This window comes from Acinetobacter sp. SAAs474 (genome assembly GCF_032823475.1).
GTDB lineage: Bacteria > Pseudomonadota > Gammaproteobacteria > Pseudomonadales > Moraxellaceae > Acinetobacter.
On the sequence record NZ_CP127915.1, the window covers coordinates 3,171,929 to 3,229,599 of the forward strand.

At 36.0% G+C, this 57,671-nt stretch carries 47 protein-coding genes, 4 pseudogenes and 1 riboswitch (2 of these 52 running past the window's edge); of the genes and pseudogenes, 15 read left to right on the forward strand and 36 right to left on the reverse strand.

Features of this window, described 5'->3' with window-relative positions:
- From metG to gltS, 5 genes are all read left to right on the forward strand, one after another.
- Positions 1-1,813, forward strand: partial view of a methionine--tRNA ligase gene (gene metG / locus QSG86_RS15885; RefSeq protein WP_317032380.1) — the 3' portion only. It extends 236 nt beyond the left edge of the window; 1,813 of the gene's 2,049 nt are visible here — the last part of the coding sequence; the start codon falls outside the window, past its left edge; the stop codon is at positions 1,811-1,813.
- A gap of 298 nt (positions 1,814-2,111) precedes the next feature.
- Positions 2,112-2,807, forward strand: coding sequence for a phosphatase PAP2 family protein (locus tag QSG86_RS15890; protein ID WP_317032381.1), 696 nt, complete (start codon positions 2,112-2,114; stop codon positions 2,805-2,807).
- A gap of 223 nt (positions 2,808-3,030) precedes the next feature.
- Complete coding sequence (locus tag QSG86_RS15895) at positions 3,031-3,834, forward strand: serine/threonine protein kinase (RefSeq protein ID WP_317032382.1); 804 nt, start codon at positions 3,031-3,033, stop codon at positions 3,832-3,834.
- Between the two features lie 71 nt (positions 3,835-3,905).
- Positions 3,906-4,007, forward strand: a riboswitch (yybP-ykoY riboswitch).
- 89 nt (positions 4,008-4,096) lie between these two features.
- On the forward strand, positions 4,097-5,107 hold the full coding sequence (locus QSG86_RS15900) for a sodium:calcium antiporter (protein ID WP_317032383.1): 1,011 nt from the start codon (positions 4,097-4,099) through the stop codon (positions 5,105-5,107).
- Positions 5,108-5,799: 692 nt separating this feature from the next.
- Positions 5,800-7,023: a sodium/glutamate symporter gene (gene gltS, locus QSG86_RS15905; RefSeq protein WP_317032384.1), complete on the forward strand. Its 1,224-nt coding sequence runs from the start codon at positions 5,800-5,802 to the stop codon at positions 7,021-7,023.
- A gap of 79 nt (positions 7,024-7,102) precedes the next feature.
- On the opposite strand, the gene QSG86_RS15910 is transcribed toward gltS, so the two are convergent.
- The 6 genes from QSG86_RS15910 to QSG86_RS15935 all read right to left on the reverse strand — a co-directional run bounded on the left by QSG86_RS15910 (position 7,103) and on the right by QSG86_RS15935 (position 12,246).
- Positions 7,103-7,684 carry a DedA family protein gene (locus QSG86_RS15910; protein WP_317032385.1) on the reverse strand — a complete coding sequence of 194 codons (582 nt, stop codon included), beginning with the start codon at positions 7,682-7,684 and terminating at the stop codon, positions 7,103-7,105.
- A gap of 1,167 nt (positions 7,685-8,851) precedes the next feature.
- On the reverse strand, positions 8,852-9,931 hold the full coding sequence (locus QSG86_RS15915) for a transposase (RefSeq protein ID WP_317031280.1): 1,080 nt from the start codon (positions 9,929-9,931) through the stop codon (positions 8,852-8,854).
- A 122-nt stretch (positions 9,932-10,053) separates the two neighbouring features.
- A complete protein-coding gene (locus QSG86_RS15920; protein ID WP_317032386.1) occupies positions 10,054-10,542 on the reverse strand; it encodes a class I SAM-dependent methyltransferase in 489 nt (162 codons plus the stop codon).
- 20 nt (positions 10,543-10,562) lie between these two features.
- Entirely contained in the window at positions 10,563-10,901 is a 339-nt protein-coding gene (locus tag QSG86_RS15925) for a carboxymuconolactone decarboxylase family protein (protein WP_317032387.1), read from the reverse strand.
- A gap of 49 nt (positions 10,902-10,950) precedes the next feature.
- Positions 10,951-11,349 carry a rhodanese-like domain-containing protein gene (locus tag QSG86_RS15930; protein ID WP_317032388.1) on the reverse strand — a complete coding sequence of 133 codons (399 nt, stop codon included), beginning with the start codon at positions 11,347-11,349 and terminating at the stop codon, positions 10,951-10,953.
- 114 nt (positions 11,350-11,463) lie between these two features.
- On the reverse strand, positions 11,464-12,246 hold the full coding sequence (locus tag QSG86_RS15935; RefSeq protein ID WP_317032389.1) for a sulfite exporter TauE/SafE family protein: 783 nt from the start codon (positions 12,244-12,246) through the stop codon (positions 11,464-11,466).
- Between the two features lie 239 nt (positions 12,247-12,485).
- Between QSG86_RS15935 and QSG86_RS15940 the strand changes: the two genes are divergently transcribed.
- Positions 12,486-13,766, forward strand: a complete 1,281-nt coding sequence (locus QSG86_RS15940; protein ID WP_317032390.1) for a sigma-54 dependent transcriptional regulator — start codon at positions 12,486-12,488, stop codon at positions 13,764-13,766.
- Positions 13,767-13,888: 122 nt separating this feature from the next.
- Here the strand turns inward: QSG86_RS15940 and QSG86_RS15945 are convergent, their stop codons facing one another.
- The 13 genes and pseudogenes from QSG86_RS15945 to hutC all read right to left on the reverse strand — a co-directional run bounded on the left by QSG86_RS15945 (position 13,889) and on the right by hutC (position 29,232).
- Positions 13,889-14,482, reverse strand: a complete 594-nt coding sequence (locus QSG86_RS15945; RefSeq protein WP_317032391.1) for a PqiC family protein — start codon at positions 14,480-14,482, stop codon at positions 13,889-13,891.
- Between the two features lie 148 nt (positions 14,483-14,630).
- Complete coding sequence (locus tag QSG86_RS15950; RefSeq protein ID WP_317032392.1) at positions 14,631-16,319, reverse strand: intermembrane transport protein PqiB; 1,689 nt, start codon at positions 16,317-16,319, stop codon at positions 14,631-14,633.
- A 118-nt stretch (positions 16,320-16,437) separates the two neighbouring features.
- A pseudogene (locus QSG86_RS15955) lies at positions 16,438-17,092 on the reverse strand (paraquat-inducible protein A); the annotation flags it as partial.
- Between the two features lie 47 nt (positions 17,093-17,139).
- The gene (locus QSG86_RS15960; protein WP_317032618.1) at positions 17,140-17,748 is read right to left on the reverse strand and encodes a paraquat-inducible protein A; all 609 of its coding nucleotides are present in this window, start codon (positions 17,746-17,748) and stop codon (positions 17,140-17,142) included.
- Between the two features lie 418 nt (positions 17,749-18,166).
- On the reverse strand, positions 18,167-18,382 hold the full coding sequence (locus QSG86_RS15965) for a hypothetical protein (RefSeq protein WP_317032393.1): 216 nt from the start codon (positions 18,380-18,382) through the stop codon (positions 18,167-18,169).
- A gap of 303 nt (positions 18,383-18,685) precedes the next feature.
- The gene (locus QSG86_RS15970; RefSeq protein ID WP_317032394.1) at positions 18,686-19,075 is read right to left on the reverse strand and encodes a hypothetical protein; all 390 of its coding nucleotides are present in this window, start codon (positions 19,073-19,075) and stop codon (positions 18,686-18,688) included.
- Between the two features lie 306 nt (positions 19,076-19,381).
- Positions 19,382-20,653, reverse strand: a complete 1,272-nt coding sequence (locus QSG86_RS15975) for a Glu/Leu/Phe/Val dehydrogenase (protein ID WP_317032395.1) — start codon at positions 20,651-20,653, stop codon at positions 19,382-19,384.
- Between the two features lie 47 nt (positions 20,654-20,700).
- Positions 20,701-21,627, reverse strand: a complete 927-nt coding sequence (hutG, locus tag QSG86_RS15980; RefSeq protein WP_317032396.1) for a formimidoylglutamase — start codon at positions 21,625-21,627, stop codon at positions 20,701-20,703.
- Between the two features lie 8 nt (positions 21,628-21,635).
- Positions 21,636-22,865, reverse strand: coding sequence for an imidazolonepropionase (gene hutI, locus QSG86_RS15985; protein ID WP_317032397.1), 1,230 nt, complete (start codon positions 22,863-22,865; stop codon positions 21,636-21,638).
- Positions 22,866-22,912: 47 nt separating this feature from the next.
- Complete coding sequence (locus tag QSG86_RS15990) at positions 22,913-24,328, reverse strand: amino acid permease (RefSeq protein ID WP_317032398.1); 1,416 nt, start codon at positions 24,326-24,328, stop codon at positions 22,913-22,915.
- Positions 24,329-24,392: 64 nt separating this feature from the next.
- Positions 24,393-25,931 carry a histidine ammonia-lyase gene (hutH, locus tag QSG86_RS15995; protein ID WP_317032399.1) on the reverse strand — a complete coding sequence of 513 codons (1,539 nt, stop codon included), beginning with the start codon at positions 25,929-25,931 and terminating at the stop codon, positions 24,393-24,395.
- A gap of 87 nt (positions 25,932-26,018) precedes the next feature.
- Positions 26,019-27,686 (reverse strand): urocanate hydratase, encoded by a 1,668-nt coding sequence (gene hutU, locus QSG86_RS16000; RefSeq protein ID WP_317032619.1) that lies wholly within the window; start codon positions 27,684-27,686, stop codon positions 26,019-26,021.
- A 793-nt stretch (positions 27,687-28,479) separates the two neighbouring features.
- Positions 28,480-29,232, reverse strand: a complete 753-nt coding sequence (gene hutC / locus QSG86_RS16005; RefSeq protein WP_317032620.1) for a histidine utilization repressor — start codon at positions 29,230-29,232, stop codon at positions 28,480-28,482.
- Between the two features lie 732 nt (positions 29,233-29,964).
- Here hutC and QSG86_RS16010 point away from each other — a divergent pair.
- From QSG86_RS16010 to QSG86_RS16020, 3 genes are all read left to right on the forward strand, one after another.
- Positions 29,965-31,152 carry an ammonium transporter gene (locus QSG86_RS16010; protein WP_317032400.1) on the forward strand — a complete coding sequence of 396 codons (1,188 nt, stop codon included), beginning with the start codon at positions 29,965-29,967 and terminating at the stop codon, positions 31,150-31,152.
- Positions 31,153-31,431: 279 nt separating this feature from the next.
- Positions 31,432-32,937: a PLP-dependent aminotransferase family protein gene (locus QSG86_RS16015; RefSeq protein WP_317032401.1), complete on the forward strand. Its 1,506-nt coding sequence runs from the start codon at positions 31,432-31,434 to the stop codon at positions 32,935-32,937.
- A gap of 822 nt (positions 32,938-33,759) precedes the next feature.
- Complete coding sequence (locus tag QSG86_RS16020; protein ID WP_317032402.1) at positions 33,760-35,205, forward strand: amino acid permease; 1,446 nt, start codon at positions 33,760-33,762, stop codon at positions 35,203-35,205.
- 201 nt (positions 35,206-35,406) lie between these two features.
- Here QSG86_RS16020 and QSG86_RS16025 read toward each other — a convergent pair whose 3' ends face one another.
- A complete protein-coding gene (locus tag QSG86_RS16025; RefSeq protein ID WP_317032403.1) occupies positions 35,407-35,601 on the reverse strand; it encodes a hypothetical protein in 195 nt (64 codons plus the stop codon).
- 819 nt (positions 35,602-36,420) lie between these two features.
- On the opposite strand from QSG86_RS16025, the gene QSG86_RS16030 reads away from it, so the two are divergent.
- The gene (locus QSG86_RS16030; RefSeq protein WP_317032404.1) at positions 36,421-37,629 is read left to right on the forward strand and encodes a multidrug effflux MFS transporter; all 1,209 of its coding nucleotides are present in this window, start codon (positions 36,421-36,423) and stop codon (positions 37,627-37,629) included.
- Positions 37,630-37,656: 27 nt separating this feature from the next.
- Here QSG86_RS16030 and iaaH read toward each other — a convergent pair whose 3' ends face one another.
- Together iaaH and QSG86_RS16040 are read right to left on the reverse strand one after the other, a co-directional pair.
- Complete coding sequence (gene iaaH, locus QSG86_RS16035) at positions 37,657-39,105, reverse strand: indoleacetamide hydrolase (protein WP_410487485.1); 1,449 nt, start codon at positions 39,103-39,105, stop codon at positions 37,657-37,659.
- 74 nt (positions 39,106-39,179) lie between these two features.
- On the reverse strand, positions 39,180-39,905 hold the full coding sequence (locus QSG86_RS16040) for a helix-turn-helix transcriptional regulator (protein WP_317032405.1): 726 nt from the start codon (positions 39,903-39,905) through the stop codon (positions 39,180-39,182).
- Between the two features lie 536 nt (positions 39,906-40,441).
- Here QSG86_RS16040 and QSG86_RS16045 point away from each other — a divergent pair.
- On the forward strand, positions 40,442-41,782 hold the full coding sequence (locus tag QSG86_RS16045; RefSeq protein ID WP_317032406.1) for an aspartate aminotransferase family protein: 1,341 nt from the start codon (positions 40,442-40,444) through the stop codon (positions 41,780-41,782).
- Positions 41,783-41,832: 50 nt separating this feature from the next.
- Here the strand turns inward: QSG86_RS16045 and QSG86_RS16050 are convergent, their stop codons facing one another.
- Both QSG86_RS16050 and QSG86_RS16055 read right to left on the reverse strand, forming a co-directional pair.
- Positions 41,833-42,867, reverse strand: a complete 1,035-nt coding sequence (locus QSG86_RS16050; protein WP_317032407.1) for an AraC family transcriptional regulator — start codon at positions 42,865-42,867, stop codon at positions 41,833-41,835.
- Between the two features lie 79 nt (positions 42,868-42,946).
- A complete protein-coding gene (locus tag QSG86_RS16055; RefSeq protein ID WP_317032408.1) occupies positions 42,947-43,951 on the reverse strand; it encodes a phosphotransferase enzyme family protein in 1,005 nt (334 codons plus the stop codon).
- 175 nt (positions 43,952-44,126) lie between these two features.
- On the opposite strand from QSG86_RS16055, the gene eat reads away from it, so the two are divergent.
- Together eat and QSG86_RS16065 are read left to right on the forward strand one after the other, a co-directional pair.
- Complete coding sequence (gene eat / locus QSG86_RS16060) at positions 44,127-45,536, forward strand: ethanolamine permease (protein ID WP_317032409.1); 1,410 nt, start codon at positions 44,127-44,129, stop codon at positions 45,534-45,536.
- A gap of 401 nt (positions 45,537-45,937) precedes the next feature.
- Positions 45,938-47,875, forward strand: coding sequence for an ATP-binding protein (locus QSG86_RS16065; RefSeq protein WP_317032410.1), 1,938 nt, complete (start codon positions 45,938-45,940; stop codon positions 47,873-47,875).
- A gap of 536 nt (positions 47,876-48,411) precedes the next feature.
- Here QSG86_RS16065 and QSG86_RS16070 read toward each other — a convergent pair.
- Positions 48,412-48,972, reverse strand: coding sequence for an Ail/Lom family outer membrane beta-barrel protein (locus tag QSG86_RS16070; RefSeq protein WP_317032411.1), 561 nt, complete (start codon positions 48,970-48,972; stop codon positions 48,412-48,414).
- Positions 48,973-49,428: 456 nt separating this feature from the next.
- Between QSG86_RS16070 and QSG86_RS16075 the strand changes: the two are divergent.
- A pseudogene (locus QSG86_RS16075) lies at positions 49,429-49,736 on the forward strand (zinc ribbon domain-containing protein); the annotation flags it as partial.
- Between the two features lie 109 nt (positions 49,737-49,845).
- Here the strand turns inward: QSG86_RS16075 and QSG86_RS16080 are convergent.
- From QSG86_RS16080 to QSG86_RS16090, 3 genes are all read right to left on the reverse strand, one after another.
- Positions 49,846-50,565, reverse strand: a complete 720-nt coding sequence (locus tag QSG86_RS16080; RefSeq protein ID WP_317032412.1) for an SDR family oxidoreductase — start codon at positions 50,563-50,565, stop codon at positions 49,846-49,848.
- A gap of 159 nt (positions 50,566-50,724) precedes the next feature.
- Positions 50,725-50,919, reverse strand: a complete 195-nt coding sequence (locus tag QSG86_RS16085; protein ID WP_317032413.1) for a hypothetical protein — start codon at positions 50,917-50,919, stop codon at positions 50,725-50,727.
- Positions 50,920-50,933: 14 nt separating this feature from the next.
- Positions 50,934-51,362, reverse strand: a complete 429-nt coding sequence (locus QSG86_RS16090) for a hypothetical protein (protein ID WP_317032414.1) — start codon at positions 51,360-51,362, stop codon at positions 50,934-50,936.
- Between the two features lie 76 nt (positions 51,363-51,438).
- On the opposite strand from QSG86_RS16090, the pseudogene QSG86_RS16095 reads away from it, so the two are divergent.
- Positions 51,439-51,645 (forward strand): annotated as a pseudogene (locus QSG86_RS16095) (IS982 family transposase); the annotation flags it as partial.
- A gap of 52 nt (positions 51,646-51,697) precedes the next feature.
- On the opposite strand, the gene QSG86_RS16100 reads toward QSG86_RS16095, so the two are convergent.
- The 8 genes and pseudogenes from QSG86_RS16100 to QSG86_RS16710 all read right to left on the reverse strand — a co-directional run.
- Positions 51,698-52,063 (reverse strand): hypothetical protein, encoded by a 366-nt coding sequence (locus QSG86_RS16100; protein WP_317032415.1) that lies wholly within the window; start codon positions 52,061-52,063, stop codon positions 51,698-51,700.
- Between the two features lie 19 nt (positions 52,064-52,082).
- Positions 52,083-52,448 (reverse strand): hypothetical protein, encoded by a 366-nt coding sequence (locus QSG86_RS16105; protein ID WP_317032416.1) that lies wholly within the window; start codon positions 52,446-52,448, stop codon positions 52,083-52,085.
- Complete coding sequence (locus QSG86_RS16110; RefSeq protein ID WP_317032417.1) at positions 52,445-52,816, reverse strand: hypothetical protein; 372 nt, start codon at positions 52,814-52,816, stop codon at positions 52,445-52,447. Before QSG86_RS16110 ends, QSG86_RS16105 begins: the two co-directional genes overlap by 4 nt.
- 683 nt (positions 52,817-53,499) lie before the next feature.
- Positions 53,500-53,919 (reverse strand): hypothetical protein, encoded by a 420-nt coding sequence (locus tag QSG86_RS16115; protein ID WP_317032418.1) that lies wholly within the window; start codon positions 53,917-53,919, stop codon positions 53,500-53,502.
- Positions 53,909-55,012 carry a VENN motif pre-toxin domain-containing protein gene (locus QSG86_RS16120; RefSeq protein ID WP_317032419.1) on the reverse strand — a complete coding sequence of 368 codons (1,104 nt, stop codon included), beginning with the start codon at positions 55,010-55,012 and terminating at the stop codon, positions 53,909-53,911. The genes QSG86_RS16115 and QSG86_RS16120 overlap by 11 nt, the downstream gene beginning before the upstream one ends.
- A gap of 217 nt (positions 55,013-55,229) precedes the next feature.
- Complete coding sequence (locus QSG86_RS16125) at positions 55,230-55,424, reverse strand: hypothetical protein (protein WP_317032420.1); 195 nt, start codon at positions 55,422-55,424, stop codon at positions 55,230-55,232.
- 14 nt (positions 55,425-55,438) lie between these two features.
- Positions 55,439-55,867 carry a hypothetical protein gene (locus QSG86_RS16130; protein WP_317032421.1) on the reverse strand — a complete coding sequence of 143 codons (429 nt, stop codon included), beginning with the start codon at positions 55,865-55,867 and terminating at the stop codon, positions 55,439-55,441.
- Positions 55,868-56,831: 964 nt separating this feature from the next.
- Positions 56,832-57,671: pseudogene (locus QSG86_RS16710) on the reverse strand (hemagglutinin repeat-containing protein); its annotated part runs 1,533 nt beyond the window's last position; the annotation flags it as partial.

Genomic DNA, 57,671 nt, shown 5'->3' on the forward strand with positions numbered 1-57,671 from the left:
TGATTTCAAGGGTTTTGCTGTTGATTTCGATCATTATGACTCAACCAATAGTGCAGAAAACAAAGCACGTTCAGAAGAAATTTATCTTAAAAACCGTGAGGCAGGTCATATTGCAATTCGACCAGTAACACAATTATTTGATCCTGAAAAAGGTATGTTTTTATCAGATCGCTTTATTAAAGGCACTTGTCCAAAATGCAAGGCCGAAGATCAGTATGGCGATTCTTGTGAAGTCTGCGGCACGACCTACAATGCTACGGAGCTTCTCAATCCTAAATCAACGCTCAGCGGTGCGGTACCGATAGAAAAGTCTTCGGATCATTATTTCTTTAAATTACCTAATTTTGCTGAATATTTACAACAATGGACACGTGATTCAGGTCGTCTGCCAGTTTCTATCGCCAATAAACTTGATGAGTGGTTTGAAAATGGTCTGAATGATTGGGATATTTCACGTGATGCGCCTTATTTTGGTTTTGAAATCCCAGATGCACCGAATAAATACTTCTATGTCTGGGTAGATGCACCTATCGGCTATATGTCGAGTTTTGAAAACTACATTAAAACTCAACGTCCAGACTTAGATTTTGATGACTACTGGAAAGAAGATTCAAAAAATGAGGTATACCACTTTATTGGTAAAGATATTGTTTACTTCCATGCTTTGTTCTGGCCAGCAATGCTAAAAGGTGCAAATTACCGTACACCGACAGGTTTATTTGTAAATGGATTTTTGACTGTAAATGGTCAAAAAATGTCAAAATCACGTGGTACCTTTATTAAGGCTGAAACATATCTACAGCATTTGAATCCTGAGTATTTACGTTATTATTTTGCCTCTAAACTTTCCGATAAAGTTGAAGATTCTGATTTAAATCTAGATGATTTTGTACAAAAAGTAAACTCAGATCTAGTAGGTAAAGTTGTTAATATTGCCAGTCGCTGTGCAAAATTCATTAATAGCAAATTTGACAATAAACTGAGCGCTCAATGTGCTGAACCTGAACTGGTACAAAGTTTTATTGATGCTGGTAACTCGATTGCACAAGCATATGAAGCACGTGAATTTTCTACCGCGATTCGCGAAATTATGACTTTAGCTGACAAAGCGAATCAATATATTGATGAGAAAAAACCATGGGCGTTGGCTAAAGTCGCAGGCGAAGAACAACAGGTTCATGATGTCTGTTCAGTGGGGATTAATTTATTCCGTCAGTTGGCTGTCTACCTCGCACCGGTATTACCACATTTGGCGAATCAGGTACAACAGTTCTTAAAACTTGATCATTTTGATTTTTCTTCTCGTCAAAATATCTTATTAGGCCATGAAATTGCAGTCTTTCAGGCATTAATGCAACGTGTAGATCCAAAAGCTGTTGCAGCTATGGTCGATGCATCCAAAGAATCATTAAGCATTAAAGCCACTGAACCGGTAAAAGCCGACATCAAAAAAACTGTAAAAACAGCAATACCAACAGCAGATAAAGCAACGATTAGTATTGATGATGTCGTGAAATTAGACCTCCGTGTTGCTAAAGTATTGGATGCAAATATTGTTGAAGGTTCAGATAAATTATTGCGACTTAGCTTAGATGTTGGTGAAGCCGAACCTCGCCAAGTCTTTAGCGGTATTCGTAGTGCTTATCATCCTGATGATTTAAAAGACAAACTGGTCGTATTAGTGGCCAACTTAGCACCACGAAAAATGCGTTTTGGTATTTCTAACGGCATGGTCTTAGCTGCTGGTCAAGGTGAAAATATTTTTATTATCTCTCCTGACAGTGGTGCTCAACCAGGTGATCAGGTCTCTTAAGTGTGCATCTAAGCATATAAAGACTCAGTCTAACCACAAATATTCACTGTAAAATATCCATCAGCACCCTGTAATTTACATCAATTACAGGGTGCTTTTTGATGATCAATCCTATGGCTATATTATCTTTTCAATTGACTCTTCTCAGCATCGCTGATTTAGCAAAACCCTGATCATGGGATCTGTTTTCTCATCTATAGCCACTTACGACCATTTGCGCTCAGGTCTCGATATTTTAAGTCTATCTTAAGTTTAAACTGCTTCAATATAAAAAATTGATCTTTGCTACAAGCTTGATATGCCACAATACGCCAAATTTTCATTACAACAATTGATGATTTTAATGCTGAGTTTTTTAATCCTGATAATCTTTTTTCCAATTGCAGGAAGTATTGACTTAGCACTGATTCATCCTTGGATAGGTTCTCACGGAGAATTTTATTTAAAAAATAACTGGTATCTGGACCAATTAGCACATCAAGATTTAAAACATGTCATTATTGGCTTTTATAGTATTTTATTTATACTTTGGTTATTGTCGTTTAAATTAAACAGACTCAAACCAAAGCGTTATGCATTTGGCTATTTCTTTTTTGTTTCAATGCTCTGTACCATTGCCATTGGTATTTTAAAAGCACATTCATCCCATGGCTGTCCTTGGGATATGACCAGCCCCTCACCCTCGGGTTTTATCTGGGATTTCGTTGTGCAAAATGGACATTGTTTTCCGGGTGGCCATGCTTCTTGTGGTTTTGCATTGATGACTGGATACTTTGTCTATAGACAGCATCAACCTCGCTATGCTTATTTTTACCTGTTGATTGGTTTTATTTTAGGTTTTGCTATGGGTTGGACACAAATGATGAGAGGTGCTCACTTTTTAAGTCATAATTTATGGACATTATGGATTATCTGGTTAATTAATGTGGTGGTCTATTATATAACTCAGTCATTTTATCTAAGACGTCACCATTTACAAATAGCAGTCAAATAAGTAATGAAAAATTTGATCTTATCATTATCAACATTAGATAAGACTCTGCTAATATGATACTGTGATCGCAAACAAAGATGACCATCCACATCAAAACTGAGTGCTAATACCTGATGAATCAACCCCTATTCATCAGCTTTGATCAAGCCAATAGCTATTATGATAACATTTCATCGCAGAGTAGATTAAGATAGAACTAATTTTTTAGCCTAAAATCTATATTATGTCGCAATATTCTAATTTTATAGAACAAATGAGTCTTGAGCAGCAAAGTTCTATTCAATCTTATGAACTACAGAATCAAAAAGTTTGGTTAAAAAAAGCATCTCCTCGTCACGCAACATGGATTTATTTACCTCTCCATTGGATTTCTAAGTGCTTGGGTTTAAATATGTTTGCCCCTGTACCTAATTATGGTGGAAAACAGGCAATTGATTGTGAAGTTAAACGTATTCAACAATTACATCGGCTTGGCATTCAGGTACCAGAAATTTTAGCGTATAACGATAGTGCCGTGTTACTTAAAGATGCAGCTCAAGCAGGACAACAGATCGAACAATTAGAATACGCACTCAAAAAATCACAACCTTCAGCTTCACGTTTATCTTTATATGCTGATGCTATTTGCGCTATACAACATATTCATGACTTAGACTGCTATTTAAGTGAAGCCTTTGCTCGTAATATTTTAGTGGATAATCAACATCAATTTACCTATATTGACTTTGAAACAGATCCCAAACAGCGACTCAGTTTACAGGATTGTCAAACACGTGATTGGTTGTTTTTTATGTTTTCAACTGCCTGTCATTTTAATGAAGATGAAATTCAATCTGCCAGCACATTACTCATCGAAAATATATCAAAAAATAAAGCAATTTATCATGATATTTGTCGGGTTGGGCGAAAATTACAATGGATTTTAAAATTAAAACTTGAAAAATTAGGAGGAGATGGCCGTCGCTTACGTAAAGGACTTTTGTTACTTCAATTAATCAATCAGAAAAATAACAGGGTTAAAAATTAAAATTAGTTTAATTTTTCTAATGAAAAGTTACATAAACTTGATATCTAAGTCATACAGCCCATGTTAATATATAGCCTCACTTTGGGGAGTAGCTATTCCTGTTTAATCAGGAAGAACATGTCAACATACTTGAGTTCTTACTCATGGCATGTTCAGCGAATATTCAGATCGCTCAGCAAGACCATTGACCATAGCATGCTTTTTACCAAGCAAGTATTGCTGTGCGTCATTGGAAATACTTGCTTGGTATGCGTATCAGATTATGCTTTTATCTCTTTTATTATTTTTGATCTCTGCCATTGTTATTTACCTCTCTTGTGAATACTTCGTTAATAGTATTGAATGGCTAGGACAACGCCTTAATTTGGGACGCACGGCTGTCGGTTCTGTACTGGCGGCCTTTGGTACTGCGTTACCTGAATGTGCCGTTACTTTTACCGCTGTTGTTATAGGTAATACACCTGAAAGCAAAGACTTAGGTGTCGGCGCTGCAATGGGAGGGCCTTTGGTACTGGCAACGCTGGCTTATGCGATTGTCGGAGGTGCACATTTTTTCCATCGCCGAAAACAAGGCCATCATCACTTTATTATTCAGGCCAATAGTCAAGCTCTCGCAAAAGATCAGCTTAGTTTTCTGGCGATATTTATTGTTAAAGTCGGTTTAGGTTTAATTGCTTTTAGCTTTAAACCTTGGTTGGGTATTCTATTTCTGGTTGCTTACGCAGTTTATGTTTGGCGTGAAATCCAAAATAGCCGTGATGAGGATCATGATCAAGAGGAACAATTAGAGCCTCTCAAATTACAACCTCATAGTAATCAGCCCAGTCAATGGATGATTATCTTGCAAGTTATAATTTCATTGATTTGTATTGCAGGCGCAACACATCTCTTTATTGCACAACTAGAAAATCTCAGTATTTTATTGGCTATTCCACCTCATCTGGTTGCTTTATTGCTCAGTCCAGTTGCCACGGAATTACCTGAAATTATGAATGCACTCATTTGGGTACGCCAAGGTAAAGAACGCTTAGCATTGGCCAATATTTCAGGTGCAATGATGATTCAAGCAACCTTACCAAGTGCTTTAGGCATTTTCTTTACCCCATGGTTATTTGATGGTGTACTTTTAACTTCAGGTATTATCACCGCCTTGGCGATTGTCTATTTACTGATTGTATTTCAATCGCAAAAAGTGGATAGCCGTCTACTGATTTTTAGCAGTGGTTTTTATTTCATATTTATTGCGCTATTAATGGGTTATTTTCACATCTAAATCGTCATCATGAAAGTAGGCTATTCAAACTGTATTACTCCATTATTTTAGAACATGCTTAAACATAAAGATGTATGTAAAATCGACTTTTTATATACATCTTTCATGAATCATGACGCATCTTTTCATTGTATTCATGATTGATCACATCAGGATACTTAAAAAGCAGATGTAAACTTTTTAGCATCAATATCATCATGTTTTTATATCATTTTTATGTCTATTATCTTACTTATTAACTCAAATAATGAATAAGAATTATTCTTTAAAATCACAATATAAATCTAATTTTATGATTAATTTTTAGTGTGATCCAATCAAGTTAAAGAGCTTTTTTATTCTCGTAATGAAACATCAGTTTTAAGATCGTTACCCGCATTTTTTTTAGCAGAATTCGAGTGAATTAAAGTCATAAAACCATCTCATTATAATTAATGTATCCACACTCATCATCATGATAATCATTACTGTAATATTAAATTTAATTCGCCACTTAATCAGCAGTCAATCATTATCATTTTTCATGATCAAAATTTGCTTTAATCAATGTAATCTAAGCTAGAATAGCTCAATAAGACGCTTATCATGCGAATAAGATTCTACAATCCATGGTCATGTTATGACGGATAATGAAGTACTAAAAATACGTCTGACAGAAGCAATAATTTATATAAAAAATTGATGAATTATATATGAACTATCAACTTGATCCATTTCTGACTATCGTGATTGCTGTACTGGTTCTTTTGGTTGGCTATGCCTGTGTCAACAGCATCCCTATTTTAAAAAAATATAATATTCCGGAGCCTGTTGCTGGTGGTCTTATTGCGGCAATCATCACCTATATTTTATTTAAAAACTTTAATATCACCATAAATTTTGATCATACAGTTCAACAAATTTTTATGCTGATCTTCTTTACTTCAATTGGCCTTAGCGCTAGCTTAGCTAAACTGAAAGAAGGAGGAAAAGCGCTTCTGCTATTTTTAGCCTGTGTATTTATCTACATTATCATCCAAAACGTGGTGGGTATCAGTTTAGCAACAGCTTTAGGTTTAGATCCATTGATTGGCTTAATTACCGGATCAGTCACACTCACAGGCGGTCATGGTACTGCTGGTGCTTGGGGATCTGTCTTTGAACAACAGCACGGTATCCAAGGTGCGATTGTCCTTGGGATGGCAAGTGCAACATTTGGTTTAGTGATTGGCGGAATGATGGGAGGTCCTATCGCGAAGTTCTTGATTCGTCGTTTTCAACTGGCTGAAATCATCGTAACATCAGATGATCGTCATGAAGTCCCGCCTATTGCCGAAACGGCACCATTTGAATACCCAGAAAAAACACGTTTAATTACTGCAGATGATGCCGTTAAAACATTAGGCATGTTTTCAATTTGTATTAGTTTTGCCTATTTTATGACTGACACAGCAAAAGACCAATGGTTTGAATTACCTACTTTTGTCTGGGCATTGGCTTTTGGAGTTGTATTACGTAATACATTAGAGCATCTATTTAAAGTTGAAATTTTTGATCGTTGTATTGATGTTTTTGGTAATGCCTCATTGTCATTTTTTTTAGCCATGGCACTGATGTCTTTACAACTATGGCTACTTGGCGGTTTGGCAGGACCTTTGGCAATTATCTTAATCGCACAAGTTTTGGTGTTGGTGCTGTATTTATATTTTGTCACTTTTCGTGTGATGGGGAAAAGTTATGATGCCGCGGTACTGTGCGCTGGACAATGTGGAGTAAGTCTTGGTGCAACACCAACAGCGATTGCCAACATTCAAGCAGTGACCAATAGTTATGGTCCATCACATAAAGCCTTTTTGATTATTCCTTTAACGGGTGCGTTCTTTGTCGATATTGTCAATGCATTAATCATTCAAATAACAATTGCATTAATGGGTTAAATAGCAAGGTCTTACGGTAATCATCGAATAATATCACATGATTTCTTCAGCGAAGCATGGCTTCTGTTCAAGCTGTCGATTACTTTTCTTTAGTTTTACCACGACAAATATAGCTATAAACAATACCAATAATGGCTAAACATATGATGACTGCAGCTGTAACAAGCATTAACTTTTCATCATGATGTAACAGCTTGTCCCAAAATTGATGTAACCAATGTGCAACTTGTAAACCCACACTGACTACAATAAAAGCCCATAGAAAAGAAGCGACAATATTAATACTGACATAATGCCATAATGAATATTTTTTAATACCAAAACTAATCGGGATTACCGTTCTCAGTCCCCACGCAAAACGCATAAATAAAATACTGAGTGTAGGATAGGCCTCAATCCACTGGCTGGCTTGATGAAATCTTTTGGCCAGTTTAGGGCGACGGTGAATAAAATCATAGCCAAATTTAGCACCAATTTGATAATAAAACTGATCGCCAATAAAACCACCTAATGTGGCTGCAAAAATTAAAAACCAAAAATTAAAAATATTTTGTTGAACTGCATATGCGCCCAGTAATAAAATTGTTTCGCCTTCAAAAAATGTACCCACAATGATTGCATAATAACCATAATTTTGTAATAAATTTGCCCAATCAATCATGAGAATCTCTTCTTATCACCATTTACTCAGTATTGAAGTCGTTCGACTTTCATCCATTGGTTATTTAGTCATCCATCTTATATCAATGCAAATGCACATCACTCAGGCTGAATTTATACTCAACTCAATAAAACAATTTAACATATTACAGCACATTAAATGCAAGATATTCGCTGTGATTATATTGCAGTAAAAAAAATCAGTTTTTCAAGTTGAGTTATTGTAGATCAGTAATAGCAATTAAAAATCATCACCTTGATTTCATTTTGATCTTAACAGATATTGTTTTAAAGTAGATATTGTTCGCAAAAGAGATACTGAAAAATATGTTCTATTTATTCTTTATATTAAATATCAGCATAAAATTATCTACCTAATCTGATTAGATCTCCAGTATGATCTATGCTGAAAATAAATACAGGCCATCTCGCCAGAATCAAAGATAAAAAAGACAAACATTATTTACTTTAATGTGTGTTATCTAGCGTCTTTTCGAACTATAAATAGGCTATGAATTATTCATAAAAAAAGCAAAGATGGCTATTTAAAAATAACGAATACCTAGCATTCAATGATAGTAATATAAGCAAAAATAAAGAATGAGAGCAGATCAATCACAACTCCCATTTTTAATTTCATTTTAATAAAGATTTAATACTATAGTTAAAAATCTATCCAAAATGACCTTTTAAATTATGGAGACCACATTGGGTTACGACGATCTGTGCCCTGAGGACCTTTACCAATTGGTGCACAGGCAACTAAGTCAGCGTTTGCTTCAATTTCTTCAGTTTGAGTACCATTTTGTATGGTCGCAATAGAGAGCTATTCACTGAAGTTAAGCAGTTGAAATCTTCTAAAATTAACATCATCTACCTTATACAAAATTTGAAAAATATTATGATCTTTATGATGATTAAAGACATCTAAAAATTTCATATCATCACCATGATATCAATCAATATTAAGTAGGCGATCTATCAAGAAAATCTTAAAGATAGGCTCTAAAACTCCATAATTAATCCTTCATCAATCGCCTCAAATATTCAACAGATATCAACAATGATTATTTTAATACTTGAATAGCGAACTGAATCACATGACACTGACCAGAATGTAATTTTCCCTCGTAACGTACTTGTTCACCCACTTGACATCCTCTCCGACCTAAAGGACGGAGATTCCTACAGCTAGACGCTCATGTCCTGAGAAACACTGTTTCGTAAGAAGTATGTTTTTTGCGGAGTTTAAATCACGTTGATTTATACTACCGCATTCACATTTCCATACTCTTATTCCAAGATCCGCCCTACCTTTCGGACTATTGCTAGATATTTTCTGACAGCACGAACAAATCTGGGTTGTGAAACTTTCGTTTACTTCTTCAAACAATACTCCCGCGTTCTCGCATTTATACTTGAGCATTGTTTTAAATGCTGAAAACCCTGTATCTAAAACAGATTTAGCCATTTTAGTTTTTACAAGTTTTTTAGCACTCAAATTACCAACAACAATCATTGCATTTTCTTTAACAAGCTTAGTGCTTGCCTTATGCAAGTAATCTTGACGGCTGTTTTTAATCTTTGCATGTATCGCACGTACACGGCGTTTATTCTTTGCCCGTTGTGCAATCCCTAGTTTTTGCTCATATTGACGATAATATTTAGGATTACTAATTATCGTACCGTCCGAGCATGTAGCAACATCCTTTAAGCCTAGATCAATACCAATTGATTTAGTTGCAGTTGCACTTGGTTTATCTTGTTTAGGTGAGTCAACAACAAGGCACACGTACCAACGCCCACGGCTATCTTCTACAAACGATCCGGTTTTAACTGTGTACTTACTTAATCCGTAGCTATCCCATAGTTTGAATTGAGTTTTACCATATTGAACAAAACCATCGGCATATCGAATAGCGGACTTTTTAAAAGGTATCCATCCTAAAGAACGTCTAGCCGATTTTTTATTACTAACACGCCAATTTAATTTAGCTTTTTTAAATTGTTTACGGCGTATAACTAATTCTTCTGTAACAGCTTGCACTGTTTGACTATGAAGATTGCATTCTTTTGATGTACCTTTTGTGTACTTAGCAATATCGTATGCAGAAAGAAACTCACCTTTTCTTTTTAAATGCTTAAAACTCAAATCATTTACATAATTCCAGACAAAATTAACCTCTAACGCTAATTGATTAAGCGCCTTAACGTGTTTGTCTTTTATGCGTATTTTAAGAGTTTTCATAGCTTAATTATAGTACAAAGAAAATACGCACAGCGTTGTAAGTCGAGGCTATGCGTCATAAGGTGTCGTATGGCTTAACGCCACTCGCTTATATCTCCGTCTTAAAAGACGAGGTTTTACGCTCAATGTGATAAATATTCAATATTACGCGGGCCGCCTGTCGCATATTTGATTTGTTCCATAGAATACAGCTCACCAATAAACCATCCACCCGATTGTAGGGATTGCCGAATACCCTGTAGTACTTGTTGTTGGGTATGCTGATCAAAATGGCCGAAAACACAAATTACATTTTGATAAGCTTGATTGGGCCATATCACTTCTGTTAAATCAACCTGACGTAATGTTAACTTAAGATCAATTGCTTGTGCTTTTGCGGCCAAAGATTGTAAAGCAACTTCAGCATAATCCCAGACTTCTGCTGAAAATTCAGTATTATGCTGGCGAGCCTGTTGTGCCAAATATAAAATATTGCGCCCTTCACCTTCAGCAATCGCCAGTGTATTGCCTTGGATAGGAATGGTTTGTGCAATTTCCTGAATAAACTGATTCGCTGCTGTGCCATACAAATCTTGAGTTTGACGGTATAACCTATCCCAATCTTGACGCATTGATTCCAATCCCGAAGAAATTACTGAGTAGAAAATTCTTTAAATGCTTCTAAGGCATTGGCTGCATACATCAATGAAGGACCTCCGCCCATATATACAGCAACACCTAAAATCTCTTCCAATTCTGCTAGGCTGACCCCCATTTTAACTAAGGTTCTAACATGAAAACCAATACAACCATCACAACGATTGGCAACACCAATGGCTAAAGCAATTAATTCTTTAGTTTTAGCACTCACGACCCCATCATGCATTGCGGCTTGAGATAATTGATTAAAACTCTTCATTAAATCAGGCTTATCCTGAGTTAAAGTTCTTAATTGACCCGAAATATTTTGTGTCAGCTGTTGATATTTCATTTTGTTTCATCCTCAATCATGGTATTTATCGTTAATGTTGCCATTTAAATCAATGGGTCTGAATTGGATAGCCGTGTTGTTGCCATGCCTCATATCCTCCCTGTATCGACTTAACCTGAGTAAAGCCCATACGTTGTAAAGTTTCTGCTGCCAACGCAGAACGCCCACTCGTACCACAAATTAGATAAATGGGTTGGTCTTTAAGAAACGTTAATGCCGCTATAGGTTCTACATATGCAGCAGCAATCGGATGTTGGCAGATTTTCATTTCTAACACGCCACGCGGAAAATTAACGGCACCAGCAATGGCACCTGCTTGAAATTCGTCAGGTTCACGAACATCAATTAAAATAGGTTGCGTTTCTTTAATCACAGCAAAAAATTCATCAACACCGATTTCATTAATTTGACTTTTTGCCTGTTGTATCAGTTGTTCTGCTGTTTTCATCTATATACTCATCTTTTTTAACTGTTATTTCATCTGTTATAAATCACAACATATAACGTGAAAAGTTTTTTAAAGTTGTTTGTTGTAAGCTGTAATGTCACTGCTCTGCATCCTTTAACTCATAATGACTGAAGCAATTAAATAAAATGCGACAGCAATCACCGTGGTGGCAAAAATTTTTTGTACCCAGAGCATATTAATTTTATTGATCAAAATACGACCAAACAACATACCACCAATGCAAGCCATCACAAAACTGACTGTAATCGATTGTGGATAATCAAACCCATCCAGCAGATGCATCACAATACTGATCATGCCAATCAGAAAAATGATCATTAATGAGGTTGCCACAATACTTTTCATGTCTAGATTAGTAACCTTACGTAATGCAGGCACAATGACAAAGCCACCACCAACACCCAATAAACCTGTTAATAACCCTGCAATTAAACCAATAATGGCCAACAAAACTGTTGTGTTAATATTCCAAATCAAACGTCCTGTCTGATGATTGACTTGACAGAGTGCATGACCTTTTATTTGATCTTGCTTAAAAAATATTCGATATGCGACCCATAACATAATTAAACTGAATGTCACTGTTAGCCAAGTCGGCGATATAATATTGGCCCATTGCACACCATAATGAGCAGCTGGAATACTCATCAAGGCAATCCAAAGTGCTGCACGATAACGAACGATCTTTTTCAATAAACCTTCAACACTGCCAATCAATGCAGATAAAGTAATGGCAAGTAAACCCACAGGAGCGGCTTGTGTAACATTCCATCCTTGGCTGGCAATTAATGCAGGCACAGCTAAAATGCCTCCGCCAGCACCAGTGAGACCCAATAAAGTACCAATCAGTAATCCTTCAAGTATTAACATCCACATGATGGACTTCCTCTTTTAATGAATAGCTCTGGATATCAGGTCAATACATCTCTACCAGACCATATAACGACTCTTCTTTTGCAAACTTAGTGCCAAAAAAAAATTTAAAATAAGATCGTTAATAAAAACAATATATTAAATAATATTATTTATTTTAATAGAATAATTACACTTTTTTATTGCAACCATTTATGTTTCAATAATGTTTCAATAGTATATAAATGAAACATTATTGAAACATGATCAAAACGCCAATAGATTTTGCCACGCAAAGTGATTTAGATCATTTTTTACGCTGTTTACAACATCTCAATCCAGATAGCCTGATTTGGCTTAAAGATCAAGATCGCCATGAATGGATCTATCAATATACATCGCCAAGATTTGAACCTGTATGTTTGGCTGCTATCAGCCAGCAATTAAATATGAGCACAGCATTACAGGGAGAAATTGTTGTTCCCGATTGTGCACAGCGATGGTCTTACTCTTCTTTGACAATCAAAATAATTGAGCAATCATTAACAGGTAGAATCTTTTTCGTTATGCATCCATCTCCATTACATGCGCAAAATGCCACAGCACAGTTAGATTTGGCACAGATGTTCCATAGCCATTCTGCAAAAATGCAGCATATGTTTTCCATTATTCAACGTGTTGCTAAAACTGAATTTCCTGTTTTGGTTCGAGGTGAATCTGGTAGCGGTAAAGAATTAGTTGCACAGGCAATTCATCGTTTAAGTCAACGCCATGATCGAGTCTTTATTGCAATTAACTGTGCAGCACTCAACACGCATATTCTAGAAAGTGAACTTTTTGGTCATGTCAAAGGGGCTTTTACAGGTGCTATCCGTGACCATAAAGGTGTATTTGAGCGTGCTGAAGGAGGAACATTATTTCTGGATGAAATTGCAGAAATTCCACTTGAATTACAGGCAAAATTATTACGTGTTTTAGAAACAGCCGAATTTACTCCACTTGGTGGTGAAAAATCAATCAAAGCAAATGTTCGGATTATTAGTGCCACACATCGTGCTTTAAGAGAAGAAGTACGCTTAGGTAAATTTCGTCAGGATTTACTCTATCGTTTACGCGTCATTCCGATTTTTGTACCACCATTACGTGAGCGCAAAGAAGATATCCCATTACTCACACAATTTATTTTACAACAACAGACTGAACTTAACCCGACGATTTCTATACAAGCGCTACAGGTCTTACAACACTACGATTGGCCTGGTAATGTCCGCGAATTAAAAAATACTCTATTGTATGCGTTGGCAATGTCAGATCAACGTCAGCAAATTGAACAATATGATCTACCTGATGAAATTATAGAATCTCCTCTGGAGAATATGATAGAGAGCGAAGTTCAGCAGATTCATCCTTACGATCAGAAAATAAATGCTGTACAGCTACAGCAATTATTAGAAAAATATAACTATCAAACTGCACCTATTTTAAGAATTCTCGGTATCAGTCGGACCACACTATGGCGTTATCGCAAAAAATATAATATATAGCTTCAGTCATCAATATAGATTACGATAATAAGCCATAAAACGGGTTTATTTTTGCTATGGTAAAGTGCAATTCATCATGAGCAGTATCCTAAATTCATCTATTTTTTATTTGATCATCACGATTAAAAACAGATGACCCCTTCAATCGCAGGTTGCTGCTTTGTATCGACGGCAAGAGTAGATATTGCGATCGCATCAATGACACGATTTAATGAATTTTGATAGCTTTTCACAATGTCTACAAAATCTTTGCCTGAATCCACTGAGTTTTTAAAATTCATACGACAACTTAATTGATGAGGATATTGTCCTTGTGAAAGTTTATTTGGACTCGCATCATGACGCTTAATAACCCAAGCAGCCATCACTTCGATATCCGTCGCTGCTTTGTCAGCATGCTCGACAATATCAAAACGAGAAAACTCTGTTGCAATGGTATACCATGTTTTACCACCTGTTAAACCGTTTTGATATACGTCTATGGCACCCAGTTTTTGCTGCAAACCCGCAGATAAACCGCTATGTAATTCGTCACTTAAACTAGAGGTCCAGCGTTGCTGATCGAGCATATACGATACACCATTAGATTTCTGTAATACCATTAATGACGTATCTAAACGCTGAGGTAATCCTACAGGAAGGACTTCAATCAATTTCACTGGTGAACTGGCCAAAGGGGTAAGTTTTGGCGTTAAAGTATAAAATTGAGGTGACACGGACCGATAACATCCCGCCAGACTCAGTAGTATGACGCTCAAAGCGAATATCCATGCTATGCGATGATATATTACGACAGATGAGTTCGCTCGATTTTTATACGCATCGATCTTTTTTTGACTGAACCCGATCCATTTTAATTTTAGTTTATTGAGCATGTTTCGTCTCCGGCTTTTTACCACGAATCAGCGATTCTGGATGCTGTTCAATATAGTCGGCCATTAATTGTATTGATGCAGCAGCACGTGTCATTTGTTGTACAGCACGACGGATATCTTGCTGCATTGGTGCATCACTCGATAAAATAGATTCCGATGATCGCATGGTTTGACGTAGCTGATCTAAAGTGGCTTGCATCTCTGGTGCCAATTGACCATCTAGTCGTTTAACCAATTGATCTGTAGAATGAATAGCGCTATTCATACTATTTAAAGTCTGGCGAACATCACCACCAATTTCATTCAATGGAAACTTACTCAGTTTATCTGCAATCATTGAAACTTGAGCTTGTAAATCACTCAGTTCTGTTGGCATGGTTGGAACTTCAACCACATGATTTGACAATACTTTTAATTTTGCTGGTTTGGCACGCGGAAATTGACCAAAAGCAATATAGTTTTGGCCTGTTAACAAGTTACCTGTACGCATTTGTGCACGCCAGCCACGCTTGATAAATTGTTTAAAAATATCACCATTTGGATTAATTTCAGAGCCATCAGCCAAGCGTAATGGGTAAATGACAGCATCAACACGCATACGCATTTGCGTATGATGATCACTAAACTCTGCATTGATTGACGTCACTTTACCAATATCAATACCCATAAAGTCAATCGGTGCACCCGCACTTAAACCACGTAATGACTGCTCAAAATACATCACAATTGGATATCCCTTACCATCTGGATTTTTCAATGCATCTGTCTGTGAAGCTTTCAACTCAAAAGTATTGCCATTTAATGCTGCTTTTGCGACTGGCGCATGCTCTGGATAACCAAATGCGATACCACCTGAAACAATACTGGTCAACGATTGTGTTTTTAAATTAAATCCTGACGCATTTAAGCTTATATCAATGCCACTGGCTTGCCAAAAACGTGCATTAGTTGTCACAAACTTATCATAAGGTGCGCGAATAAAAATACGTAATTCGACCTTGGTTCCATCATTGGACAGTTTATATGCCGTAATTTGCCCTACATTAATACGACGATAATAAATCGGTGAACCAATATCCAATGAACCTAAATCACTGGCCTGTAGAAAAAAAGTTTTACCAGGTACATCAGATGCCACTACAGGTGGAAATTCCAAGCCAAGAAAATCTGTTTCTTTCTGATGTGCTTTTCCGCCTTCAACCTCAATATAAGGACCTGAAAGTAAAGTATCGATACCAGAAACCCCATTTGTACCAATACGTGGGCGTACTACCCAAAACTTCGAGTCAGTCGATGCAAAATTACTGGCATCTTTCGTCAACTCAATTTGTACAATCACATGAGATAAATCATCTGACAACATAATCTTTCGAACCAAGCCTATATTGACCTGCCTAAATTGCACCGTGGTTTTACCTGCCACCAATCCTTCTGCAGATCGAAAAGAAACATTAATCGTTGGTCCCACATTCATAAATGCTTTAACTGCCAGTGAAATTGCGATTAATAAAGTGACGATTGGAATAATCCAAATGAGAGAAGGCTTCCACTTCGCTTTCTTTTTATTTGGCGTTGGCAAGGCATGTTGATGAATTGATTTTATTTCATGATCATTTACTTGTATGCCAACAGGCTTATTTTGATCTGAAGGTTTATCATTGGTAGTATTTTCAGACATAGGCATCGTTCTTATTGGCTGGTGTTGATGGAGTTATTGATCCGTGAAGTCTCTTTTTCACTCACAGTAACATATTCAAAGCGAAGAGATTGCTGCTGTGCATCATCAAGTGTAATAAAATAATTATCCCATATCACTCTAGGATCAAAACTCAATGATGCAAACAAAGTTAAAACCACCACAGCAGCAAACGCGATTGCTCCTGGGCCTGCGAGAATGGTCGCCAAAGACTGAATTTGAATTAAGGCCGTTAATAATGCCACCACAAAAACATCAATCATCGACCATCGACCAACAACTTCAACAATCCGATATAATTTAGCACAGGCTTTAGGTGAAAATTTAATACGTTGTTTTGATTGTAGATGTACCACAAGCAATAAAAAATATAAAATAATTAACTTCAGCATCGGAATAAAAATACTGGCACAAAAAATTATGGTTGCAACCAAATAATCGCCACTTTGCCAGAAATAGATTACTCCTGTAAAAATAGTATCTTTCTGACTGCCAAATAAAGAATCGACAATCGTCATGGGTAAAACATTGGCTGGAATATATAGGATCGTGGCTGCAATTACCAAGGCCAATGTACGAGATAAACTATTTGGTTTACGCATATATAATTTGTTATGACAACGTACACACCGCAATTTATCTGTGACGTTTTTTGCCGATATAGAGGCATCATTTAATAAACCGCAACATGGGCAAATTAATAATCCTAAATCATGTGCACGTATCGATTTAGCTTGCACAACTGCTTGTGCCATATTCTGTTGTTGCTGACTAAGCTGTTGTCGTGAATAAACCGATCGCTTCATGGTAAGCACCTGTCTACTTCATCCCAAATATCTTGCAGTTTCACTGAAGCAATACGAATCATTAAGAGGCTTAATACTGCGAATGCCCATAACGCGATACCTGGTGTAACCACCACCATTCCGACCAATTTGACCAGCGTCACCAATACCCCAATTAAAAAAACTTCAATCATGCCCCAAATACGAAATAAAAAGATCAGATGTAATGCTGGAACTAAAAACTTGGGGCGTACTTTAAGAATGGTCACGCTAGTCAGCACATAAAGAAGCAGTAATATATTGACTAAAGGTACAATAAATGTGGTCATTAAAATTAAACAGCCCACAAAAATATGATCAATATCAAACATCGCAACGACAGCACCCATTAAAGTCGTTTCGGAATGATTGCCATCGAGTTCAATCGAAATAATTGGGTAGCTATTGGCCACCACAAACACAATTAAAGCGGTAACAACTAAGGCCAAAAGTGTGGTTAATGATTTTGGGGGTTGATATAGTTCAGCACCACAGCAGATGCAAAATGCTTTTTCACCAGCCGCCAATGGCTCTTTTTTATATAGGGTGTCACATTCCTTACATCCCACCAGTTCAGCTAGCGCAATAATTTCTGGTTGCTCAGCTAACTGGGGGTGAGAATGATTTGAAACATGGCGCATCGCACATGATCCTTGTATTGATCATTTATCCACCTATTAAATTGATTGATCTCTATATTTGCTTGATGATGATTAAAATCACACCACAATATATTGATCACAATCAATTCAGATGCTTCTCATTAAAAAACTGAAGAAGGTTAATCTTATAGATAAACAATATTTTTAATTAAATCATCTTATTGATTATTCATTATGACATTTAATATTTTTAGTTGGCCATGTTGCTGGGCCAACCCTCTAATGATCCGAATAGTTGATCTCGTTTAAGCCACAAACTTTGCCTATTGCCTGTCTATAATGTCATAAAAAATATATCCATCACAAGATATTTTGCCGGCTTTTATCGCGTGCTACTGAATCATTATTTGCGGTTACTTTCTATACTCGATGCTGCACCTGCACCCACTGCACCACCAATTGTAGCACCTGTTGTCCCTCCCACTTTACTTCCAATTGCGGCACCTGCGGCACCACCCGCAGCAGTTGTCGCTTGTTTTTTAGGTACAGATAGACCTGAACAACCGACCATCAATGTTGTTACAACTGCTATCGCGAGAATAGATAAAGGTGATTTCATAATGTACTCTTAATTTATATTAATATCAGTTAAAATAATATTCTAAATATCCAGTGAATTATTATTGTTATACAAAAATACATCAAATGACAATATCAAAAGAATGAGGGAAATCAAATAATAAGTACGCTATATATCCGCATTATAGATCAGTCGCAGCATACAACTTAATCCATAATGGCATCGTTCCCAACATTGACATGAATCTTTATCAAAAATCAATGATAGCTATTGATTGGATCAGGTTAAACTTCACTGGCTTATCACTATCCAGTGAAGTATTCATCATGAATTTAAGGTGAATTAATTTTCTGTTTTTTCCTTTAAATCTTGTGCAGATTTTTCAATGGTTGTCGCTGCTTTATTGGTTGCATTACGTGTTGCATCTTCAGCTTTTTGTGCCGTATCTGCTGTCACTGATTTAACCTGCTCAGTTGCTGTATTAATTTTATCAACCACTTGATTGGTTGAATTTTCTAACTTTGCAGAAGCATCATCAACAGTTTTATTTAATTTTTCGATATTATTAGAAGTTGCATCTTGAACATCATGACCGGCTTGATGTGCAGCATTCTGTAAATGTTGTCCAGTGCTTGCACCTGTTTCAGGATTTTGTGCTTCTTTGTTGTCTTGACTACAACCTACAAACAAAATCGTGGCCATCATTGTACCGGCAATCAACAGTTTATTCATGATTTACTCCTGTATTCAATCATCAAAATATTTATGTAAAGATAAAAAACTATAAAATATTAAGCCAATATCTCAACATAAATTCAATGCTTTATTTTTAATTAAACTGTATTAAAAGTTATAATTTATGTGATTTTTTTAGGATAACGTGAATTAAATAGATGATTTCAATAATCAGCTAATATTCAAATACAGTTCTCATAAAAAGAATATTCCAATATATTAAAAAACTTAATGGAGTGTAAGATAGTTTTATCTACACTCCATCTCAATAACACCAGAAAATACTGATTGCTTTAAAAGTGATTAACCGGGGAAAATTCCGCGTTCTTTACGTGCCTTTAAGATCCGCTCACAGCCTAAAATAAATGCCGCAGTCCTTAAAGTACATGCTTTATCATGTGCCGTATTCCATACATCATCGATGGCTTGAATCATCAATTTATCGAGGCGCTGATTAATTTCGTCTTCTGACCAAAAATAACTCGACATATCTTGAACCCACTCAAAATAAGATACCGTCACACCACCTGCATTACAAATCACATCTGGAACTACAGTAATATCACGTTGTACAAGAATGTCATCTGCTTCTGGATAAGTGGGTCCATTGGCTCCTTCCAATACCAGTTTGGCTGACAGTTTTTTGGCGCGTTCAACTGTAATTTGTCCTTCTAATGCTGCTGGAATAAGAATATCCATTTCCACCAACCAAAAATCTTCATCACTGATCGCTTGAGCACCACTAAATCCACAAACACCTTGATTGAGTTCTAAATACACGCTTAATGCATCCAGATCAATTCCTTCAGGATGATAAATTGTTCCTGTATGATCCTGAATTGTCACAATTTTTGAGTTTGATTGAGCAAATAAATAAGCAGCTTCACTGCCAACATTTCCAAAACCTTGTACTGCAACGCGAGCACCTTCAAGCGGCAATTTAATTTTTTTAGCGACTTGTTGACCTGTGATAAAGACACCTCGACCTGTTGCTTTTATTCGGCCCAAAGATCCCCCTAGATGCACTGGCTTCCCCGTCACTACCCCTGTTACCGTATAGCCTTGACCTGATGAATATGTGTCCATGATCCATCCCATCACATTGGGATTTGTTCCTACATCTGGTGCTGGTATATCTTTTTGTGGTCCAATAATATGGCTAATTTCACTGGTGTAACGACGTGTTAAACGCTCTAATTCACGTGGTGATAATTTACGAGGATCGACACGTACTCCCCCTTTTGCACCACCAAAAGGTAAATTAACGACTGCTGTTTTAATGGTCATCCATGCTGAAAGTGCCATTACTTCATCTAAATCAACATCTGGATGAAAACGGATTCCACCCTTACCTGGCCCACGAGATAAATTATGCTGTACCCGATAACCTTCAAAATGTTGGATACTGCCATCATCCATCACAATTGGTACATCCACAATCAATGCTCGCTTTGGACGTTTTAATGTATCAATATAATCCTTGAGATGCTCTAAATAAGGTGCAACCCGATCAATTTGCTCTAAATACGTTGACCATGGCCCTTGATGTTGAGAAATATATGATAATTTTGACATTTTATATCCTTATAGAAAAAAATCATGGATCAGCTTAGGCCGAGCCATTAAGTAAAAATGTAATTAAAAATAATATAAGCGGCTAACTTGGCTGTGCGATGATCCAGATCAAAACGTGGATTACACTCCACCACATCAAACAGCTTAATTTTTCCAGTCTGATGAATCGCATGGAATAATGTATCAAACATATCCAGACCTATGCCTTTAACCGCAGGTGCACTGACGCCAGGTGCAATACTGGCATGAAATACATCCAAATCGACTGAGACATATAACAGGTCAACTTTTGCTATAAAATGATTCATCTTGGCAATCAAATGATCGATTGGTAGATATTGCAATTGTTGATCATCGATATATTGGCATTTTAAATGTGCTGCGGTATCAAATAATGCTTTGGTATTAGAATGTTTGGCCACACCAATACATAGGTAATGAAATTCCTGCTGGTACTGTGCAGAGCGTTTTGCTGCATCTCGAAATGGTGTTCCAGAACTTACCTGCTCTGCCTCACGTAAATCAAAATGTGCATCAAAATTAATAATACCTATTTTTTTATCTGGTTCGTTCTTTAACACATAATCTAATAACCCAGAAAAACTACCCAGTGCTGTTTCGTGCCCGCCACCGATGACAATTGGTTTCATTTTCTGCATCAGGCTTTGCTCAACCTGTGCTGCAAGTTGTGCCTGTGCTTGTTCTAATTGTTCAGCATGACATTCAACCGTACCTAGATCCACAATTGAAGTGGCCTGATGGACTGGCAAGTTTGCCAACTGCCGTCGAATAGCATCGGGTGCCTCTGCTGCACCTATACGTCCTTTATTTCTCCGTACGCCTTCATCCGAAGCAAAGCCAATCAATGCAAATGCATCATGCTGGATTAGGCTGCGATTCACAACATGATAAATACGTTGATGTTGCTCACCTTCACCATCATCTCGACCAGTCCACTTAAATAAATGATTCATCTTTAATCTCACCCAATCCAGCCATGTTCACCGTCAGCAAAAACTTCAACGCCATGTTGAATGACACGTTTTGATAAATTTCCGCCCAACCAATAAACAATTTCTGAAGGATGTGCAACATTCCACGCCACAAAATCGGCCACCTTACCGATCTCTAGGCTGCCATGGGTATCTTGCAAACCCAATGCATATGCAGCATGTAGTGTTACACCTGCCAAGGCTTGTTCAGGTGTTAAACGAAATAATGTACTGCCCATATTTAACATTAGGCGTAGAGATAACACTGGCGATGTTCCAGGATTTAAATCACTGGATAAAGCAATACGCACCCCATATTGATGTAAAAGATCTAAGGGTGGTAATTGCGTTTCTCGTAAAAAATAAAATGCTCCAGGTAATAATACTGCCACGGTACCCGATGCAGCCATTGCTTTTACATCATCCTCAGTCATAAACTCTAAATGATCTGCAGACAAAGCCTGATAACGTGCGGCAAGACGAGCGCCTCCCAAAGCAGATAGTTGTTCTGCATGTAGCTTTACCGGTAAATTTAATGCATGTGCCGTTTGAAAAACACGTTCAACCTGTGCGGGCGAAAATGCTAAATATTCACAAAATGCATCAACAGCATCAATCAAACCCTCTTGATGTAACTTAGGCAGCATCTGCGTACAAATATAGTCGATATAGGCATCACTTTGATTTTCATATTCAGGCGCTAAAGCATGTGCAGCCAAACAGGTACTGCGTACCGTCATCGGTAAACTATCTGCAACTTGACGAATGACACGTAACATTTTACGTTCATGAAAATAATCTAAACCATAACCAGATTTAATCTCAATCGTCGTGACACCTTCCTGAAGCAAACCACGAATACGTTTTAATGCCGATACCAGTAATTCCCCTTCACTTGCCTGACGTGTTGCACGAACGGTACTGGCAATTCCACCACCAGCCGCGGCAATTTCAGCATAACTCATGCCTTGTAAACGCTGTTCAAACTCAATACTACGATGACCACCAAAGACACTATGGGTATGACAATCTATTAAACCTGGTGTTAACCACGCACCATTTAAATCGATTGTTTCAATATCATGATCTATTACTAAGTCACGCTCATGACCAATCCAATCAATTAAATGCCCAGAACTCACCAAAGCCGCATGTTCAATAATGTTATACTTTCCATCTTGCATGGTTGCAATCTGGCAATTTTTCCACAGCTTTTTCATTTCAAATATGCTCCCTATTCAAAGTAATTCCATTTTGAACAGTTGATTTATTCGCTTTTTATTTTAAAACTTGGTGACAAATTTCGATCTATTTTAATCATGTCTTGTTTAGGTTTTACCCAAATGATATAGGCGATATAGAGAAGAATCAGCCAACCAATACCGACATAAAGTGCAGGTCGAGAATCGGGGAAATATCCCATCATAGCTAAAATAAATAACATAAACACAATGGCAAACGCAGGTGCATAAGGCCAACCAATCACTGGAAAATGAAGTGCTTTAATTTCCTCTTTCGAAAGTTTACGACGCATTGCAACTTGAGAAATTAAAATCATTAACCACACCCAAACTGTGGCAAAGGTGGCAATTGATGCAATCAGAATAAATACATTTTCAGGGATTAAATAATTCAGCACGACACCCACCAATAAAACTGCAGCCATGACTACAACAGTCATCCAAGGTACGCCATTTTTAGAAATTTTTTGGAATACTTTGGGTGCTTGTCCACGACTAGACATACCATACAGCATACGCCCCGCACCAAAAACATCACTATTAATAGCAGATACAGCAGCCGTAATAACCACAATATTTAAAATAGTTGCGGCAGATTCAATCCCTAGATTTTCAAAAATTTGTACAAATGGACTACCTTGACTACCAATCTGATTCCACGGAAAAATTGACATCAACACAAAAATCGTCAAGACATAAAAGAGTAAAATTCGCACTGGAACTGCATTAATTGCTTTGGGAATAGCTGTTTTAGGATCTTGAGATTCACCTGCAGTAATACCAATAATTTCAATACCACCAAAAGCAAAAACAACGACAGATAAACAGGCAATCAATCCACCAACACCATTTGGCATAAAACCATCATGTAACCATAAATTTTGTATTCCAGTCGTTACACCCACATGATCAGCATTAAAACCGTAAATCATTAGCCCCAAGCCACCCACAATCATGGCGATAATAGCTGTTACTTTAACGATCGAAAGCCAAAATTCTAGTTCACCGAAAACTTTGACATGAATCAGATTAATTGCACCTAAAAACATAATCAGTGACAAAATCCAAATCCATCGAGGAACATCGGGATACCAAAATCCCATATAAATTCCAAAAGCAGTAACATCAGCAAGTGCCACAATGATCATTTCAAAAACATAGGTCCAGCCCGTGGTAAAGCCTGCAAATGGACCAATATATTGTGAGGCATAATGGCTAAAAGAACCAGATACAGGACTATGTACAGCCATCTCACCTAATGCACGCATGACAATATAAATTGCAATTCCAGCAATCATATAGGCCAATAGTACTGACGGACCTGCCATATTAATGGCTGTTGCTGAGCCATAAAATAGTCCTGTTCCAATTGCCGAACCTAATGCCAAAAAACGAATATGACGGGTATTTAATCCCCGCTGTAAAGTAGAATGTTGTGACATTATTATCTCCAGTCCCTGAGTAAATTAAATGAGATCCGGTCACTCCATGTGACCGTTATCTGAGTTAAGCACCTGATAAACTTGGTAGTAAATTGGAAATAACCAAATTATTCAAACAGCCTGTACCAAGTAATGTACTTGCTTGCTCAATATCTGGAGCAAAAAAACGATCCTCACTATAATATGGGACTTGATGACGTAAAATTTGGCGTGCATGTTCAAGCTTTTCAGAGCTTTTTAAACCTTCACGGAAATCCAAGCCTTGACAAGCACCTAACCATTCAACAGCCAAAATGCCACGAACATTATCCGCCATATACCATAATCGTTTACCTGCATTCGGTGCCATCGAAACATGATCTTCCTGATTGGCTGATGTTGGTAAACTGTCCACACTTGCAGGATGTGCTAATGCTTTATTATCACTGGCTAATGCAGCTGCGGTCACCTGTGCAATCATAAATCCTGAATTTACGCCACCATTTGCCACCAAAAATGGTGGAAGTTGCGACATATGACGATCCATCATCATCGAAATACGGCGCTCGGAAAGTGAACCGATTTCAGCAATTGCAAGTGCTAAATTATCAGCAGCCATAGCCACTGGTTCAGCATGGAAGTTTCCGCCAGAAATCACTTCACCCTCTGCTGCAAATACCAAAGGATTATCTGATACTGCATTCGACTCAATTTCTAATACCTCTGCTGCCTGACGAATCTGGGTTAAACATGCCCCCATCACCTGAGGCTGACAACGTAATGAATATGGATCTTGCACCTTGCTACAATCTTCATGAGAACGTGCAATCTCACTAGAATCTGTCAGTAAGTCACGATAAGCTGCAGCAACATCAATTTGACCACGTTGACCACGTACAGCATGAATTCGTGCGTCAAATGGTGCACGTGAACCTAACATAGCTTCCACACTTAATGCACCACATACTGTCGCTGCTGCAAACAGATCCTCAGCTTCAAACAGACCACGTAAAGCATAGGCGGTTGAAACTTGAGTACCATTTAATAACGCTAATCCTTCTTTGGCTGCCAGAGAAATTGGCGCAAGACCTGCAACTTTCAATGCCTCAATCGCGGGTAACCATTGCCCTTTATAACGTGCTTTACCCTCACCTAACAGTACCAATGACATATGTGCCAATGGTGCCAAATCACCAGATGCACCCACAGACCCTTTTAAAGGGATATGTGGATACACTTCAGCATTAATCAATGCCAAAATCGCATCAATCACTTTAGGACGAATACCCGAGAAGCCACGTGCTAAACTATTGGCTTTTAACAGCATAATCAAACGTACCATTGCATCATCTAGCGGCTCACCCACACCAGCAGCATGAGAAAGTACCAATGAACGTTGTAATTTTTCTAAATCTTCAGCTGCAATTTTCGTTGAAGCCAGTAAACCAAAACCTGTATTAATACCATAAGCAGTGCGGCCTTCATTGACAATTTTCTCGACACAAGCCACGCTTGCATCAATCATCTCCATGGCACTGTGGTCCAGCTTCACTTGAATAGGATGAAGATAAGCATGACGAAGATCAGCTAAACTCAATTTACCGGGTTGAATAAGAAGTTCCATGATTGACATCCTGTTTTGTATATTATTGTGCTGTAACGATACTGTTTACGATCAAGGTAACAGTATCGTTTGCTCCTTATCGATTGATTAGGCTGTGATCATTGGCAAGTTTAAGCCTTGCTCTTGGGCACAATTGACGGCGATTTCATAGCCTGCATCAGCATGACGCATCACACCTGTGGCAGGGTCATTGGTCAATACACGTGCAATACGCGCTGCAGCCTCATCCGTACCGTCACAGACAATCACTACACCTGAATGTTGAGAAAAGCCCATACCTACACCACCACCATGGTGTAGTGATACCCAAGTTGCTCCCCCTGCGGTATTCAATAAGGCATTTAATAATGGCCAGTCTGATACAGCATCAGAGCCATCTTTCATCGCTTCCGTTTCGCGATTAGGGCTAGAGACTGAACCTGAATCTAAATGATCACGACCAATTACAATCGGTGCTGAAAGTTCACCACAACGTACCATTTCATTAAAAGCCAAACCAAGTTTTGCTCTTAAACCCAAACCGACCCAACAAATACGTGCTGGTAAGCCTTGAAAACTAATGCGTTCACGTGCCATGTCTAACCAACGATGCAAATGTGCGTCATCTGCAATCAATTCTTTTACTTTTGCATCCGTTTTATAAATATCTTCTGGATCACCAGAAAGTGCGACCCAACGGAATGGCCCAATGCCACGGCAAAATAATGGACGAATATATGCAGGAACAAAGCCCGGAAAGTCAAACGCATTGACAATCCCTTCTTCTTGTGCCATTTGACGAATATTATTGCCATAGTCAAATGTTGGTATGCCCATCTTTTGAAAATCAAGCATGGCCTGCACGTGTTTTGCCATAGATTGTTTTGCTGCTTTTACTACAACATCTGGCTCAGTTTTAGCACGTTGACGATATTCTTCCCATGTCCAACCAATCGGTAAATAACCATTTAATGGATCATGTGCACTGGTTTGATCGGTGACCATATCTGGTCGTACGCCACGACGAACCAATTCTGGTAAAATTTCAGCTGCATTACCGTGTAATGCAATTGAGACGGCCTGACCTTGTTCGGTATATTTTTGAATACGTGCTAATGCATCATCTAAATCTACTGCTTGCTCATCGACATAACGTGTACGTAAACGAAAATCAATACTGGCCTGTTGACATTCAATATTCAATGAACATGCGCCAGCCAGTGTTGCCGCTAAAGGCTGAGCTCCGCCCATTCCTCCCAAACCTGCTGTTAACACCCAACGACCTGTTAAATCGCCTTGATAATGCTGACGTCCTGCCTCAACAAAAGTTTCGTATGTTCCCTGTACAATGCCTTGACTACCAATATAAATCCAAGAACCAGCGGTCATTTGACCATACATGGCCAACCCTTTTGCATCCAAGGCATTAAAATGTTCCCAATTTGCCCAGTGTGGAACCAAATTCGAATTGGCAATTAATACACGTGGCGCATCCGGATGTGTTTTAAATACGCCCACAGGTTTACCAGATTGTACCAATAGCGTTTCATCTATTTCTAGGGTCTTTAACGTTGCAACAATTTTATCAAAACATTCCCAATTACGTGCAGCGCGACCAATTCCGCCATAAACAACCAGTTCTTTAGGATTTTCTGCGACATCAGGATCAAGGTTATTCATCAACATCCGCAAAGGTGCTTCAGTCAGCCAGCTTTTTGTATTGAGTGTTGTACCACGTGGCGCACGAATTTCTATGTCACGAAACATTGTTGTCATTGTATCCACAATCGGACTCCTTCCATTGAGATTTAAACCGAAAATTACATGCTCTATTAAGATAGATAAATGTATTAACTTGTATATACATCTATATACTACACAAAACTTTATACTTGAAAAGAGACTTTCACTGTATTTTATAAAAATAAGATATAAGTAATTAAAATAAAAAGAATTAATTTTAATAAAATAATAAGAAAACCACCGTCATGGTCTAATATCTAGTTTCGTCAAAAGATCATCATTGAAGTTTAATGGATACAATTAGACAGATTTTTGAATTTTCTATATGGGAAAATAAGAGGTTGTTGTATTTTCTGAACGTGAACAGATCGGCTTTTTTGTACCTTTAAATATCGTGGTTAATCAATGCTAATATTTAATCGCTCAAGGCTTTACTTAACATAAGTTGAGCTAAGTTGGCATGCTGAATCTGTGCTGTATCTCATCCACTTTAATCATCATGCCAGTTTTTTGTGGCGAATGAATGCGATTCAAATGACTCATTTGAATTATTGCTCTGCATGAATCCCCCATAACCAATATCAAACGATAGTGATGATCACCCTTTAGCGCTCTAGACCATCAATATTCACGATCATCTATGGTTATAAAATTATCAATATGTTTCATCTACAACAAAATATCGAATAACAACTCGCTGTTATCATATCAATTATCAAAATATAGCCATTCAATTCAACTTGCTCCACAACAAGGCGTTAACGCCCAAGTAGACTATTGGATTGTTTAATCCATGATATGATCACGAGTCCTTACGCATATATGCTTATTGTGTAAATTTACCCTCTAAATAGTAACGACTACCTGGATAAATCAAACGGGCACTGGAAATCAGTTGCTTATACGACCATGTACGTCGACGAATCAATAAACAAGGTTCTGTCTTATTTATTTTCAACCACTTACATTCTTGAGGAGAACCAAGAATGGCTGTCACAATATGTTCACCTTCGGTCACTGGCGCTTTAGACATTAAATAAGCATTAGGGGTAATGTGGCTAAAATCTTGGGTTAAATAATCTGGAATTGAGCTCGGATCGACTAATCGATCTTCAATTTGTACAGGAATATCATTTTCATAATGAATAATAATAGAATGAAAGAGTGGCTGTCCTTCACGAATTTGCATCAATAAACTTTGCTCTGTATTGGCTGAAATTTGCTCTAAAACTAAAACTTTTGCACGATGGCGATGATTGCGGGCAATAATTTCTTCTGCAATATTATTAATCTGAAACAAAGCCGTGCGGCCCTGGCCTTCTGCAACAAACGAACCTACGCCTTGTATACGGACCAATAAACCTTCATTGGTTAATTCACGCAAAGCTCTATTGACAGTCATACGACTACAACCCAGTAAATTAACCAATTCACTTTCAGACGGAATTTTTTTATTTACAGCCCAAGTTTGATCATAGATTTTTTGTGAAATCATTTGTTTTACACGTAAATACAAGGGTATTGGACGATCATTTTCCAATGATAAATCCAAATCATTTTGCATGGATGCAGGTAACATGAACTCAAACTCATACACAATATGGTGGGTAATTTTATCTAGATTATGACCAATTTGTATATACAAGCTTATACAATTAAATGACTTTATTTGCTCAAATACTTATTTTATTTATCATTGATTATATTTATAGATTTATCTTGCCAATACTGCAGGTGTAAACAGATTTAAGTACTCTTCTACAAAGTAGCGTAATCCCCGCAACATTACCAGCGTTAAAATAAGATATCAAAGAGATTAAATTTTGAATCAATATGATCACTATATTGTAATCATTCACTGATATAACATATAACAAATTATAATTGATCCAATGACCAGATCAATTCGGCTAACTGCTTTGTTATTGTGCAGTTCTAATAATATTTTAAATAAAACGCGATGGATATCATCGATTTCTTGATAAGTTAGTTTTACTATTGTATTCGATTACAATTTAATTGATTAATATCAATACTCAATAAACGTCGCACCATTTTAATTTTCCATACATGACCAATGCCATTTAAAAAATATAACAGCATGAATTTAAATAATTTTTATTAAAACATAAGCCGCATCAATATGGTGCAATTTATATACAATAGCGGTATTCCTGCCTTATATCGAGTCTTATGATTTTTTAAGTTGCCTTAATCAAAATTTTCCAACTTTGTCATTATTTTATTTAAATGAGGTCTGGGTATACTAATCCATATTTAAAGATAGACCGCACTAATTTGGATCCCTATCATGCAAAATGTAGATTTATTCTTTCTCCTTGTTGGTGCAATTTTAGTTCTTGCTATGCATGCTGGATTTGCTTTTTTAGAATTAGGTACAGTTCGGCATAAAAATCAAGTCAATGCACTGAGTAAAATTTTAACTGACTTTGCAATTTCAGCCATCGCCTATTTCTTTATTGGTTACTATATTGCTTATGGTCAACATTTTTTCCATAACGGAACCACGCTTGCCTCCGATCATGGCTACAACCTCATGCGCTGTTTCTTTCTTCTTACATTTGCAGCCGCAATCCCTGCAATTATTTCAGGAGGCATTGCTGAGCGTGCAAAAATGAGCGCTCAAGCCATCGCAACGCTTTTTCTGATTGCCTTGGTTTATCCTTTTTTTGAAGGCATCATGTGGAATGGTAACTTAGGTTTACAGGATTGGTTAGCAGTCCATTTTGGGGCAGGGTTTCATGATTTTGCAGGTTCAGTGGTGGTCCATGCCATGGGAGGATGGATTGCACTTATTGCCATCATTTTGCTCGGTGCACGTGGTGGACGCTATAAAAAAGATGGCCGTATCATGGCTCACCCACCTTCTTCAATCCCATTCTTAGCACTCGGTTCGTGGATTTTAATTGTAGGATGGTTTGGCTTTAATGTGATGAGTGCTCAGCGCTTAGATGCCATTTCTGGCTTAGTTGCGATTAATTCATTAATGGCAATGGTTGGAGGAACACTCGCTGCAAAATTTTGTGGTAAAAATGATCCCGGCTTTTTACATAATGGACCTTTGGCAGGTTTAGTTGCTATTTGTGCTGGCTCCGATATTGTTCATCCTATTGGTGCATTTTTGATTGGTGCATTAGCAGGTTTCTGTTTTGTAAAATTATTTACCTACACACAAAACAAACTTAAAGTCGATGATGTACTTGGTGTATGGCCACTTCATGGCGTATGTGGTGTTTTAGGTGGACTGGCGGTAGGGCTATTTGGACAGCAGTTTTTGGGAGGGCTTGGTGGCGTTTCAATGATTTCTCAAATCATAGGTACCCTATTAGCAATGGCGATTGCTGTTTCTGGTGGTTTCATTATCTACGGCACACTCAAATACACCATGGGTATCCGACTATCCCAAGAAGAAGAATTTCGTGGTGCAGATTTATCAATTCATAAAATTTCAGCGAATTCTGATGAAAGTATGTTTTAGAATTGATTATCAAATATCTATGATCCATCAGCGTAGCAAAGTTATTGCTGCAATTGAATAGATAAAAATAAGTAAATTTAGTCATTATTTTGTCTGATATACGATGCGCTAGATTTACTGCTTTATCTTTGATTTTAGCTATATCGATGTATACTGCGATAAATAACATTATCTTTTGTTAAGATCAATATCGTAAAGTCTTTACTATTATGATGATTTTTTAGAAAAATAATGATGATGTGCTGATTAGCATCATTTTTAATGTGTAGGAGAGTTCTATTGCGTAGTTTGCTTGGAGATTATTTACTGCAACGATTACAGCAGGATACTGATGGAACTTTGCAAATTAGACTCTTTCGGTGTTTACGTAATGCCATTATTGAGGGCATTCTCGCACCTCAGATACGCTTACCTGCTTCTCGAGATCTGGCTAAAGAAATTAAAGTTTCACGCAATACTGTTTTAAGTGCCTATGAGCAATTACAAGCACAAGGTTATGTGAATGCTCGTACAGGCCAAGGTACATGGGTCGCCGATAAGTTACCTGAATCATTTTTAATTAAAGCTGAAAATAAAAATACCGCTCTACAGCACAATAAGCCTGCCGCAGATTATAGCTTATCACAGCGAGGTTCATACTTAATTGGTTACTCTGCTGCTTCCCCTTATCAATGGGGTGCATTCGTTCCCGGTGTCCCAGATGTAACTGAATTTCCACATCATATTTTTAGTCGTATCCAAATGCGTTTAAGCCGCGAGCCTGAAGTGAATCACTTAATTTACAGTAATGCAGGTGGCTGTTTAGAGTTACGTCAAGAACTTGCTAAATATTTACAAATTGCACGCTCAGTTCAATGTGATGCCGATCAAATTATTATTACTGAAGGCACGCATCAGGCAATTGATTTAGTTTCACGCGCTCTAACTGATACCGGCGATGAGGTCTGGATTGAAGATCCAGCCTATTGGGGAGCTCGTAATATTCTACGAATGAACGGTGTTCATTTACGTTCATTACCTGTAGACCAAGAAGGAATTATTCCGGATCTCGAACCAGTCAAACCACCTAAACTCATTTTTGTAACACCATCACATCAGTATCCTCTGGGTTCACATTTAAGTGTCGCAAGACGCAAACAATTACTGGCGATTGCACGTCAGCACAAAAGCTGGATTGTCGAAGATGATTATGACAGTGAATTTAGATTTTCTGGACAACCGTATCCTTCATTACAAGGCTTGGAATCTGATTCACCTGTCATTTATATGGGAACATTTAGTAAAACAATTTATCCTGCACTAAGAATTGGTTATTTAGTTGTACCTAAAAAATTGTTTTCATCTTTACGTATTATTTCATCTGAATTATATAGAGGTGGGCACTTAATTGAGCAAAAAGCTTTGGCGGAATTTATTCGTGAAGGTCATTATAGTGCACATATTCGACGTATGCGTTTACTCTATAGTAAACGCCATACATTTTTAATTAACTTAATTCAGCGATATCTGGGTCCAGATTTTTTACATGAATATAATACTGCGGCCGGATTACATCTTATTCTTAAGCTCCCCAACCATAGCGATGATGTTTTAATTGCATCAAATGCACTTGATCAAGGCATTAAAGTTCGAGCTTTATCTCAATATTATATTAAACATTATTCAACCAGACAAAAAGGTTTATTAATGGGTTTTGCTTGCGTAAGTGAACAGGAAATATTCATTGCTTTTGGTGTTTTATTAAAATGTTTACGTGATGCTGGGATTCCAACTTTACAACCTTAATTTTTAAGTCGATCAGGCTAAAACTAAATAGAGCTGATTAATGTAATATTTATCTTAAGAACTATTATTGTAAATCATCAATAATTTAGTAAGTGTAATATGAAAAATATCATTTCGATTCTATTAAAATCGACAATATACCTAAACTCTGTGACAGAAAAGATAATGCTAATCTGACATTATTGACATTGATGATATGGATCATAAAAAATGATCAATAGATCTATGATTGTCATTATAATTAGATTGACATCAATATGGAAACTGTTGTTAGTTTATTATTAAAAAAGTGATTATCCATGATCTAAATGAAGCTATAAAATATTTTAGTGGGTTTGACTAGACTAAAATAATGATCAAATGGTATACATATCAAAAATTGCGATAGTATATGAAAACGATTAAAAGTCATCGAGATTAATATCTAGATGATATTTTTATTTGCTACCTATCATCACTACAATTAAATTAATCAATAAAAGAATTTTTTGCATCACTATATTATGTGCTATTTATTTGACTGTAAATATTATCTGTGCTTATTTTAAGTTATTTATTACAATTGGCTCCCTTGAATTAATAAAAAATGGCTCTCGTTACTCCATCATAAAAAAGAGAAATTAGCAGCATCTACAAGCAGTATGTAATAGTTTGATGATGAATATGTGATTTTCATGCCTTGATATAAACACGTATTTTGTATCTTCGTTGACTGAAACTAAATGATATATGCAAGCATTTAGCCACCGTTGTAAGGATAAAGAATATTAACATCGCATCAATCTAATTTAAAACTATATCATTGATATTAATGGAAATAATATGACTGATACTCAAAATATCTCTCAATCTGACACATCAGATGGCCTAAAGACTGGACTTAAATCACGCCATCTCACAATGATTTCTATCGCGGGTGTAATTGGTGGTGCATTATTTGTTGGTTCAGGTAATGTAATTTACAATGCAGGTCCTGCTGCACTTATTGCCTATAGTTTAGGCGGCTTATTGGTACTTTTCATTATGCGAATGCTTGGTGAAATGGCTGTACTCAATCCAGATAGTGGCTCTTTTTCTACTTATGCAGATCGTGCAATTGGCCGTTGGGCTGGATTTTCAATTGGATGGTTATATTGGTCCTTTTGGACCTTACTTATGGGATGGGAAGCTTTTGTTGCAGGCACGATTTTAAATAACTGGTTTCCATTTATTCCAGTATGGGCCTATATGCTGTTGGTGATTGTGGCTTTGGTATGGATTAATCTATGTGATGTCAAAAACTATGGTGAATTCGAGTTTTGGTTCGCATTAATTAAAGTCATCGCGATTATTCTCTTTCTAGTGTTTGGCAGTTTAGCCATATTTCATCTCTGGCCTTGGGGTGATGCCTCTATGGTTGGTGGTGCACACTATTTAACAGCTGATGGATTTATGCCAAATGGTATTTCCTCTGTTATTACCGCATTATTAGGTGTCATGTTTGCTTATATGGGAGCAGAGATTGTCACTGTGGCAGCAGCTGAAACTAAAAATCCAGCGAAAGAAATTCGAAAAGCATCCAATTCAATTGTGTGGCGCATTATTTTATTCTATGTTGGCTCAATGTTGATTACCGTTTGCTTAATTCCATTCAACAATCCACTCCTCAAAGATCCAACATGGGGAACATATAGTGTTACGCTAACAGCGCTAGGTATTCCTGAAGCACGTCATATTGTTAATTTTGTGGTGCTGACATCTGTATGTAGTTGCTTTAATTCAGCGCTTTATACATGTTCACGTATGGTATATTCACTTTCTAAACGAGGCGATGCACCAAAGAGCTTTGGCTTTACCAATAAAAATAATAGCCCGTGGGTTGGCGTTATTTTTTCCAGTCTTTTTTCACTGGTCGCAGTTTATCTAACTGCAACAGAAAGTATGAATGTCTATGACGTATTAATGCTGGCAACAGGTACTGTATCCTTATATGTCTATCTCGCAATTGCAATTTCGCAATTACAATTACGTAAAAAGTTACAGGCAGAAGGACAAGAAATTCCATTTAAAATGTGGTTATTTCCTTGGTTAACCTATTTGGTGATCATATTTATTATCGGTGCATTAATCACTATGGTTATAGAAGGCACTTATTTTAAAGAAGTCGTCTATACCAGTTTGCTCGCCTTACTTATCGTTAGCTTAGGGGTTTGTGCACAGAAATTTAATTGGAGAGGCATGACATACCTACAGAAAAGAGCACAGGAGAATAAAAGTCTCTCGTCTTGATCCGCGAAGGTACAACATCAATATATTGAGCTATATTGATTTTAAACTGCTTATTTATTTAGAGATGATATAAAAATAAATCAGCATCATAAAATCACGACCATCAGTTCATTTATTTTAATATTTTGCTCGGTGATCAGCCGAGCAAATTAATTTTATATTCTTTTTGGTAAAATCTGCTTTAAGGTATTGTTATTACAATTATGTCACAATAAAACTAAACAGCATTAAGCTGAATAAGCTGGTTAAAGAAATAGACATCATTAAAATACATTGCATCACGCCATGTTTAAAACTTAACTCTAAAAACATCAACAATAAGATACCACTTATTAAATATATAAATATAGCAATAAAATAAAGTAAGTCTATGTGAAAAAAATTTTGAATTAACATAATAGCTCCTTATTTTATATCGTGATTTTTAATATGTTTTAAATTTAATTCATTCAGTCATACCATGGTAAATATGGATAGTAAAAGGTTAAGGATAAAGTATATGACATATATGATTTAGATGAATTTAAATTAAATAACGATCACTTATTCATCGCACCATAACATCACAAACATCGATAAATCATTAAAACGGTATTTTCATAAATAATAAAGATGATTTAAGTAAATCAAAGACACAGCTTTTAGCAAGTAGAATATCGAAGAATACACCTAAAGTATAATTTTATGAGACAGAAATCGATCTATTGGTAAAATTTAAGATATATGGCAGGTTAATTAATCTAAAGAATATGATAGATCATATGCAATTAATTAGCATCATATTTAAAGAAAGTTGCTTTAGTGTTTAGTTTTAGTCACGATTGTAAATTTAAATACACTTTATCATTACAATTATTCAATTCTTATCAGAAATACTGATCCACGATAAAGATTCATTACATGTTGTAATATGATGTATTTTGCAGCAGCTTGATATCTAAAATTAACGATCCAAGATCTCTAGCCATATGGCCGATGATTTTAGATATGCGCCAGAACACGCTCACTACTTTTTTTTAAAATAATGCTGTTTAGATCAATATAAGTTTGATACAAAAAGTATGGAATTGGTCTTTTTTTTTCTGTATTTATATTGCTAGTTTTATGCTGTTATCGTTAAAAAATTATATCATTTAAAGCCAAGATTGCTTTGTATCATCCTCTGCATCTGTATAAAATTATTGATAAATTTTACTATCGATCTCAAAGCACATTATGACTAAAGATATGGAGCAATCTCAATACTCAACAGCATGGATTATTTTACTGGCATTGTTTACCTCATTAGGACCATTATCAATTGATATGTACTTACCCGCATTGCCTGACATGGCACAAGATTTTGGTGTAAGTACACAACAAATTGCCAATACCTTACCTGCCTATTTTTTAGGTCTTGCCATTGGACAATTGTTTTATGGACCGATAAGTGATCGGCTAGGTCGAAAAAAACCGCTGTATTTTGGGATGATGCTCTATACTGTTGCAAGTTTATTATGCGTTTTTGCACCCAATGATTGGGCATTAATCGCAGCTCGAATTTTACAGGCATTAGGTGGCTGTGTAGGTGTAGTGATTGCACGTGCAGCGATTCGAGATAAATTAGATATGCAAGCTGCGGCACAAGCATTTGCCAGTATGATGATCGTCATGGGATTAGCGCCTATTCTGGCACCCATGCTCGGTGCACTGATTTTAAATATTTTTCAGTGGAGAGATATCTTTATTTTTCTAAGTGCTGTTGGCATATTCTGTTTGTTATCTGTTCATTTTTTCTTTACAGAAACATTACCTGCTGAACGCCGTTTAAAATTAAATTTTAAACAGGTTCTGGCATTGTATGCTGCTATTTTAAAAGATAAAAGCTTTCTTAATCCGATGCTTGCAGGTAGTTTAACTGGCGCAGCATTATTTTGTTATATCAGTTCAGCTGCAGCAGTATTTATGGATCAATTTCATATGCCTAAGCAGCAATTTGCTTATATCTTTGGTTTTAATGCCTTCGGTATCATGCTACTTTCATCATTAAATAAACGGCTGGCAAATCATTTTAATGTAAAACAACGTTTGAAAATAGGCGGCTATATTCAAGCCAGTGGCGCTATCATGGTATTTATCGTGGGATATTTCTCAAGTCTGCCGTTTACATTATTAATGATTGGTCTGTTTATGACCGTTGCTGGAATTGGTTTTACAGGACCGAATGCCATGGCTTTGGCAATGTCACAACAAGGCGCGCGTGCAGGAACCGCAAGTGCAATTATGGGAAGTGCTCAATTTGCATGTGGTTTATTGGGTGGAGTCATTTTAAACTTTTTACATGGTACTCCATTATTAAATATGGGACTCTTGATGATGATTTTTACTTTATGCGGATTAGTCACTATTATTAAATTGACGTCTTTTGAGCCGAACATCGCCTAAAGATGATGCTCGACTCAACTGATATCATTATAAATCTTTAAGAATCGACTCTAATGTCATGCCTATCGCTAAAATATCATGATCGCTATATGGTAACCCATCTATCTCTAGCCCTATAGAAAGTTTAGATGATGCGACCTGACCAATGGATAAACTCAATCCAGGCAGTCCAATATTACTGCCTGGATCTGTATTACGAATCAAACGTTGAAAGTTTTCCATTGAACTCGCCTGTTGATTTGCCAGTGGTGCAACAATTGGAGAAGTCGGAAAAATTAATGCACTTAATTGATTTTCAGAAAAAATTTTCTTATATAATGCCAAAAGCTGCGGCCTAGCATCGTGCAATGCTCGTTGATAATGCGGTAATACTGGTACTTGTTGCTGTTGATCAATCACCATTTCTGGCAAAACATACTGTTCAAATATATCACGAACATCGGGACTGGCAATCTGTGCAACAACCTCATCAATACTTAATTCGGTATATTGTTGTAAATATTTGATTAAATCATATTTAGCTTCATAAACAACCACTGGAAATGAAATTTGCCGATTAAGATCTTCTAATTCAGGTAAATCCACCATAATGAGTTCAATCCCCGCATTGGTGAGGACATCTAATGCACGCTGTGCTTGCAAAGCAACGGCTTGATCCAAATTCTCCCAAAAATAACGGCAGATACCAAGTTTTATTGTGGTCACAGATTTGGCGATAGCGATTGGTTTTTCAGTAATAATCGCATCCATCCACGCAATATCAGCAACAGTATGTGCCATGATACCCGCTGTATCACGGGTATGCGAAATCGGGGTAATACCTTGTTGAGGATATCGACCAACCGTAGGTCGAAAGCCAACACAACCATTCAGGGCACTAGGCAATCTGACAGAAGCACCCGTATCAGTGCCAATGGCTATCGGAACCATACCAGCAGCAACAGCCACAGCACTGCCAGATGAAGAACCTCCGGCAATATATAGTGGATTATGTGCGTTACGTGTGCCAATTACTCCATTCATCGGTATCGCGGTGTTATAACCTGTAACACCAAATGCTAATTCATGCATATGTGCTTTACCAACAATAATAGCACCTTGGTCAACCAATTTTTGAATGATTGGTGCTGATGCTGGTGGTATAAAATTAAATAACGCAGGTGTACCCGCACTATTTGGAAATCCACTGACATGAATATTATCTTTAACAGCCACTAAAACACCCATCAAAGCAGGACACTGTTCTCCTGCTAAAAGCTGTTGATCCCAAAACTGAGCTTGCTTTAAGGCCGCATTTTTATCCAGACTAATAAATGCATTTAGTGCTGCTTGTTGCTCAATATTTGCAAAATATAATTCAACCAATTGTTGGCAAGAAATTTTTTTTTCACCAATTAAACATGCGATATCGCAGGCAGATAAGCGAAATAAATCAACAAATTGATCCATATCTTTTTTGACTTTTTCAATTAACATTATCGGTTTAAATCCATTTAAATCATGGATTATAGAATGTAATACAAGCTATCTCAGTGTGCCTATCCTCAAAATTAAGGAGCCTCGGGATAAAATAATAATCGCGCCATTTCCGTACGATTATGACAGCCTAGTTTATACATTGCATTTTTCAAATGCGTTCTCACTGTGGTAAAACTAATATTGAGTAAACATGCAACTTTTTTATCACTTAATCCTTTTGCAACCAAAATAGCAACATCACGTTCACGCGGTGTTAGCACATCAGCTTTTATGTGATGCATTGGTAATGCCTGACGAATATAAGGTTCTAAAATATTTAAAATTCTTTTTTCTCGGCCAGTAAACATCTGTGCATCTGCAGCACGCCAAATACGTAGATCACCAATATCCTCACCATCACGTACAAAGTAAACATTCAGACCATGATATAAACCATAAGGCTTTAAAAACTCATGATAATATGCGGTTTTATTCAATGCTTCGAATGTAATCACTTCCTGCACAAAAGTCGGTTTCTGACACTGCCTTAAAGCTGCGGTAATTGGATCATCATGTTGCCAAATACGCTCATATTCATGTAATGCTTTTTGATCAATCTCCCATAAGAGACCGTGTTTGGATAATTGAGTTTTCTCATCCCAAATATAAGAAGCCGCAAAATCTGCTCGTAACAAACGTGTAATATCAGCAAGAATATTACGACGTAAATCATCCTGCTTTTTTTCTGATCCTAATTTCCACAATAGTTCAGTAAACAGTGTCCATTCTGTGGCCGTTAAATCTTGTTGTAAAAGCATGACATCCTCGTTGCTTTATCGATACAGCACAATCCATAAATTGAACTGCTTTCATCCATGATATAGCGATAATCAATATACTAAGTTGATCAATAAACTTAGCCATTAATTTTTACTGTGCTTAATTATTTCTATCTTTGAATAACATTGAGTTGATCATATCCGTCTCTATGTATTTTATAATTTATAGCTCTTATATTTTGCTGTAAAGACAACCTGATGCCAAAATCCGTGTTGCCGTCTATCTCATTGATCATTGAGAACACAATAGTTCTGCTCATACTATTCAATCATGCTTGATCAATTTAGTTGCAAAAAATAAAAAATTTTATCCCTAATGTATGGGTATCAGCCATTTTTTCGCTGATATGATGACTACAGAACTTAAACTTAATCCACCTTATTCGTCGCACTTAAATAGCGCAATTTTGACTTCAAAGCCTGCAAAATGTAATGCAAAGTCAAGTTCCTTAGCGCATAAATAATCATGATGGACTTAGAAAAATATCATTTGAAAACACCTTTAGGAGTATTTGATGAATACCAGATCAACCATCATGGATACCAATAGTTTTCGTGAGGAACATGCGGCTGCACTTGATACAGAAATACGTCAACTCACAGATCGACGCAGTCAAACTTTAGGTGAATCTTACCGATTATTTTATCGAAACCCTGTTCATTTGGTCAAAGGTAAAGGACAGTACCTTTGGGATGCCTCAGGCAATCAATATTTGGATGTTTATAATAATGTTGCCAGTATTGGACACTGTCATCCAGCAGTAATTGAAGCAGTCAATCAACAAATGCACAGCATTAATACCCATACACGCTATTTACATGAAACCATCTTGGATTATACCGATCAGCTTCTCAAAACTACACCCAGTGAAATTAATAAAGCAATGTATATGTGTACTGGTTCAGAAGCCAATGATTTGGCGATTCGTATTGCCAGAGAATACACTGGGGGTACTGGTATTATTGTTACTCAAGAAGCATATCATGGTACCAGTGATTTAACTTCAGGTTGCTCACCGGCCTTGGGTACAGGACAACCACTGGCCAATAGCACACGTTTAGTACCTGCGCCAGATCAATATCGAATTGAAAATGAGCATTTAGGGTCATGGTTTGCTGAGAAAATTCAAGCCCAAATTGATGATATGAATGCTCAAGGCATTAAATTTGCAGGATTTTTGGCAGATTCTATTTTTTCGTCTGATGGTGTTATGCCCAACCCTCCAGGCTTTCTCAAGCAAGCTATAGATGTTGTACATGCGCATGGAGGTGTTTTTATCGCAGATGAAGTGCAGCCAGGTTTTGCACGTACAGGTGATTCTTTTTGGGGTTTCGCTCGACATGATATTATCCCCGATATTATCACCACTGGAAAACCCATGGGAAATGGAATACCAGTATCGGGGCTATTAGCCAAAGATCATGTTTTAGCTGCATTTAGCCAAAAAATCCCTTACTTCAATACATTTGGTGGTAATCCTGTTGCTATGGCTGCGGCTAAAGCAGTATTAATGACCATTCAAGAGGAAAATTTACAAGCACATAGCCAACGATTAGGTGGTTTATTGTTAAAAGAATTATCAAATTTAATGGCAAAACATGAATGTATTGGAGATGTTCGAGGAGCTGGATTATTTATTGGTTTTGAGTTAGTTAAAGATCGTGAAACTAAAACACCCAATAAAGCACTGGCTTTAGATGTGATTGAGGAGCTACGAAATACACATCGTGTATTAACCTCTGTCGCTGGTCCCTACGGTAATGTTCTAAAATTGCGCCCTCCATTAGTATTTCAAGAAAAAGATATTGACTGGTTAGTCGGTGCTTTAGATCAGTCACTAGAAAAACTAAAATAAATTATTTTAAATCAAAAGCCTGTGTATTACAGGCTTTTTTATCATGATATTTAATGTCTAAGTTGCCGAGGCGTACAGCCAAACCATCGTTTAAATGCACGAGAAAAAGCACTGACTTCGGAATAGCCCAATAAAAATGCAACTTCAGAAATAGGTAAGTTTTTTTGTTGAATATAATGATTAGCCAGCTCTAGTCGTACTTGATCAATCAATTGTGTAAAAGTCAGTTGATGAGATTTCAATTTACGAGCCAATGTACAGGAACTCAGTTTAAGATGCTCAGCAACACGCTCTAGACTCGGTTCACCCTGTGCCAAGTCTAATTGAATTTGTGAACGTACCAGATTAATCAAACTCTGTTCGGGAGATTGAATATTGAGTATTTTCAATGAATCTAAAATCATCGTCAGCAAAAAAGGATCCGCTTGTGGCATATGTACTTGTAAATCACTTTTACTCAGAATAATCGAATTATAGGGTTGGTCAAAGTATACTGGCGCATTAAATAACTTGCTGTGTTCTTGCCAGAACTCAGGTCGAGGATGCTCAAAATGGATTGCTCGTGGTGCATAATGTGCCCCCAAAACCTCACGAATAACATTCATAAACATCCCTAATGTCAATTCAGCATCTTGACGACGAAATATAATCGCGCCATGTTGTATTTGATAATTAAATTGGCAATGTCCATCATGACAATAAAACTGACATAAAGTATCTTTTTGATGCAAATGAAAATAGTGGGTCATATTTTTAAGTGCATCTTCTAAAGTCGCTGAACACAGACCAATATAGCCAATTAATCCCAGTGCTTTAGGTTGAAATTGTTGTCCATAATACAGACCAAAATTGTCACATTGAGAAATTCTGGCTGCATGTTCTAAAACCTGACAATAACTTGCTAAGGGTAAACTCAGGGTAGGACTTAATAGCAGATCTGGATCAATACCACTGATTCCAAAAACACGATCAACATCGGCACCTTTGGTATCAATAAAATGACTTAGACCTGCAGCAGCAGCCGATAAAACTCCCTGATTACTCAAATGAGGTTGATGTGAAGAATGATGAGGGAGATGTAACATATATAGCGCCTGCTGAATATTTTATCAATCTCATTAATGCAAGAGCTATGCCATATTATTGACAAGATACTACTCACAGTTAAATCCCTATAGGAATCTGATTATTCAAATATTTTTTACATAAACGAATACTTTCTTGTGTCCATTGTTCACCTAGACTCCTAGCCATTTCAGTATAGGCATGTGAGCCAACCCACGCCATTAACTGTATTCGACGTTGCATGAGTAAACTTGGAATAATGGCAAATTCTTGTTGTGTAATATGATTATTTTTTTCATAGCCATTTAGCCACTCATCCATCCAAAATGGAGCTGCAGCATAATGTTCATTAAAACTCATCGCTGCGGCTAAATCATGTAAATACCAACTCATGCCACAATCATCAAAATCAATCACACCAACTTTATGTTTATTGAATAAAAGATTAGTTAAACGTAAATCGGCATGAATGAGTCCATAACGATCAGCACTTTTTCCAAAAGCGTCGAGCTGATCCGCAATTTGAGTAATCGCTTCATCGACAATATTACAGTCATCCATTTTTAAATGCGGAGCATGACGCCAATCGCCCCAATGTCCGTTAGGCATCAACATGGTGTCATGATTCCAAACAATACGATCAAAATGATCTGGTTTGATCCATGTCTGACTATGTTGATGTAATTGAGCAGTGATTTGTCCTAGTTGTTTAAAGTCTTGAGGATCAATACTGGTTACTGTCGGCATTGTACCTTCAATCCAGTGAAATAATACGCCATAACGGACTGTATCTTGATCCACAATCATGGTTTGAACACGTTTACCCTGCTGGCACTCAATCGCTTGTGGTACTGCAATGCCATGTTCACGCAATGCATCCAACCAATTGAGTTCACTTTCAATTTGAATATAAGAATGATAATTAGGACGATGAATACGTAGTGCAAAACGTTGTGATGGCGTCTTGACTAAAAATGTCGCATTTTCTGACTGACAGAGTAGTGAAATTTCACCTTGGTATTCATTTGCATATGCGCCAAGTGCCTTTTTAGCCAACAGAATTAATTGCTGACGGCTTAAATATTCGTTTTGTTGAACAGTCATAAAGTGTTCCTTATCTTCTTTATAAGAGGTTTTAGTCAGTAGATAGACTTGATCTTATGGAAGAAAAAAAAGAACAACTTGACTTCAACAAGCAACGAAGATGATTTGTTGTCAAGTTTATATAGATAATTTAATTAATATTGATCACACGCATTTAAAACAATGAGTGATAAAAATGAAGGATATCGTATCGAGTGATCATCAACACATAGACCATAACCAATATTTCGCACAACGTCAGCTCAAAACGGGAGCTGTTGGATGGCTACTTTTAATTGGGTTAGGTGTATCTTATGTTATCTCTGGAGATTTCGCTGGCTGGAATTTTGGTATTGCCCAAGGTGGATGGGGTGGATTATTTATCGCCACAGTTGTTGTTGCAATCATGTATCTTTGTATGAGCCTGACTATGTCTGAAATGTCAACCATGCTTCCAACAGCAGGTGGTGGATATAGTTTTGCACGTGTTGCTTTTGGTCAATTCGGTGGATATTTAACAGGTACAGCGATTCTCATGGAATATGCGATTGCCCCTGCCGCAATTGCAGTATTCATTGGAAATTACTGTGAAATGTTATTTGGCTTAAATGGATGGATGATCTATATCTTTTGTTATGCCTTTTTTATGTTTATTCATTTAAAAGGTGCAGGTGAAGCGTTAAAAATTATGTTTGTGATTACAGCGATTGCCTGTGTCGCATTAGTGGTATTTTTAGCTGCAATGTTACCCTACTTTAATATCAATAATTTATTTAATATTCAAGTCAGTAACAATATTGGTGCAACTGCATTTTTACCTTTTGGCTATATGGGTGTTTGGGCAGCAGTACCTTTTGCAATTTGGTTCTTTTTAGCAGTTGAAGGTGTTCCTCTAGCTGCTGAAGAAGCGAAAGATCCTGTTAAATCTTTACCCCGCGGTCTGATTGGTTCAATGTTAATTTTAGCTACATTTGCACTATTAATCCTGTTCTTAAGTACAGGTGCGGTGGGTGCAGATTTTATTCAAAACTCAGGTGCGCCTTTAGTCGATGCATTAAGTACAATTTATGGAAAAAATGCTTGGGTCACTCACTTTGTTAATTTTGTAGGTCTTGCTGGACTAGTTGCCAGCTTTTTCTCCATTATTTATGCTTATTCACGTCAAGTCTTTGCCTTATCCAGAGCAGGCTATCTACCTCGATTTTTATCTCTCACCAATCAAAATAAAGCACCAACTATGGCGATTATTATTCCGGGTATAATAGGCTTTTTGTTATCATTAACAGGTGAAGGAGATCTACTGATTTTAATGGCTGTATTTGGTGCCACGATTTCCTATGTCCTGATGATGCTTTCTCATATTAAACTACGATTATCCCGTCCAGAATTAGAACGCCCTTATCGGACACCTGGTGGTATATACACTTCAGCTTTTGCATTGCTACTGGCCATTATTGCTGTTATTGCAGGTTTAATGGTTGATATTAAAGTATGGTTAATGTCTGCAGCAATTTATAGTGCATTTATTATTTACTATATCGTCTATAGTCGACATCATTTAGTTAAGGGTACACCTGAACAAGCGTTTACTCGAATAGATCACTAATATTTAATAAAACCGATCGTCATATAAAGGTCGGTTTTATTTTTAAATAAATTTAATATCTATCAATAACCTATTGATTTAATTTTATGAACTATAATTCATTTTTAAATGTTATTTTGATTAAAATCATTAAATCATCAGTCTAAATATTAAAATAATCATAGATCGCAACATGATTTAATCATAAATAAGCTTTCGATCTTTTCATTAAAGGCTATGCTCATTTGTGCAACTCATAGTACAAATATCAATCAAATTATCAAAATAAATCAATAATTCCAATTAAATAGTCATGGGTCTAAACAAGATTCAGGTTATGATCATTGTGATTTTTTAACTATCAGGGTGTTATCTGGTGTTAACTCTATTTTGTGTACTAAAACAAGCTCCTCTCTAGCATAATGTCTATATTATTTTACTTTGCACAACAACATGGAAAATCAATACTTTTACAATGTTTTTTAACATTATGTTTGTTGATCAGTACTGTTTGTTTTTCGGCTCAAGTAGAAGATGAGCCGATTAAAATGCAATCGCAAAATAGAGTATGTGTCGCTGAAATACGTACAGTTCAAATTGCCAAGGAAATAAGGCCCTCCGCCATAGGTTTACCGATTCAAGGAAAATGGTCTGAGGTCAAAAGTCTACCCGATCAATGGCAAGAACGATGGCCAGATTATCAGGGTAATGTCTGGTATCGTATAAAATGGAATTATCAATGTCCTAAGGAACAGCAAAACTCCCTTTCACTGATGATTGCTTCAATCAGTATGGCTGGACAAATTTTTGTAAATGAAAACTTACTCTGGCAAAGTAAATCACTGACAAATCCTTTATCGATGCATTGGAACATGCCACGGCAATGGATCATACTTCCTGCAGGGCTAAAACAGGGTGAAAATGAAATTTTAATTCGAGTAATACCTGACCAACTGATTAATTCAGGTATTGGTGAAGTTCTGATTGGAGAGACTTCTAAAATTGAACCTATATATAAACGTATATGGTTTGAAAAAAGAGGGAGCCAGATCTACAGCATTATTTTTGAATTGGTACTTGCCATTTTAACATTATTAATCTGGATTTTTAGACCTACGGAAAAAGCTTTTATTTGGTATAGCATTTGTACATTTTTTTGGATTATTTATATTGGAAAAAATCTGTTAGTAGAGCCATTTTTATTTTTAGATAATATCTCTATTGAACGTATTCATAATATCGTTTTTCTCTTATTTACATGGACAAGCTGCCTTTATACTTGGCGTTTCGCTGATAGAAAATTTAAATTACTTGAACGATCATACTGGCTAATCGTCGCTTTAGATATATTATTAATTATCGTTGTACCGGATACTTATCTAAAACCGTTATTGAGTATTAGTTTTATCATGGCATTTAGCTGTTATATGATAAATTGTTTAACATTTCCTTGGATTGCATTTAAATCTAAACGATTAGACACCATGTTACTCGCAGCAGTGATGGTACTCATCTATTTTCCTATCGGCATGCATGATGGTTGGCATATGTTGATGCATGATGGCACTTTATTGTCACCCTATACCTCACCCTTTACCACCATCATTCTTGCCATTATTTTTGCATTACGTTGGACAGATAGTATGAAGCGGATTGAACGCTTTAATCAAACACTTAAATCTACCGTTTTAAACGTAAAAGCTGAATTACTGGCATCTGTAAAGAAAACACATCAACTAGAACTTAAGAATGTTAAGTTACAGGAACGAATTAAATTAGCTCATGACCTACACGATGGCCTTGGCGGATCTTTACTACATTCTATGTCACTGGTTGAGCGTAAAGAGGAAAAATTATTAAATAAGGATCAGGTCTTGTCTATGCTCAAACATTTACGTGATGATCTACGGCAAATTGTTGATACCAGTGCAAGTTTGAATACTCAATGTCCAGAAACACCCGTGATTTGGTTAGCACCTATTCGTCATAGATTTAATCAATTATTTGATGAACTGGATATTAATCTTCATTGGAGTTTACCTGAAAAATGGCTATTTGAAGTTAATATTCCAGATTGTTTTGCATATCAACGGGTGTTAGAAGAAGCACTAACCAATATCGTTAAGCATAGCTATGCCACTCAAGTTTATATCAAGCTTCAGTTTGATATGGATGGGATGTTGACTTTATATATTGAGGATAATGGTATTGGCTTTGATACGGTTGCTGTGGAAAAAGCAGGTCTAAGTGTAGGAATGCGCAGCATACGATCACGAATGCAAAAAATACAGGCTAAATGCAAAATCAGTTCGGAATCAGGGAAAACCGTCCTATATATCATGAAAAAATATACAAAATAGCTTCAACATAGTGCCTTAAACACATGTTTAAACAAGCCATTTAACTTAGCTAATTACATCATCATTCATATCAATATAGAATCATTTCTGCTATTAGAATTAATAAATATAAGCTTTAAATCACTATATTTCTCTTTATCTAGCCGTTAAAGCAGGTAATGCTAACTTAGGCTGTTGATTGAGATTGATCCGCCCAGCAATATTTCAATGCTGTTTGTCTAATCGCTAAAGAGTGGTAGTTTTAGCACATTATATCGCCTTGATCATCTACAGGACTGCCTTCTTTAAGCTTAATTTCTGACAAAAAGTAGGTTTTGCTTTGATAACATAGCGCTTTGATCAGTATATTATCCTCTGCGTGGATATCTAGCTTGATTAGATGACTGTAAATCAAACTCTGGAAAGTTTAAAACATCTCATCAATCAAAGTTAAACTGTAATATATCAATTTTGCATAATGCTCAATATGTTACATATTAAAAAAGGCGATTGAATAATGACATCAATCACCTTCTAAATCATAGATTTAACTCTATTTAAAATTTATAACCGAGGCCGATATTAAAGCCATTAAATTTAATACTTTCACCTTCAGTTTTAAAACGAGTTCCTTCATAACCAATATTGACAGCAATATTTTTTACAGGATTAATAGCAACGCCAATCGCATAGGCGAATGTAGTTTTCTTATTGGTTCCAAACTTACTATATTGTGTTGTATTGACCATTCTCTGGGAATTATAATTTTCTTTGCCCTGTGCTAATCCCGCTAAGGTATATAAACTTAGATATTCATTAAAACGATATGATGGACCTGCTAAAATTGAAAAATACTTTACTTTATTTTCAGAATTAAAATATTCATTGTCATCATTTATATGAATACCCTCTTTTGCAGATGCATATGTCGTTGATACTACAGCCCCCCAAGGCGATTGATTTTCATAACGGTATTGTGCATTAACACCTTTTAAATTTTTAAAATTCTTTACATTTATTTGTGCATAACCAAGAGAAACGGTATGATTTGCTGCAACAGCATGAATGGATGTACCACACATCCCAGCTACAACCACGGTATAAATAAGATTTCTCATAAAATTTTCTCTCATTTTTTTTAGAAAAAAGTAAAATTTAACTTTTTAGGACATTTTTTGTTTTATTCACCCGGACACTCTATAAATATTTTCTTTTAAAATCATCAGTTTAATTTGATATTATTCGTCTAATGAGTTAACTTTCAATCATTTAAAATTTATTTTTTTAATTTTTATACTGATAAAAATCTGGATTTTTACCAAAAAATATCTGTATTGTGATTAACATAGTTCGGGTTAGTGATTGAAAATAATAAAAAACTGATACATAAACAATAGCAAAAAATATATATGAGCAATTAAGTCATGATTTTTAGATAAATAAATGGTCATACTCTCTTGAGATAGTCCCTCATCGACAACACGATATGTCTTAGTACCAGTATATTGCCTAATATATTTAAATTTGTATTAACAGTATCATGAGATTTAACACTGATCAGCGTTGATTTAGAATGGTTGAAACTTGTTGATATGTTGAAGTACAAGCAAGAATGACGAAGGGGTTTACGTATCAAAGTAGACCCTAAGTATACAAGTTAGACTTGTCGCTTATGTAGTCATGTTGCAAAAGAAAATAGGTAAACTCAGGCGAAGGTTGAGTGTGTCAGTTGTAGTTTTAGCGAGAATGTAGATATTAATGCTTCTCGCAACATTTTGGCGGTAGGACATACCGTTTTGTCTGTGGAGGGAAGATGCGGTAAAGGTCGCCCTGTGAAAAGCAGAAAGCAAGTGAAATCCGTGAGGAAGTCACCTATCCCTGAGAAACGAGTTTCGCAAGGAGCTATGCGAAAGTGATGAGCGTATGTCAACAAAAAGGTCGTCTAATTTTTTAAATTTGCTATAACGTATATTCTGTTGATATTAAATCGTTTACATATTGGTATCTTTCATGGCTGGCATTAAAATTTCTTTAACACAGCTTGCATTAGAAGTAGAAATAATAAACTTAATAGCTTGAATCACATCTGCTAAGGGAATTAGAGTGTGTTCTGTTTCTTTTAAAACATGATCTACAGGTATTTCTATGTCGTACTCTGTCGCGAGATATCCTAAATTTAAGATTGTTACCCCTATTAAATCATGACGTAATAGTTCTCTTAAGGATTCAGCAATACCTCGTAATGCAAATTTTGTCGCTGAAAATATAAGTTCTTTTCCGTTATGATTTTCTACCCCCCACGTAGAACCAATAAGAATGACTTTAGCATTACGTGATACTTTTAAATTTTGAATTAAGGTTTGAAGTGATTGTATACAAGTTGTGATATTGGTGCTGATCATTTGATTAATTTCAAATGAGGATATCTTTTCAAAATCATAACTTTCTGTGAAAGCAGTTGTTTCCCAAATACCAACGTTATAGATCAAAACATCTACTTTTTTATCAGTGATGATCTCTTTGATTTTATGAACTGCAGTTTCACTGGAGGATAAATCTGCTTCAATCCAGTGTAAATTATCCATCTGAATAGGAGCAGATCGAGATACGCCATAAATAATATCATGCGCTTCAGGTATGGATTGAATAATCGCTTTACCAAGCCCTTTACTTACACCATAAATTAAAAAATTCTTGCTTAAAGGATTCATAGATTCATATCGTCAAAATTAATTTTAGAAAGTATTACCGATTAGCATGATACTTTATTTCTGTGGTTGCTATGCTCATCGATGAAATCGATAATACAACTAAGTATTAGTATTTTTTAATATTTTTCCACCCACTCTTGATTAAATTGATCAAAAAATTTATTGAGTTGGTTCTATTTTTTTAAATTCTGGAGGACTTTTACATTTTTTCAAATATGTCTTTTGTTCATCTGCTGTTAAATATTTAAAATTATCTGGGTGTATTGCACAGTCTTGGTAATAATAATCACTTAAAATTGAACAACCAGATAAAATACTCATCGACAATACAACAATATATTTAACATTTTTCATTATTATTTTCCTTATTAAAGTATAGGTATATCAAATACTGATTGGCAACCTGGCATTTTTTTACTTTCACCAAAACAAACTGTTGGATGATTTCTTTTTATGCCACGAGGATAAAACTTAAAACCATGATCTAAATAACAGTTTTCACGAATTTTAGAAATATTCTTACTATTTTCACTTGTCAAATTTTTAATAATATTTTTTTGCTTTTCCAAAGAAATTTCACTAAATTTTTCAACAGCTATTACCGAATTTATAGAATAATCAGAACAATTAAGTGATATTTTTTCTGCCTCAGATTTAGATAAAATAGGATGTACCCATAACTCATCATAAGGTGCATAATCATTATTCCACCAATTTCCTGTTGCAAATAACACTCCACAACCAGTCAAGGATGTGTTTAATAGCAAAATAAATATAAAATTAATAAGATTTTTCATTAAAATATTTCTCCTCTGCCCCTTTTACATTAGGTCTAATTAATATTGGTGCTGATTTATTAACATGCAGACAATGCAGTTTACTGCGTCAGATGAATATCACTTAAGACAACGTAACAAGATAGAAACTTTATTCAACTTATTGAAAGGGCAATACAATTTGGTCACGAGTAAAGTACGTAGTATTCATGGATTTCTAAGTGGAATTTATGCCTCGTTATGTGCATATCAATTCACTCATTTAAATAAGCTAACAATTCAAATTATGAAGTCATCGGCTTAAGCAGGATTCGGGTTATTATTACTCTCGATGTATTCTCAAATTCGTATCATGATTACTGCACTGGCAAATCACAATATTTAGTTTTCAAAACCTCTAATTGTTTTAGTCTATTTTCATAAGATAAAATGCCATTATTTAAATCTGTATTCGAAACATAATCTGCTGTGTCTGTTCCTAGCGATAAAACTGAGGCAATTCCAGAAAGTACGTTCGCTGATGTATTTAGGCTTTTACTTTTTTTATAATGTGCTAAAGCCGTTTGTGATTGTTCAATATTTTCCTGAATCACTTTACAGTCACTCATACTATTTAAATCACTTATATCTGCTTTATAAATCGGGTTAACAGGTGCCAAATTGGAATTTGTACTACAGGCAGCCAATAAAAAACTAGGTAGCAATATCATTAATTTATACATTTTATCTATTCCCTATAACCTAATTACAAAACCCTGTCGGTTTTCCTTTCAAGGTGCAACTTTCATAATTACTTATAATATAACCCTTTTTTTTCATACAGTTATCTATACTAATACGCCTTGGTATAATATCTTCATCTTTCATATCTGGAAATTGCGCACTTAGATCAAGATTCCCAGCATTATAATTTCGTACCCCACATTCAAATACATCCCTTTTTCTCTGTTCTACATCTGTATGACCTATACTTTCTTTCTTTTGGTATGCCTGAATTACTTTATAACCGTTATAAGTATCCGGATTATATTTAGGAACCACACGTATTGGAATACAGCTTGCTAAAAGCAATGTAGATAATAGACAAATTATATTGACTAACTTCATTTCCCTAATCCTATTATTAGCTGTAGAACATCTGGTGAAACTAGATCTGCTAACGCAAAGGGTGCTGATACAGGTATAGCAACAACTGTCGTTATGCGAGAGGCTTTATTTTCAAACTCTGTTCGATTTGTTGAAGTATTTCCATCTTTTCCATACCACCCCCATATTTGTCCACCCAATAAATCATGAGTACCTGCAAAGGATTCAATTAAGAAATCTACAAAGCCCCCATTTTTATAAGGGATACCTCCTAAAGTTCCTCCAATCATTTGCGATCCACCTGTTAGACCAGACATTTTGTCATATGGAGAGTCTTTTGTTTTATCCTTTAATATAGTGTCAAATACAATTTTTTTATTATAAATCATTACAATAACCTCTTTCAGGAATACACTTATCATGTACCCTATGCCAATCTTTATTATCTCCGAAAGCTGATTGAACAAGAAAATATTTACTGGCAAAATGTAAGCACTCTCTATTATCAGCACCTTCTCTTTCAGTATATAAACCCATCACTCCAAAATCGAACTAATAGACTATTATCTATCGTTTGTTGTACAGCCAAATAGTAGAATTGGAGTAAGAAATACTACTATTTTAAAATGGGTTAATTTTATAGTTAATAACCTTTCTTTTTCATGCAATTCTCATAATAATTAAGCCATACACTATCTACTGGTTTTAAATTAGGATACTTTTCATTTGCCTCACCTGAACAACTTTGCCCATCATCTATTTTTTTTCATTATAAATAAAACCATCATTCAAAAATCGAACTAAGTTGTTATCACTAGCATTTGTTGTACAACCAAATAGTAGAATTGAAGTAAGAAATATTACTATTTTAAAATGGGTCAACTTCATATGTATTAGCTCCTATAAAAATGGACATTTAATTTGCTAATTTTAGCGAACAAAATTCCCGAGGGAATCTATGTTCATTATTTTGTCTAGGATCAACAATATCTAGAAAAGGCTCGACATATTCAGCTCCTATAAAATCCAAATATAGCTGATCTAGACTTTAATGCGACAGAACCAGAAAATCTTAATTAATAGGTTCACATCCTATAGGCTCATAAATATAGAACGTAACTTTCCCTTCGCTTATTTTTTCTATTTTTTTCAATCGTATTGAAGATGTATAAAAACATTTATAATTTGAAGCAACATCTTTTCTATTATTGCTTTCAAATAAATATTGAGATTCATATCCATCATCAAAATTTAATTTAATTATTTCTCTATATACATCTATTCCATTTTTATAAAATGTAATTTTTTCAAAGTCTTCATTTGAGGTAGATAGTTCTGCAGTGTCCCAATCAAAGTTTGTCAAACTTGAAAGTTTTATAATTGAAGACTGTTCTTTCATTAATAAATCACTATTAAATCGCCTTTCTATAACCAAGTAGTAAATAAGATATCCAACTATAATAAATAAAATAATAAATAATTTATTTTTCATTATATCGCGTCCCCCCAATAGTAAGTGGGAAATTAGCGTTTTCCTTTAAAATTTGACGTTTTTTCTGAACTGTAGATCCTGCACCTGTTTGATCTAAGTTTTTTAAATTTTTATTCGAAATTTCATAAAGTTCCGTATTTAATTTTACTCTCTGAGAGTCATATGTACCATTAGAATTCTTCACTACCTGATACAACCCTTGATTTGCATAAATATCTAAGGCTTTTTTTGCTAAATCAAAATTATCCAAATTCTGTAAGCCTAAACTTCTACCAATTTGGTTATTAAGTTGATCTGCTAACTCATCAGCCTTGTTTAAACTTAATCCAGTCTTTTGATTATAATTTGTTCCACCGCTGCTTTCATGTGCATTACCAACTTCTATGGCAATATCTGGGCCAAAACTTTTAGTTATTAACGCCTGCCATAATGTATGACGTAGTGCATTACCTAAACCGCCCTCACCAAGAACGTCATTCCTTGCATAACCTAATTTCGATAACTCATCTGGATTTAATAAATTTAATTGATAAGTAGATGCGATAGTAGATATGTTTGGATTCAGTATGCTTGAAGGATCTTGTATTCCTCCTATTTGCAAAGCAATTTTGGGATACTTTAAAGCAAATTGAACTTCCAATAAAAAATCATTATTCTCCACTGCATTATGAGCCACTTGCCCACTTTGCACTGTCGAACCAATATTTCCAGTACTCGCTCCAATCCCTGATGCAGCCAAACTTGTAATTGAGCTAATTGTACCTTTCTCATCCGCAGTTAAATCACTTGGTTTCTTTCCATATAAGTATTGTGAAAAGATAGGGGCTGCGGCTTCTGCTCCACCTGCGGATAAACTGGCAGTTAATGCATCATTACCGCCAGCGGCTGCAACTGCTGAACCCAATAAACCATGTGCAAAGATATGCGCTGTTTCTTGCCCACTTGTCAATTCGCCATTTGCATTTTTACTTGCCAGCTCTTTAAAGTACTGACCGACCTCATAACTTGCTGTTGGACTGAGTACCGCTACACCAATTCCCGTAACACTATTGGTCGGTGTAGACAAGCCAGCTGCAACAGTGTCTAAAACCAATCCTAACTTTTGGTAGTTATCTACCGTTTGATAGTACGCTTTGAGTTGTTCTTTATCTTGATCAGTTAAAACCAGATTGTTTTTCTCTTTTTCAAGGACATCCGCATATTCTTTTTTAATTTCATCCAGTTTTTTATTAATTTCTTGCTTCGCTTATGTTTTTATATCTGTTTTTTAGCATTTATTTGCCCATTCTTGATTAAATTGATCAAAAAATTTATGTAATTGGCTCTATTTTTTTAAATTCTGGAGGACTTTTACATTTTTTCAAATATGTCTTTTGTTCATCTGCTGTTAAATATTTAAAATTATCTGGGTGTATTGCACAGTCTTGGTAATAACAATCACTTAAAACTGAACAACCAGATAAAATACTCATCGACAATACAACAATATATTTAACATTTTTCATTATTATTGTCCTTATTAAAGTATAGGTATATCAAATACTGATTGGCAACCTGGCATTTTTTTACTTTCACCAAAACAAACTGTTGGATGATTTCTTTTTATGCCACGAGGATAAAACTTAAATCCATTATCTAAATAACAGTTTTCTTGTAATACGTTATATTTTTTGTATTTATCAGGACTTAATTTCTCAAAAAGTTTATCTTTTTCAGATTTTGATAATTTTTGATAATTTTTGACATCACTAACTTCCTCTTCAGCTTTATCTGAACATATAATTCTAATTTTACGTGCTTCATCTTTCTCTAATTTAGGATGCACCCATATTTCATCATAAGGTGCATAATCATTATTCCACCAGTTTCCTGTTGCAAATAACACTCCACAACCAGTCAAGGATGTGTTTAATAGTAAAATAAATATAAAATTAATAAGGTTTTTCATTAAAATATTTCTCCTCTGCCCCCTTTACATTGGGTCTAATTAATACTGGTGCTGATTTATTAATAGGGTTATTAGCATCGACTTCTCCCCATTTTTTAACATAATCTTTATAAAGTTCATTATCTACTTTTTCACCATTAACTCTTATTTGCTGAGGTGGAATCTCTGCAAAATAACTGCTATGCGAATAACACCAGAAACAGTTGCCTGGCAATCGCTGATTTCCACCCAATATCCCTGGAATAGAACCTACAGGGTCTGACTTATGAACTGCTGAGTATGCACTACTGTAATAACCATCCTTTGAAATATATCCATTTTTATACAATTGATTTGCATAATCTTGAACATTTGTGGCAGTTCCATCGAATCTCGACTGGCGAATAGGAATACCTAATATATTTTGGTTGTTGTTCAAATCTTGTAGTGCAACACTTGAGGTTAAACCACCTCGGCTATGGCTATTCAAATCTAATTCCAGAGGATTTCTATTTTCAAAATAAGTCTGAGAGTTTAATTTCGCGTAATTATATAAATCTTGATTTAATTTTTCGGAATTACTGAGTGGTAAATATCCACCAATGATATCGTTAAATTTATCATAACCCGCATACATAAGCTCTGATACCAATGAAGTTGTTATCCACCAACTATCATATTTTCCTGTTGGAGGATTCATTACAACAACAATGCCCGATTGATTGGTACTAGTTATATTCTGTTTTGATGCATTTTTTAAAGCATCATCCCGATCATTAAAAATACCAGGATTGGAAATAGTCACTATACTTTTATCAATCTGTAATTGTAATTTTTCTTCTGGTGTTAAATCGTCTAAAGAAAAAATTTGTCTGCTTTGACATTCTTCATTTGGTGCACTACATGTCTGAAACCACATTTCGTTAGGTGTATTTATTGCTCGTTGTACCCGATCAGCTTGGGTTGTCAAATACATTCCTGTTAATGCTGTTGTATCTCCAAGCCCCCAAACAGCACCTAACCCAATATCAACCCAGCGAGTAATCTCATTTAACTTATTTGCTTCTAGATCAAGCTGTTTTGATACATCAGTATCATAACCACCATTTTCTTTTCTAATTGCTGTAGCTTCTGCTTTTTTTTGATCAACTACTGCATATAACTGTTGTTTGACTTCCTGACGATTTGCGTCAAACTGCTGTGTCACATCCACTTGTAAATCAATCTCACTTAAGACTTTGTCTTTATTAAAGTTGTTTTTCAGTACACCACTATTTTCTTTAGCATTGTCTGTGGTGATGTTAGTGTGAATGGCTTCTTTGGCTTGCTCTGCACTTTGTCCAGTCAATGCTTGTTGGCCTTGCTCATCTGTAATCTTAATATTCTTGGTATTGATACCACTCTGGGTCACACTACTATCAGATTCACTGTCAATCCCTAAACCAACTGATGTACCTGATCCTCTATTCCCTTCATTGTTCAATACTACACCTTGTTCTTGTGAAGGTGCTTTTTGACCAAGACGGTCCCCACTAACACTCATACTTCCACTTAGACCAATCCCTTTAGCATCATATTCACTGACATTTTTGATATCTGAGGCGGTGAGTGTTCCCGTACTCAATGCATTCTTACCCGCATCTTCTGCTTTTTGAGTTGAAGTAATAATGGCGCCCTTTAAGTTCGTATTGTTTTGGACTTTAATTTGATAACCATCATCACCTGCATAAATACCTGATTGCTCACTCACCGATGCATAGTTGGCATCAATATCTGATTTACTAAAACTGCCTGAAACAGATGCACCATAACCTACTGTTGCTTG

What these genes read in the sequence shown, in the direction of transcription:
- QSG86_RS15950 (WP_317032392.1), bottom strand. Translation starts at nt 16,319, where the DNA reads ATGTCTGAAAATACTACCAATGATAAACCTTCAGATCAAAATAAGCCT.
- QSG86_RS15895 (WP_317032382.1), top strand. Translation starts at nt 3,031, where the DNA reads ATGTCGCAATATTCTAATTTTATAGAACAAATGAGTCTTGAGCAGCAA.
- QSG86_RS16130 (WP_317032421.1), bottom strand. Translation starts at nt 55,867, where the DNA reads ATGAAAAACCTTATTAATTTTATATTTATTTTACTATTAAACACATCC.
- QSG86_RS16030 (WP_317032404.1), top strand. Translation starts at nt 36,421, where the DNA reads ATGACTAAAGATATGGAGCAATCTCAATACTCAACAGCATGGATTATT.
- QSG86_RS15965 (WP_317032393.1), bottom strand. Translation starts at nt 18,382, where the DNA reads ATGAAATCACCTTTATCTATTCTCGCGATAGCAGTTGTAACAACATTG.
- QSG86_RS15920 (WP_317032386.1), bottom strand. Translation starts at nt 10,542, where the DNA reads ATGCGTCAAGATTGGGATAGGTTATACCGTCAAACTCAAGATTTGTAT.
- QSG86_RS16020 (WP_317032402.1), top strand. Translation starts at nt 33,760, where the DNA reads ATGACTGATACTCAAAATATCTCTCAATCTGACACATCAGATGGCCTA.
- QSG86_RS16080 (WP_317032412.1), bottom strand. Translation starts at nt 50,565, where the DNA reads ATGAATCCTTTAAGCAAGAATTTTTTAATTTATGGTGTAAGTAAAGGG.
- QSG86_RS16040 (WP_317032405.1), bottom strand. Translation starts at nt 39,905, where the DNA reads ATGCTTTTACAACAAGATTTAACGGCCACAGAATGGACACTGTTTACT.
- QSG86_RS15935 (WP_317032389.1), bottom strand. Translation starts at nt 12,246, where the DNA reads ATGTGGATGTTAATACTTGAAGGATTACTGATTGGTACTTTATTGGGT.
- QSG86_RS16085 (WP_317032413.1), bottom strand. Translation starts at nt 50,919, where the DNA reads ATGAAAAATGTTAAATATATTGTTGTATTGTCGATGAGTATTTTATCT.
- hutG (WP_317032396.1), bottom strand. Translation starts at nt 21,627, where the DNA reads ATGAATCATTTATTTAAGTGGACTGGTCGAGATGATGGTGAAGGTGAG.
- QSG86_RS16110 (WP_317032417.1), bottom strand. Translation starts at nt 52,816, where the DNA reads ATGATTTATAATAAAAAAATTGTATTTGACACTATATTAAAGGATAAA.
- QSG86_RS15900 (WP_317032383.1), top strand. Translation starts at nt 4,097, where the DNA reads ATGCTTTTATCTCTTTTATTATTTTTGATCTCTGCCATTGTTATTTAC.
- QSG86_RS15910 (WP_317032385.1), bottom strand. Translation starts at nt 7,684, where the DNA reads ATGATTGATTGGGCAAATTTATTACAAAATTATGGTTATTATGCAATC.
- QSG86_RS16105 (WP_317032416.1), bottom strand. Translation starts at nt 52,448, where the DNA reads ATGAAGTTAGTCAATATAATTTGTCTATTATCTACATTGCTTTTAGCA.
- QSG86_RS16055 (WP_317032408.1), bottom strand. Translation starts at nt 43,951, where the DNA reads ATGACTGTTCAACAAAACGAATATTTAAGCCGTCAGCAATTAATTCTG.
- QSG86_RS16100 (WP_317032415.1), bottom strand. Translation starts at nt 52,063, where the DNA reads ATGTATAAATTAATGATATTGCTACCTAGTTTTTTATTGGCTGCCTGT.
- QSG86_RS16065 (WP_317032410.1), top strand. Translation starts at nt 45,938, where the DNA reads ATGTCTATATTATTTTACTTTGCACAACAACATGGAAAATCAATACTT.
- QSG86_RS16090 (WP_317032414.1), bottom strand. Translation starts at nt 51,362, where the DNA reads ATGAAAAATCTTATTAATTTTATATTTATTTTGCTATTAAACACATCC.
- iaaH (WP_410487485.1), bottom strand. Translation starts at nt 39,105, where the DNA reads ATGTTAATTGAAAAAGTCAAAAAAGATATGGATCAATTTGTTGATTTA.
- QSG86_RS15970 (WP_317032394.1), bottom strand. Translation starts at nt 19,075, where the DNA reads ATGAATAAACTGTTGATTGCCGGTACAATGATGGCCACGATTTTGTTT.
- QSG86_RS16070 (WP_317032411.1), bottom strand. Translation starts at nt 48,972, where the DNA reads ATGAGAAATCTTATTTATACCGTGGTTGTAGCTGGGATGTGTGGTACA.
- QSG86_RS15930 (WP_317032388.1), bottom strand. Translation starts at nt 11,349, where the DNA reads ATGAAAACAGCAGAACAACTGATACAACAGGCAAAAAGTCAAATTAAT.
- QSG86_RS15975 (WP_317032395.1), bottom strand. Translation starts at nt 20,653, where the DNA reads ATGTCAAAATTATCATATATTTCTCAACATCAAGGGCCATGGTCAACG.
- hutU (WP_317032619.1), bottom strand. Translation starts at nt 27,686, where the DNA reads ATGACAACAATGTTTCGTGACATAGAAATTCGTGCGCCACGTGGTACA.
- eat (WP_317032409.1), top strand. Translation starts at nt 44,127, where the DNA reads ATGAAGGATATCGTATCGAGTGATCATCAACACATAGACCATAACCAA.
- hutC (WP_317032620.1), bottom strand. Translation starts at nt 29,232, where the DNA reads ATGTTACCTGCATCCATGCAAAATGATTTGGATTTATCATTGGAAAAT.
- QSG86_RS15990 (WP_317032398.1), bottom strand. Translation starts at nt 24,328, where the DNA reads ATGTCACAACATTCTACTTTACAGCGGGGATTAAATACCCGTCATATT.
- QSG86_RS15915 (WP_317031280.1), bottom strand. Translation starts at nt 9,931, where the DNA reads ATGAAAACTCTTAAAATACGCATAAAAGACAAACACGTTAAGGCGCTT.
- QSG86_RS15940 (WP_317032390.1), top strand. Translation starts at nt 12,486, where the DNA reads ATGATCAAAACGCCAATAGATTTTGCCACGCAAAGTGATTTAGATCAT.
- QSG86_RS16125 (WP_317032420.1), bottom strand. Translation starts at nt 55,424, where the DNA reads ATGAAAAATGTTAAATATATTGTTGTATTGTCGATGAGTATTTTATCT.
- QSG86_RS16025 (WP_317032403.1), bottom strand. Translation starts at nt 35,601, where the DNA reads ATGTTAATTCAAAATTTTTTTCACATAGACTTACTTTATTTTATTGCT.
- hutH (WP_317032399.1), bottom strand. Translation starts at nt 25,931, where the DNA reads ATGGAACTTCTTATTCAACCCGGTAAATTGAGTTTAGCTGATCTTCGT.
- gltS (WP_317032384.1), top strand. Translation starts at nt 5,800, where the DNA reads ATGAACTATCAACTTGATCCATTTCTGACTATCGTGATTGCTGTACTG.
- QSG86_RS16050 (WP_317032407.1), bottom strand. Translation starts at nt 42,867, where the DNA reads ATGTTACATCTCCCTCATCATTCTTCACATCAACCTCATTTGAGTAAT.
- QSG86_RS16010 (WP_317032400.1), top strand. Translation starts at nt 29,965, where the DNA reads ATGCAAAATGTAGATTTATTCTTTCTCCTTGTTGGTGCAATTTTAGTT.
- hutI (WP_317032397.1), bottom strand. Translation starts at nt 22,865, where the DNA reads ATGAAAAAGCTGTGGAAAAATTGCCAGATTGCAACCATGCAAGATGGA.
- QSG86_RS15925 (WP_317032387.1), bottom strand. Translation starts at nt 10,901, where the DNA reads ATGAAATATCAACAGCTGACACAAAATATTTCGGGTCAATTAAGAACT.
- QSG86_RS16045 (WP_317032406.1), top strand. Translation starts at nt 40,442, where the DNA reads ATGAATACCAGATCAACCATCATGGATACCAATAGTTTTCGTGAGGAA.
- QSG86_RS16115 (WP_317032418.1), bottom strand. Translation starts at nt 53,919, where the DNA reads ATGAAAAATAAATTATTTATTATTTTATTTATTATAGTTGGATATCTT.
- QSG86_RS15890 (WP_317032381.1), top strand. Translation starts at nt 2,112, where the DNA reads ATGCCACAATACGCCAAATTTTCATTACAACAATTGATGATTTTAATG.